The organism is Paenibacillus jamilae, from assembly GCF_050482105.1.
Taxonomy (GTDB): domain Bacteria; phylum Bacillota; class Bacilli; order Paenibacillales; family Paenibacillaceae; genus Paenibacillus; species Paenibacillus jamilae_B.
On the sequence record NZ_JBCNHI010000012.1, the window covers coordinates 1 to 57,671 of the forward strand.

The following is a 57,671-nucleotide window of genomic DNA, read 5'->3' on the forward strand; positions in this document are numbered from 1 at the left end:
ACCTTGAAGGTCGAATTTGCAGAGCAGATTCATGTTTGGTGGCGATAGCGGAGGGGTTCCACACGTACCCATCCCGAACACGACCGTTAAGCCCTCCAGCGCCGATGGTACTTGGACCGCAGGGTCCTGGGAGAGTAGGATGTTGCCAAGCAACGAGTAAAGAACCATGATCTTATTGAGATTATGGTTCTTTTTTTGCATATGGGTGTAATTTAGGAACATCCTTACAAAAGGAAGGTAACATTTTTGTTACGGAATGTAAGAGCAAACCCTGTATAATATAGGTATTGAATCCCATACACATACGCTGCTATATTGCAGAATTATGCAAATTCCATTATAGGGATTTGGATAGTCAATCAGGCTGGTAAGGAGGGAAGATCATGCGGCGAAATAAATGGCTTGCTCTATTGGTGCTATTCAGTGTCGCTGTCGCGATTCTTACCGGGTGCGTGGAAGAGGAGCCTACTTGGACATCGTTTGAGGGTGCTGCGAACGAGAAGACGTTTCCGGTTCCCAAAGAAGCTAGTAAAACCGATCGGGCCAGCAGCAACTCGGATATGGACTATGTACGTTATGCGCTACCAGCGCTGAAGGAAAGTGATAGTCTACCTGCTCCTTATTTGGAGGAGATTGCAGCCTGGGGCTGGACTGAGGAACCGAATTTGTCTACCTCGAATCAGAAGGTGTTCCAGAAAAATAAACACATGGTGCACTTGTCTGTGCATGATGGTTCTTTTACCGTATTGGTTCCAAAAGACAGAAAAGCTACTGTGAAGAGTAAAAGTGTAGACCTTAATTAAGGGTATGGTTTTTGAGCAAGTATGTAGCATAAGATGTAATGTAGGATCAGTGTTATTTTACAGCTTATTGATTGCTGTGAGTATAATGGTGAATGATGGGGAAGCACTTGAAACTGCCGTTGTGTAGAGAGTGGCTTCCTTTTATATAATAGTATATCGATTCGGATTTTTGACATAATAAAGAAGTCGAAGTGTGAGTAAAGTCCTAATTAATGATAGAATAAAGCGATTGATGATAAGACAAAAAAAAGGAGCAACCCAAGTCGGGTGCTCCTTTTTTATAGTTTTAGGCTGAATCATTCGGACAGGTGTTAATTGAGGTATGAAGTTCCGAGCTATACAGATATTAACTAGTTGATTTACTGTTGATAGTAGGAGGCTTCCTCATCAGTGAACTTCAACATGCCATCTTTTCTTTCACCTGTAAGCCGACCCAAGACGTATAAGCGGGGCGCAATGAGCCAAAGGTGCCAGAAGAGTAAGGATACGGTAAAAGCCGGTGGAGACCAGAGAATGAATACGGCTGACAGGCAGATACCGATCCAGAGTGTATGTATGTGCACACGACGAAAAATTCTATAGCCTATGTACTGGTCTGTCATATAGCCTAGCCAGGGGAGTCTGCGATGGAATGCCCAGCGTTTGCGGAAGGCTGTCCCGCCACCTATATATAGGACAGATCGTGAAATTACGAAGTGTACCCATAAGGTTAGGAAAAAGGCAAGTGCAAACAAAAATAAGCTAGTCCAGGAAAAGGCAAGAAGCAGAAAGAGAAGCATAATAACTGGCAGTGTGAGGTGACTCCATATCAGCTGACGCGGTATATTGATTTTTTTGATGAGCTTGTAGTGATAGTAGGTAGCTTTAGTTCCGGTTTCCTCTGTCATGCGAACAGTCCTTTCATTAATCTACTGCATCACAAGTGGCTTCCCGTCCACAGCCGGAAAAAGGGACGGTACTTCGCTCATGCCGCTTTAATAAGTATCAATTGTTTTTGCAAAAGTATAGAAAGACGACATCTAGCGTTAGCTAACCTATTCTATAATTACAGGAAAAGCTCTCACTGATGACATATACAAAGGCTTCAATGAAAGGGCATCCATACATAGAAGCCTTTCTTATTATATCGGCATATGTAGCTGTTTTTTAAACATACGAGGTACAAACACCATATTAGCCCAAGGGGAATATATATAGAGTATATCGTCGAACTGGGCTATGAAAAGGTTTAAAATACTAGAAAGTGACCCATACTAAATAGTAAAAGAAACAAGGTGGGATGGATATGCATGATCAAGGTGACCACCGCTGCATCATATGCGGACAACACAAACATGAAGGCATTTTTATCGTTTCCGAGTTTATCTGTGATACGTGTGAGGCTGAAATGGTACACACGGATGCAACTGACGCCAAATATCATTTTTTCATTGATCAACTAAAGCAAATTTGGGTACAGAAAAATGCATAATATCCTTCGCTAGCTAATCTTTGAAGGATGGCATTCTAAGGTCTGTCGATACGGGCCTTTTTTTCTGTGAGTAAAAGTAGGATTCCGCTTGATTTTACGATAAAATAGGGTAGATATAAAGCTTTGTTTGGAAGGATTGCAGAATGATGGGGAAAAAGGCGGTTCATGCACCATTAGTGGAAGCTCTAATGCGTTATAGGTCTCAGGGAAATGCTTCTTTCCATGTACCAGGCCATAAAAATGGGCAAGTCTATAGGCACGAGGAATTGGCGTCTTTGTTGCAAGAGGTGATGTCTATTGATGCGACGGAAATTACTGGACTGGATGATTTGCATCACCCAGAAGATGTGATCCGTGAAGGACAGGAGCTGGCTGCGAAGTGTTTTGGTGCGGAAGAGAGCTTTTGGCTTATTGGAGGCAGCACGGTCGGTAATCTGGCCATGATTTTGACCGTATGCTCAGAGCCGGGCGATGTTTTGCTGGTACAGAGAAATGTACACAAATCTGTTCTAAACGGTCTCATGTTATCGGGGGCCAAGGCTGTATTTCTAGATCCGGAAATAGATACCCTAAGCGGGCTGGCAGTTGCTCCATCGACAGACACGATTAAGGCTGCACTCCAGGCCTATCCATTGGCTAAAGGAGTGTTACTTACGTTGCCCAACTATTATGGGATGGGGCATGATCTGACCGCTACAGCTGAAGCTTGTCATGCAGCCAATGTGCCGTTAATGGTAGATGAGGCACATGGTGCTCATTATGGACTGCATCCTCGTTTGCCAGTCTCTGCTCTTTCCTGTGGGGCTGATGTAGTCGTCCAATCGACACATAAAATGCTTTCTGCTATGACTATGGGAGCTATGTTACATGTGCAGGGACAGAGAATTCATCGGGAACTGCTCCGTCAGCGGTTGGCTATGGTACAAAGCTCCAGCCCTTCGTATCCACTAATGGCTTCGCTGGATTTGGCAAGGTGGCATATCGATGCTTATGGCTCAGATGCTTTTACAGAGGGCTTAGCGGTAGCGGATACCTTTAGAAGGGGGCTGAAGCAGATCCCACGCTTTCGCTTAGTAGAGCCTACACAGCAGGCAATGGAAAAGGGTGACGCCCAGAGTAGGATTTCTAAATCTCTGGAAAGGGCTGAGGAGAGGAGAAGCAGGTACTCAACTCAGGACCCTTTTAAAATGGTGCTGTATGATACATGGGGCGTACTAGATGGTTTTGGATTAAAGCGTGAGTTGGAGACTTACGGATGTATCCCGGAGATGAGTGACGAGCAGCATGTTGTTTTATTGTTTACGCTAGGCTCTACGGCTGGGGACGCGAGTCACCTGTTGCAGGCTCTTGTGCATATAAATAATGATATAAGATTTAAAGGAACGGCTGGTGAGCCGGGGTTAGCGGGGAAAGAGCAGCAGAGACTAGAATTAGATTTTTCCACGTGGAACATTGATGAGGTGGAGGCTTACTCCAGTCCGGTGCAGTTCGGACTCCAACCGATTCATCCAGATCAGATGGAGATCGTGCCTGTGGAGGAGTCGGCTGGCAGGATAGCTGCTGAAATGATTATCCCGTATCCACCAGGTATCCCACTGCTATATGCAGGGGAAATGATCACAGAAACGATTGCTCTGCGGATGAGTCGTCTACGTGAGCTAGGAGCTAAATGGCAAGGGGTAGCTGATGAAAGTATGCTTACGATTCGGGTATTCCGTTTACAATAAAGATTAGATACTAGAGAATGAACAAATACAGAAGACTGGATAAAAGAAGCATACGCAGCCTGTGGATGACTTTTATTTTTCAGGCAGGAAAGCAGGGAATAACATGAATCGCAAAGGCATTTTTATTACGTTGGAGGGGGGAGACGGCTCCGGTAAGACAACCATGATCCAACGGCTGGCGAAGTATATGGAGGAAGAGGGCCATCCAGTCGTCACGACGAGGGAACCAGGCGGCATCGAAATTTCTGAGAAGATTCGTTCTATCATTCTGGACCCTGCTCATACTAGTATGGATGCTCGAACAGAGGCGCTTTTATATGCGGCAGCGCGACGCCAGCATTTGGTCGAGAAGGTGAAGCCGGCTATTGAACAAGGAGCTATCGTATTGTGTGATCGCTTTGTGGATAGTAGCCTGGTCTATCAAGGGTTCGCAAGAGGGATCGGCATTGAAGAGGTAGCATCGATTAATCGCTTTGCGGTAGATGATTGGGAGCCGGATGCCACATTTTATTTGGATATTGAGCCCGAATTAGGATTAGCAAGAATTAATGCGTCAAGGGGAGAACAAATGGACCGCCTTGATATGGAGAGCATATCATTTCATCATAAGGTGCGAGAGGCTTATCTAGAACTGGCTCGCAAATTTCCGGAGCGAATTACGGTTGTGGATGCATCTCCTGCACCAGAACAGGTAGAGCAAGTATTAAAGGATTTGCTGAAAAAGCGGTTTATTCAGAATTTTAGCGTGTAATTGTTGAAGAATATACGGTAAAATTGAGCTAGGGACAAGGATGTCTCTAATATGACTTGAAGGAGGAATACAGGATGAAGCTGATTATTGCAATTGTACAGGATAAGGACAGCAATAGATTATCCAGTGGACTGGTGAAGGCTAATTTCCGTGCTACTAAATTGGCCAGCACAGGGGGATTTCTACGTGCAGGCAATACGACATTTATGATTGGTGTCGATGACAATCAGGTAGACTCGTTGATGAATGTCATTCGCAGCAGTTGCAAGGTACGTGAACAGCTGGTCACCCCCGTTACCCCTATGAGTGGGACGACGGACTCCTATCTGCCGTTGCCTGTTGAAGTACAGGTGGGTGGAGCGACAGTTTTCGTGATGCCTGTAGACCGTTTCGAGCATTTCTGAAACTACACAATAGAACCTATTCTGCCGATATGATAGGGGAAATACCTGTTTCTCGCTCATATGATGGGAATGAGAGGCAGGTCCACTAAAACGGCAGCGCTACAGCGCAGCCCCCGGAAATCCACAGAGACTCCTGAGTTCTCTATTGAACTGTTCGTGAAGGAAAAGGGAAAGCATCCGGGGAGAAAGCAGGTTTATATGAAAATAAATCCGGGCTACCGCCCTTTACAGAGTACATTGTCTACGAATGAAACGAGTGCCAAGCCAATTCAGCCGAAAAGTTTCTCTGATGTTATGCAGCAAAATGGGGAGCAGGCTTCGAAGGAGGAATTGAACCGGCGCTTTAAGGAAATTCAAATGCAGGGAGACCGTCTTGCTCGCTCAATGACGATTCGTGAGCTGAAGGCCTACAAGATGCTGGTCAAACGGTTTTTGGAAGATACAGTTCGGCGAGGCGTGTCTATGAAGGACACAAAGGGATGGGATCGTCGGGGACGCAGTAAGCGTTATAAGCTGATTGATGAAGTGGATGATATATTGCTCAAAATGGCAGATGAGCTACTCGAAACCGAGCAAGGGAAGATTGAGCTTTTGCAAGGAGTCGGTGAGATCAGGGGCTTGCTGATTAATCTTTCATTTTAAATGCAGTCTTATGTTATAAATGAATACAGACGGGCTGTTGCCACGATGAAATAATCTGCTTGCTGATCATGCTGGCAGATTATTTTTGACTATGTGTACGGGGCAAACATAATATACCAACAGCAGTACAGTTATACTGAAGGCCGTGATTTGAGGGTGAGATCACCAGAACAGCAACAAACTTGCCCGGAAAACAACGGTTAGCTGAGGATTCAGCGTTGTTTTCAGTGGAGAAAGTGAGGGAATATGTCTTTCCAACATATATTGGGGCAGGATGTAGCCAAAAAGATGCTGCAAAGTGCATTGCGAAATCACACAGTCAGCCATGCTTATGTTTTTAGCGGACCGCAGGGAAGCGGACAGATCCACATGGCACAGACCTTTGCCAAGGCTTTATTTTGTGAGCAGCAGACGGATGATGCATGCGGAGAGTGCTTGTCATGCCGCAAGGTGGAGCATGGGAATCACCCGGATTTGCATATTGTAGAGCCTGATGGAGCAACGATTAAAATTGATCAGATCCGCGGACTTCAACGGATATTTTCGTATAAATCTGAAAGCTCAAACCCGAAGGTATATATTATTCGGCAGGCGGATACCATGACAGTGCAAGCTGCCAACAGCCTGCTTAAATTTTTGGAGGAGCCTCAGATTCCTGTGGTCGGTATACTCATTTCTGAAAATGGACAGGCATTGCTGCCTACGATTCAATCGCGGACGCAGCAGGTGCCTTTCCACGCTTTACAGCCAGAGGTGATGATGCAGGCGTTAATTGGGGAAGGCTATACGGCAGGACTTGTCCGGTCAGTGGTTCATATGGCTTCAGGACTGGAATCATGTAGAGAAATTCTCCAGCAGAATTGGTTTGCAGAAATTAGAAACGTAGTGTTACAATTAGTGAAGGAGTCCATGAGCCGGGGGAGTTCGTCAATTATTCTGGCTCAACAGAAGATTTTTAAAACTGGACTTTCTGAACACCTGGATATTCTGTTTCATCTGTTTCATTTGTGGTTCAAAGATATGCTTCATTTCCGTTACGGAAGGCACGAAAGCATTGTTTTCATAGATCATTTGGAGTCCGTCTCCAAATTGGCAATCACCCGCAGCACGGAACAATGGGTCTCTTATATGGATTTGGCCGCGAATTGCAGGAAGAAGCTCCGTTTTCACGTCAATGGACAATTATGCGTAGAGCAGCTTCTGATTGGCTTGTCCGATACAAGCGGTTCTATCACCGGCTAACAGGAAGGCGCGCTTGTTCCACTCTGCACAATCCGCGACGCCAGGTTCCCGGTTTGTGCGACAGTGAGACTTCATTGCGGCCATTTTGTACAATGTCGGCTACAAATGAGGTTTAGTGGCATACAAGGGGGTTAATTTTTGTATAGTGTAGTGGGTGTCCGTTTCAAGAAGGCGGGCAAGACTTATTATTTTGATCCACTGGATCTTCCCGTGGAGAAAGAAAACTGTGTCATAGTAGAGACCGCACGCGGAATTGAATATGGCAAGGTTGTGGTAGGCAAAAAAGAAGTAAATGATTCGGATGTTGTCCTACCCTTAAAAAAAGTCATTCGTATTGCCGGAGATGATGATGCTCTTGTTGTTGAAGAGAATAAATTGGCGGCCAAGGATGCATTCGGTACGTGTTTAAATAAAATTAAAGACCATAACCTTAAAATGAAGCTGGTAGATGTGGAATTTACATTTGACCGCAATAAGATCATTTTTTATTTTACGGCAGAGGGTCGGGTTGATTTTCGAGAGCTTGTAAAGGATTTGGCCAGCATTTTTCGTACACGAATTGAGCTGCGGCAGATCGGAGTACGGGATGAGGCTAAAATGCTTGGTGGAATCGGACCTTGCGGACGTATTCTGTGTTGTTCCTCATGGCTGGGGGATTTTGACCCGGTATCTATTAAGATGGCGAAGGATCAGAGCTTGTCGCTGAATCCGACGAAGATTTCCGGGTTGTGCGGAAGATTGATGTGCTGTCTCAAGTTCGAACATGATAACTACGAGAGTATGCGAGAAGAGCTACCTCAGGTAGGCAAGATGGTTATCACCTCTCTGGGAGAAGGTAAAGTCGTAGGGGTCAATGCAGGCCATCGTACGGTACATGTTCAACTGTTTGAGATCAGCAAGGTCAAGGAACTTCCAATGGACGATGTAGTCGTCAAGTAAACCATTAGGTTGCTTCGGGGTGGAAACTTGGATAAATTAAATGTTTTTGCGCGTATTCACGAAATGGAAACCCAAATGGGACAGTTGCATAGCGATCTGGGTGAATTGAAACTGGCAGTAAAAGAGCTGCTGGAGGAAAATCAACGACTAACGATTGAAAACGAACAGGTGCGCAAGATGCTCAAACGTGAAGCCTCTGGAGAAGAAGAGATGGCAAGCAAGCCGAAGCTTTCTCCTCCGATCGTCGTTAAAGATGAAGAGGAGACGGGTGAGGTCGTGGGCGAAGGCTACGACAATCTGGCAAGGCTGTATCATGAAGGATTTCATATATGCAACGTGTATTACGGACATTTGCGAACAGAAGGCGATTGCCTCTTCTGTCTGTCATTTTTGAATAAATAAAAACAAGCCGTAGGAGTAAGATGCCTACGGCTTTTTTGTAAGGAAGTATGAGTAAAAAGCGATTTTGGTTATAGGACAGGAGAACATTATGTACGAAAATGAAAAGAAGTCTGAACGAATTGATGATCTGCTTTCACACAATCTGCGCATTATCCAAAGTGATGAAGTGTTCAGCTTTTCAATGGATGCGGTCTTACTGGCACGGTTTGCCAGTATTCCGCTTCAGCATGGGAAGATTCTCGATTTGTGCACGGGCAATGGGGTTGTTCCCATACTATTGACGACACGCACCAAAGCATCTATTGAAGGAATTGAGATTCAACCACGTCTGGCAGATATGGCTAGACGGTCTGTCAGTTTGAATGGATTAGAATCAGCAATTCAGATCCGGGAGGGAGATTTGCGTGAACTGGTTCAAATCACGGGACATGGTGTGTATGACGCCATTACGGTGAATCCTCCCTATATGCCGCTTAATGGCAGCGATATCAAGCTGAATCCTCATCAGGCCATTGCGCGCCATGAAGTGAACTGCACACTCGAAGAAGTCATTCAGGCATGTACACGCCTTGTCCGTAATGGAGGGAAAGTATCAATGGTTCATCGCCCACAGCGGCTGGGTGAGATTATAACTTTGATGCGCAGCTATAGTCTGGAACCCAAGCGGATACGTTTTGTTCATCCACGAGTTCATATGGAAGCAAATATGGTACTTGTTGAAGCTATGCGTGACGGCAAACCGGAGGTTCGTCTGTTACCCCCACTCATTGTATATCAGGAAGATGGGAACTATACTCAGGAAATAAGAGAAATCTATGGAGAAGTCAGCAAGGGGGATTCACTGTGACGGCAGCTGTACAAAAAAGCTTTAGTAACCGTGAAGAGGAACGGGGAAAGTTATATCTCGTTGCCACACCGATTGGCAATCTGGACGATATGACCTTTAGAGCGATTAATACCCTAAAATCATGTAGTATTATCGCTGCTGAGGATACACGGCAAACACGCAAACTGCTCACACATTTCGACATCACGCCAGAAATGCTCTTCAGTTATCATGAACATAATAAGGTTGCCAGTGGGCCTGAACTGATACGTTATATAATAGAAGGAAAAAATTTGGCACTGGTTAGCGATGCAGGTCTACCGGCCATTTCTGATCCCGGTTCGGATCTGGTCAAACTGGCACTTGAAGCAGACATCAGCGTTATTCCTATTCCTGGCGCAAATGCGGCACTATCGGCTTTAATCGCTTCAGGTCTGGATACGGAGAGGTTTACCTTCGCTGGCTTTCCACCAAGGGAGAAAAAGGATTTAGAGAAGTTGTTACAATCATTTCAGGTATCCCATGGCACGATTCTTTTTTATGAATCGCCTCATCGCATTATAAAGACGTTGACAGTATTAAAGGAAACATTAGGATCACGCAAAGTGGTGCTTGCTCGTGAACTGACCAAGCTGCATGAGGAATGGGTACGGGGAACCGTGGAGCAGTGTCTTGCAAAACTAGAGGAAAACCCGCCGATTGGTGAATACTGTCTGGTCGTTGAGGGGAAAAACGAAGCGGAAGAGGAACAGGAGCGTCAGGCATGGTGGCAGGCCTTATCTTTGGAGTCTCATGTCGCGCATTACGAGTCAGAGGGGCTTACTCGCAAGGATGCCATGAAGCGTACGGCTACAGACCGTTCAATCTCCAAGAGGGATGTATACAACGCACTCTTATGAAGTACATGTCTAAACAAAAAAGGGCCTTCCAACGGTTGGGTTCAAACCGTGGAAGGCAACAAGGAGTATATATGAAAAAGGTTAGAATTAACAATCTCTGATAAGTCTATTATATACTAAAATTCTCAGTTTGTCACAGGTGTTGGGATTTCTGAAATGCAATCTTGGCAAACAATTTTCCCTTTGAAGTAAATTACGTTCTCAGCATTGCCGCAGAAGATACAAGCAGGCTCGTATTTTTTAAGCATGATGCGCTCGCCATCAACATAAATTTCCAAAGCGTCTTTTTCTCCGATTCCCAAGGTACGGCGCAATTCGATTGGAATAACAACACGTCCGAGCTCGTCAACTTTTCTTACAATACCAGTGGATTTCATCATAATAAATCAGGCTCCTCTCGCCGTTTAAAATAATATAAGTGTCATGATTCGACAAAATTTTCTCTTTTCTGATATTTACTATACCAACGATTCCCAAAACAGTCAACCTAAAAAAAGTAGTAACAGCCTAATTATGCAAAAGTATTTAGAACAAAGAGCTTTATTCATGTGAATTACCTTATTTTACGGATGATTTGTCTTATTTGTCGATTTGGAAATGTTGAAAAACGATAATTCGACATATTACGACAAACAATGTCGAATAAGGGAGGGTCTTTAGGATTTTATTGTATTTTAATCCATTATTCCGAATATTAAAGGAGCTGATATCTTGCACCAGCCACTCAGTGAAGAAAAAGTTTTTAAGGATCCGGTACATAATTACATCCATGTTCAGGATACTGCGATATGGCGGTTAATCAATACGCCGGAGTTCCAACGTTTACGACGCATTCGGCAGTTAGGCACTTCGTATCTTACGTTTCATGGAGCAGAGCACAGCCGGTTTTCACATTCATTGGGCGTATATGAAATTACACGACGTATTATTTCTCAATTTGAACGTGGAGATTTTCCCGATTGGCCGAAGGAAGAAAGGCTGGTTGCTCTATGCGCCGCTCTGTTGCACGATGTGGGGCACGGGCCATTTTCTCATTCCATTGAAGAAGCCTTCCATATGAACCATGAGGATTGGACATGCCGCATTGTACTCGGGGACACGAAGATCAACGCTGTGCTACGCCAAGTCGATGAGAAGCTACCACACCAGGTCGCTGCGGTTATAGCCAAAACATATGATAAGCCGATTGTTGTCAATCTGGTCACAAGTCCGCTAGATGCTGACCGTATGGATTATTTGTTGCGAGATGCTCATTCGACAGGTGTAAACTACGGAACGATTGACTTGGATCGTATTTTACGTCTGCTTCGTCCTCATAATGGGAGAATTGTTGTGAAGGAATCGGGTATGCATGCAGTGGAAGATTACCTAATGTCACGCTATCAGATGTACTGGCAAATTTATTTCCATCCTGTAACACGCAGTTCGGAAATCCTGTTACGTAAAATTTTCAAAAGAGCAAAGGAATTGTTCAAAAACGGATATGAGTTTGGCTTTCTGCTTGATCCGTTGCCCGATCTGTTAAGAGGAGCACTTACAGTAGAGCAGTATTTGTTGCTCGATGAGTCCTTGATTCAGACAGTATTTAGCCAATGGAAACGAGAAAAGGACGAAATCCTGAGTGATTTGAGCAGTCGTTTTATGGACCGTAGATTGTATAAATATGTAGAGATTGAAAATATGGATACAGAAACCATTGGCAGTATTCGAGAAGCTTTAGAAAAAGCTGGCTTGCATCCTGAATATGACCTTGAAATTGATTTTCCGACAGATCTTCCTTATGATGTGTTTCGACAAGGCGGTTCAACGGACAACCAGATTTTACTGCTTGGACGTCAGGGTGAGGTGCGAGAAATATCCGAAGTTTCAGAAATTGTGCGTTCAATAAGTGGTATTCACCGAGGGAAATATCATATGTATTTTCCCCAGAATAAACTGAACGGGGTAAAAGACAGGCTTCCTGCCGAAATAAGGAATTATTTTGTCAAACAATAGACGAATATATAGAAATGTAAGTAAAAAGAGGAGATGAAAACCTTGAATTTATTCGACACTCATACTCACTTGGATGCGCCACAATTTGACGAAGACCGTGAAGAAGTTATAGCACGTGCTGTCGAATCAGGAGTAACACGGATGATCAATATCGGATTTAATCGTGAGACCATTCCATCCACCATGAAGCTGGCTGAGACGTATGATTTTATCTATGCGGCCGTTGGATGGCATCCGCAGGATGCCATTACAATGCAGGAGGGAGATTTGGAATGGATTGCATCGTTATGCAGTCATAAGAAGGTTGTAGCGATCGGAGAGATCGGTCTGGATTATTATTGGGATACATCACCAAAGGATGTGCAGCAGCGGGTGCTTCGAAATCAAATTGGTTTGGCACGTGAGCTCAGCATGCCAATTGTTATCCATAACCGGGATGCACATGAAGATATTGTGAAAATTTTACGTGAGGAAAAGGCGAGTGAGGTTGGCGGAGTCATGCACTCCTTTTCTGGGAGTTGGGAGACCGCTAAAATGGTGCTGGATATGGGTTTCCATCTTTCTTTCGGTGGGCCTATAACGTTCAAAAATGCCAAGCAGCCAAAAGAGGTACTGGCCCAGGTTCCGCTGGACCGTCTGCTCATTGAAACGGACGCGCCTTACCTGACGCCTCATCCGTTTCGTGGGAAGCGAAATGAGTCGGCACATGTGAGATTGGTGGCAGAGGCAGCTGCCCAAATTAAGGGAATTACGGTAGAGGAATTGGTATCCATTACGACCCAAAATGCCTTGGAACGATTTGACATTCAGTGAAAAAGCGAAGAAATCAATCAAAATAAAGAGATAGACGGAGCTAATTATAATTTTGTTGCAGAAAACTGAAGAATATTACAATTTTTTAACCGAATATTTTAAAAAATGTACTTGAAACCTGCTTTACAACATGCATGGAAACAGGATATCATCTTTTCAGTGAATTGTTGTTGAGTGTAAACATCAACAAATCATTTCATGAACCAGTCTCGCTGAGTCCCTTTCAAGGGAACGGGGGAACCGATATGGCTTACCGTACGTCCGGCGTATGTGCAAGAGAGACTGTCTCTTCAGCAGCCGGCTCGACCGAAATTCATTTCCCGAATGGGATGAACAGGTAGAGAAGCCGTATTTCGATTTCTTTCTGGGTCTTCGGGGTGAATGTGAAGGCGACCGCCATGAGCGGTTGACCTAAGCTAGGGCGACTCTCTACGTCCGAACCCGACAGCTAACCCCGTAAGCGTAACAAGAGAGAAGCCATCTCGTGCATGAGTTTTCCCGCATATTCACACATGTCGGAAGCCACGAAAGAGCTCTCTAGTCTCTTTCTTTGGCTTTTTTTGTTGTGAATAAAAGAAAATCTGTCATCATACTGTGGTTAGACAGGGAGGACAGCATGCCGCGAAGACGGGTACATGGTGCAGGACAGTCGCAGTACGGGCTTGTCTTGTAGAAAATCTGTTATAGTCACGTCAACGATCAGCTATGTCTTACTCCAGACGGCGGGCTATGTAAGGAGGACGGAGGAAATGGGCATTTTCCGAAAAGAGGAGACCCATGAGTCACGCTCATCCAGCATGTCTTACGTATTACGTTGGAAGCAAGAGAATGTGCGCCAAGCTGCTTTGGTTGCTATTTTTCTAATCGCACTAACGATTATGATTTCAATTCTGATGTACACGCAATCTAAAAAACAAGTCTTTTTTGTCATCGATGGTAAGGCATCTGCGGTAGAAACCCGGGAATCCAAGCTCCAAGATTTGCTCAACGAGCATTCTATTTCACTTCAGCCGCATGATACAATTTCCATGCCGCTAAATGGAGCAGTACAGGATGGGGATCGCGTAGTCATTAAACGAGCCAATCAGGTTAAAGTATCCTCAGGCAATAAGACGAAAAAGCTGTACACAACAGAAAATACAGTAGAGGGTGCCATTCGCACTTCGGGCTATAAATTATCATCAACCGATAAAGTTTACCCTGCGTTGGATGCCTCTGTTTCGGCTAACATGGACATAAAAATCGTCCGTGTGAAGAAACAGCAGGTCGAACAGAAAAAACAAGTGCCTTATCAGGTCATCAAAACGGCAGATCCAAGTCTTTATAAAGGCGATAATCGAGTCATTCAAAGTGGCAAATCGGGTGTGGTAGTCCAGCATGTTCAAAAGGTATACCATGATGGAAAATTGGTATCCAAACAGCTGGTCAACAAGGAAGTCACACAGAATCGTGTGGATAAGGTAATTGCAGTAGGAACGAAGAAAAAACCAGTCGTTTTAGCTGCTTCCATCAGCCCTAAAGATACGGTTAAGGCTACAAAGGTTAGTTCGGGCAATGCTGTCCGTAAAGCAGGTATTAATTTTAAATATAGCAAAGTTTTACAAAACGTCTCCATGACGGCGTATTCCGCACAGGAGCCAGGTATCGGTACACGTACCGCCTCCGGGACGCGTGTCACGGAAGGACGCACCATCGCTGTTGATCCGAGTATAATTCCAATCGGATGGTGGGTATATATTGAAGGGGTAGGCTTCCGCCGTGCGGAGGATACCGGTGGCGCGATTAAAGGCCACAAAATCGATGTGTATTATGAGAGTTTGAGCCGGGCCAACCAATTTGGTCGCAAGCACGGTAAAACCGTATATGTGATCGGACCTGTAAAGCCGGAAATCAACTAAAACAGGTTGTGTATGTTGAGGGCAATGAGATAGTATTAACAACATAGTTATGCCATGCTAAGAAGAGGATACCCTCTTCTTATTTTGTTTTCAAAAGCAGGGAAAGATAAATATATGTTGCTGTGTAGCAGTGGAGGGACACGAAGATGATCAAGGAAGTGATCGTGGTGGAGGGCCGGGATGATACGGTAGCCATTCGCCGTGCTGTCGAAGCAGATACAATAGAAACCGGCGGCTCTGCCATTAATAAAATGACACTGCGCAAAATTGCATTGGCGCAGGAGCGGCGGGGGGTCATTATTTTAACTGATCCCGATCATGCAGGGGAGCGTATCCGTAAAATTATCGCCTCCAAGGTGCCCGGCTGCAAGCAGGCTTTCATACCTGAGGCAGAGGCGACGCGCAAAGGGGATATTGGCGTGGAGAATGCCTCGCCGGAAGCTATTAGACATGCTCTTGCACGCGTACATACGACAGTGGAAGGCGCTGAACCGCTGATTGAATGGGCGGACCTGATTGACGCTGGACTTATCACCCACCCCAATGCTGCTGCGCGTCGCATGGCCTTGGGGAATGTACTGGGTATTGGCTATTGTAACGGTAAGCAGCTACATAAGCGGCTCTCTGTATTTCAGATTAGCCGTGAGGAATTTGCCAGTGCACTGGCACAAATTGAAAGTGAAGGATTGTGATATCCGTATGACAGGGATTCAAGATATAGCAACACCGCGGCGTACAAAGGAAATTATTCAAAGGCACGGTTTTTCGTTCAAAAAAAGCTTGGGTCAAAACTTCCTGATTGATCAAAATATTCTGAACAAGATCGTCAGTGCAGCTGGATTGGATGATACGAAGGGTGCGCTTGAGATCGGTCCGGGAATTGGAGCTTTGACCGAGAAATTGGCACAATCCGCTAAGGCAGTTACCGCTGTTGAGATTGATCAGCGGCTATTGCCCATTCTTGAAGAAGTGCTGGCTCCTTACGAGCATGTAAAGGTTCGCCATGGAGACGTGTTGAAGCTGGATTTGCGTGAGGTGTTTGCAGCCGATTTTGCAGACGTGAGTAAAGTGAGTGTCGTGGCTAATCTGCCGTATTACGTCACTACACCGATTCTGATGCGCCTATTGGAGGACAAGCTACCTTTGGAGAATATCGTGGTTATGATCCAAAAGGAGGTGGCTGAGCGTATGGCTGCGTCTCCTGGTACGAAGGATTACGGAAGCTTAAGTATAGCCGTGCAATATTACAGCGAGCCTGAGCTAGTCTGCACGGTGCCGAATACAGTATTTATTCCCCAGCCCAATGTTGAATCGGCAGTTATTCGGCTACGTGTACGGGAAGTCCCTCCGGTGGAAGTGGTAGATGAGAAACATTTCTTCGAAGTGGTTCATGCCGCTTTTGCCCAACGTCGTAAAACCATTTCAAATAACCTAAAAAGCCGCTTCTTTACCAAAGAGAACAGGGATACGCTGGAGCCGCTGCTGCAACAAGCTGATATTGAGCCTTCCCGTCGAGGGGAAACGCTGAGTATCGAGGAATTTGCGCGTCTCAGCGCCGTGCTATTAGAGGCCGGACTATCCTAAATTGGAACCAAACTGTGCATTCACCCATACGATATAGGAGGGGTGATACAGTGTGATGAGTTTAGGAGACTTGGTCGTTCGGAAATCGTACGGCGGTGATGTCACGTTTCGCGTTGAAGACATCCAGCGGGATAAAGCGATCATTAAGGGGACCGAATTTCGGCTACTGGCCGATTCCCCGGTGAACGATCTGGTCAGAGTGCCTGCAGACCAGATTAGCGGTAAGACTCAACAGGCCCATATTAAGGCAGGGGAGTCTCTTAATCTGCTGCAACGGGCACGCCAACAGCAAGCTGCCCGTAGTCAGGCGGCTCTGATTGGAGAGTGGAGTGATCCGGTGGAGTCAACATATTTTGAAATGCCGGGAAAGGTTCTTCATCTAGATGGAGATTCTGGCTATTTAAGAAAATGTCTCAGTCTATATGAACAGCTTCGTGTTCCCGCAGAGGGACATCACGTTCACGAATCGGCAATGGCGGATACGCTGTACCGACTGCTTCCCCGCATTCGTCCTGATATTGTAGTCATCACTGGACATGATGGTGTGCTGAAGCAGCCGCAGCCTTACGATTTGTACAGCTTGAAAAGCTACAAGAATTCGCAAAATTTTGTGGCGGCGATTCAGGTAGCAAGACAGTATGAGCGTCATCTGGATTCACTGACGATTGTAGCGGGAGCGTGCCAGTCCCATTTTGAGGCGCTGTTACGTGCGGGAGCCAACTTTGCCAGTTCTCCGGGGCGTATCCTGATTCACGCTCTGGACCCCGTTTACGTGGCTGCCAAGGCCGCATTTACTTCGATCCGTGATACGGTCAATATGGGGGACTTGTTTCATCAGACCATTAGTGGCAGCCGCGGGGTGGGTGGAATTGAAACAAGGGGAAGCTACCGCATCGGTTTGCCGAAGCTTGAAAATTTGTCAACGCTAAAAGTAACGCCTTCAGCAATTTGAGACTCAAGCGTGCCTGATAGGATGTATCCGTACAAAAGGCCTCTTTTTAGAGGTTTTTTGTCATTTTTTATGTATATTATTCCCGTTCGCAAAAAATTAAATTGACAACTTATTTTTAGTGTTGTTATAATATTTAGCTCGATTTGACAATGCCTCTAAAATTGGTTATAATGGACAAGGAAAGAGGTGGTCGTTAGGCAATGGCTAAAAATACGCTGTTGGAAATCAAACGCAGTCTCGACGCACATGTAGGGCAAAAAATTTTGCTGCGGGCTAACGGCGGACGCCGTAAGACCGTCGAACGAACTGGTGTCTTGGAAGAAACGTACCCTTCTGTTTTTATTGTCAAGCTGGATCAGGAGCAACAGACGTTTAAACGTGTCTCCTACAGCTATGCTGACATTCTTACCGAGTCGGTGGAGGTCAGTGTATATGATCCCGACTCTCACTCAAGTGTAGTCGAATATTTCGAAGCACCTTAATTCATTTCAACGCGATTTATACCAGCTTTGCAGGTTTAACGGCGACCTCGTCATTTTTAATGGCGGGGTCGTTTTGTATTCACAAAGCAGGATGAAGCATGATATCTCTGCACATACTAAGGCGGGAATGATCTTCCTTATTCCATTGCCGAAGGAGGCGTATGCATGAGCCGAAGAAGACGGAGTGTTATGTCGGAAGAGCTAAAGTACGAGCTGGCCAAAGATCTTGGGTTTTACGACACGGTCAAGGAAGAAGGCTGGGGAGGCATTAAAGCCAAGGATGCGGGCAATATGGTCAAGCGGGCCATTCAGCTTGCGGAGCAGGCGGCTTCTCGCAAATCGTAGCCATCGGTGGTGCTGATGAAAAGCGGGGATATCCGGGTTCATACCAGGGCATCTCCGCTTTTTTGAACCTCATGACTTGACAGGCTGAGTCTGATATAATATGTTAAGCTGTCTTGAGGGAAAAGTTGAAGGTGGGTGAACGCCTTGAAGATATATGAAAAAGCACCGGCGAAAATTAATTTAATGCTTGATGTTCTGCGTAAGCGGGACGATGGTTATCACGAGGTCGAAATGATTATGACTATGGTCGATCTATCTGACCGATTGACGATGTCCGAGTTACCACGTGATACCATCATTATTTCAAGCCAGGCCGGATACATACCGTTGGATGAAAAGAACTTGGCTTTTCAGGCTGCGCGTCTGATCAAGGAACGTTATAACGTGTCTACAGGCGTCCATATCCATTTGGATAAGCATATTCCAGTGGCGGCAGGATTAGCAGGTGGAAGCAGCGATGCTGCCGCAGCACTGCGTGGGCTGAACAAGCTGTGGAAGCTCGGTATCTCGGATGCGGAGTTGAGAGTACTGGGTGCTGAATTGGGTTCAGACGTACCTTTCTGTATTACAGGGGGCACAGCTTTAGCGAGCGGACGCGGAGAACTGCTCAAGCCACTTCCGAATCCGCCACAATGCTGGGTGATCCTTGCCAAGCCGCCGATTAATGTATCGACAGCTGAGGTGTATGGTCGCGTCAAAGCAGATCGGATTACGCACCATCCTTCGGCCCGGCAGATGGAGCAGGCAATTCGTAATGCTTCTTTTACTAATGTATGCAACGCCCTCGGGAATGTATTGGAGGATGTGACATTAAAGCTGTATCCGGAAGTGGAGCATCTTAAAAACTCCATGATCCGTTTAGGAGCAGATGGCGTGCTGATGTCAGGCAGTGGACCCACAGTGTTCGGATTGGTATCTAAGGAAGCCAAAGTGCCACGGATCTATAACGGACTAAGAGGCTTTTGCAAAGATGTATACGCAGTACGACTTTTGACCTGATTTTAGAATTTTTTTTCATATTATAGTGGCAAATGTTGTACAAATACGTACGAAGATGATATATTTACTATTAAATATTCGGGTTTTACTATATCACTTACATTCCGCCAGCAACCGGCCAGTCCGCCGGTGCTTTATTGTACGAAGCGGGCGGCAGGATAATAGATCGCGAGGAATTGTTGTGAAAAAACTTAAAAGAAGCTCACGTTTGGTGGAAATGACGCAATTTTTGCTGTCACGGCCGCATACATTGGTGCCTCTTACTCATTTTGCAGATCGATACGGGGCAGCTAAATCGTCCATAAGCGAGGATCTGGCGATAATCAAAGAAGTATTTGAGGATGAGGGTACTGGCGAGCTTCTGACACTGGCAGGAGCGGCTGGGGGCGTCAAACTGATTCCAAGGCTCTCCAAGCAGCATGCGCTTGCGTTTGCGAACGACTTGTGTGCGCAGCTGGAGCAGCCTGATCGCATATTACCAGGGGGGTACCTGTATCTGTCTGATTTGCTGGGCCAACCGGCGATGATGAACGAAGCGGGAAAAATATTTGCTACCGCTTTTGCCGATCGTCAGATTGATGTGGTTATGACCGTGGAGACGAAGGGAATTCCACTCGCATATGCAACCGGAGCACAACTCAATCTGCCAGTCGTGCTTGTACGGCGTGACCATCAGGTAACAGAGGGTTCGGCTGTAAGTATTAATTATGTTTCCGGATCGCAAAAGAGCCTGCATACGATGTCTTTATCCAGACGTGCGATGCGTGAGAAATCGCGTGTGCTTATCGTAGATGATTTTATGAAGGCCGGTGGCACGATTCAAGGAATGGTCGATTTGTTAGCTGAGTTTGATGCTGAGGTAGCGGGTGTCGGTGTGTTGGTAGAGTCGGGCGAGATTGAGAACGAAGAGCGCCTGTTGCACGATTATATTTCACTGGCAAATCTGACTGCAGTTGATTCTCGAAGCAAGCAAGTTACAGTCAAGCTGGGTAATTATTTTGATGAGTTAACAGGGCAGTAAATTGTCACAATTCATCATAAAATACCTAAATATGTCGAAAAGAAATTTTTTCAAAAAAATTACCTGAATTTAGGATACGAATTGTCCAAAAAAAGAAGGAATTCGAAATGCTGTGTGGAATGTATACACCAAGTCCTATTTGGAAAAAGGTGGTGAAACACACATGCAGATTACGGATGTTAGACTCCGCCGAGTGAACTCAGAAGGAAGAATGAAGGCGATTGCATCCATTACAATTGATAACGAGTTTGTTGTACATGACATCCGAGTTATCGACGGTAATAACGGGATGTTCGTAGCTATGCCAAGTAAACGGACCCCTGACGGAGAGTTTCGCGATATCGCTCACCCGATATCTTCAGGAACCCGTGAAAAGATTCAAGCTGCTGTATTGACCGAGTACGAACGTGCAGCTGTTGATGAAGAAGTTGCTATTGAAGAAGGCGCTTAATTCGCCTAAAGCAGGATTGGGGTACAAAAGAAAAAGAGAGCCACTAACTGTGGCTCTCTTTTCTTTTTGTCTGGAATGAGATATATTCTTTAGTGAGTTAACAGTCAGTTTTAAGGCAACTTGGAGCCATCCGGGCTGCCGAAGCGGCTTTTTCATAAGACAGGGACTAGGCAGAAATGCGTCCCGGGAATGAACGTCCAGCACAAGCTGGCCTGAAAAAATAGCCATTAACCAAAGGTTCGCCGTTATTTTTCAGGAGGATTGTGAAAAGTTAAGCAAAATCTGATCTGGGAATTAACGTTTTAGCCAAGGGGTAACTGTTATTTTCAGGATAGGAGGTTGGACTTGTTGGAAAGGTTGGCAGTCATTCTTGCCGCAGGGCAGGGAAAACGTATGAAATCCAAATTATATAAAGTTCTGCATCCGGTGTGCGGAAAACCGATGGTCGGACATGTGCTCGACACGGTTCGTGAAATCGGTGTGTCCCGAAGTGTAGTCGTCGTGGGTCACGGAGCAGAGGCGGTACAGTCTTATTTGGGACCGTCGGCAGAATATGCGCTTCAGGCAGAGCAGCTGGGAACAGGCCATGCTGTCAAGCAAGCCAAGAACCTGCTAGGTCAGGAACAGGGCACCACAATTGTCATCTGTGGAGATACTCCTTTGATCACAGCGGAAACGCTGGAAGGTTTGGTACAGCTGCACGAAAGCCGCGGAGCGGCTGCTACGATTCTGACCGCTGAGTTGGACGACCCGAAAGGATATGGACGAGTTATCCGTGATACTTCCGGGGCCGTGCTTAAGATCGTGGAACAGAAGGATTGCTCACCTGAGGAAGATGCTGTCCGTGAGATTAACACAGGCACATATTGCTTTGACAATGCCAAGTTATTTGCAGCGCTGGACAAGGTAACGAACACCAATGCACAGCAGGAGTACTACCTGACAGATGTCATTGGTATTTTGCATGGCGAAGGTGAGCAGGTTGAGGCGTATTTGACCAATGATGTGTCGGAATCTATCGGTGTAAATGACAGAGTTGCTTTGTCGGTCGCTGAGGGTTATATGCGCGAACGCATTGTTCGCAAACATATGCTGAATGGTGTCACTGTCATTGATCCTTCTTCTACCTACATCGGGAGCGATGTTGTCATTGGCTCGGATACAGTGTTGTACCCGAACACATGGCTGCATGGTCAAACGCAAATCGGAGAAGATTGTGTGATTGGTCCTCAGGCAGAGATTCAGAATACGATTATCCACTCAGGAGCAACAGTGAAACATTCCGTGTTGAACGAAGCGGAAGTGGGAAGCAGTACATCTGTAGGGCCGTTTGCTTATCTGCGTCCAGGCGCGAAGCTTGGCGAACATGTAAAAATTGGTGATTTTGTAGAAGTGAAAAATGCGACCATTGGAGATCATTCCAAGGTGTCTCATTTGAGCTATGTCGGTGATGCCAAGGTGGGTACAAATGTAAATATTGGCTGCGGGGCAATAACGGTCAATTATGATGGATATAATAAATCCATTACAGAAATTGAAGACGATGCCTTTATTGGCAGCAATGTGAATCTAATCGCCCCGATTAAGATTGGAAAAGGTGCTTATGTTGTTGCAGGCTCCACTGTAACACATGCTGTTTCTGAGAACGACCTGGCCATTGCCAGACCACGTCAAGAGAACAAAGCGGGATATGCGGACAAAATCCGCGCGCGCGCCAAAGCGAAGAAAAAAAGATCGGAATGACCTTAATCAGCAAGCTGTTGAATCTGTAATGAATGAACCAGCACGGAGGGTTTCTATTAATGACTTATTGCGATTCCAAACTCAAAATATTTACTTGTAACTCCAATCCGAAGTTAGCCCACCAGATTGCGGACTACATCGGAATCCCAATGGGGGAATCCCATACCACATCGTTTAGTGACGGTGAAATTCAGGTTAAGCTGTCGGAAAGTGTTCGCGGCTGCCATGTGTATATTGTACAGTCCACTTGTCTGCCCGTTAACGACAACTTGATGGAGCTATTGGTTATGATTGATGCACTTAAACGCGCTTCTGCCAAAAGTATCAATGTTGTTATGCCATATTACGGTTATGCTCGTCAGGATCGTAAGGCTCGTTCACGTGATCCGATCACAGCGAAACTTGTCGCCAATCTGATTGAAAAGGCGGGGGCTCACCGCGTAATCAGTATGGATTTGCATGCGATGCAGATTCAGGGATTCTTTGATATTCCAGTTGATCATATGTTGGGAGCGCCAATTCTGGCCCAATATTTCCGTTCCAAACAAATTGAGAACCCGATTGTCGTTTCACCCGATCATGGCGGGGTTGTTCGTGCGCGCAAGCTGGCGGACTTCCTGAGTGCGCCGCTCGCTATTATTGATAAGCGTCGTCCAGAGCCCAATGTCAGTGAAGTAATGAATATCATCGGGAACATTGAAGGTAAAACGGCTATTTTAATTGATGATATCATTGATACAGCCGGAACGATTGTATTGGGTGCAAATGCGCTTAAAGAAGGCGGCGTAAAAGATGTGTATGCATGTTGTACACATGCTGTGTTGTCTGGTCCTGCGATGGAAAGACTGGAGAATTCGCCATTAAAAGAGGTGGTTGTGACGGATACAATCCCGATCGTTCACCCAAATCCGACAAGCAAGCTGAAGGTACTGTCTGTGGCTCCGTTAATGGGAGAAGCCATCATCCGTGTGCATGAAGAATTGTCGATCAGCAAGCTGTTTGAAATCGAATAAGCGCTGGCTCATTAAAAAAAGGGGTTGCTTTTTCCGTATGGAAAAGGTAACCCCTATCAGCATGTCAGGCTAAAATCCTGGTCGAGATATGAATGTAAAGCGTTGACGATTGTATAGTGTGTCCTCTATTTCGACGAAATGCTCATTAAAACGCGCAACGATGCCAATTTGAACATGTACATTCCCGTCATAAATTTGCACAGGAACGGAATGCTTTAAATGATATAGAAAATGGCTGTCATATAAGAGGATATCACCTTGATTGAGCATATCGGCACGCACCTTCCTGTTCACTACAACTATTTTACCAAAAAATCAAGACTTCGAAAGAGGGTGTCAAGGTTAATGAAGTGGATTGTAGGATTGGGCAACCCCGGTCCCCAATACGAGAAAACAAGACATAATGTCGGATTTATGGCCTTAGATGCACTTGCCTCACGTCATAATATCCAGATTACCCAAAGCAAATGTAAGGCGTTGATTGGTGAGGGCCATATTGGTGGCGTGAAAACGGTACTGATTAAGCCTATGACATATATGAATCTCTCAGGCGAGTCTCTACGTGCTTATATGGACTACTATAAGGCTGATCTGGAGGATCTGATTGTTGTGTACGATGATCTGGATACAGAGGTCGGTAAAATAAGACTGCGTTATCAAGGTAGCGCAGGCGGCCATAATGGTATTAAATCGATCATTCAGCATACGGGGACGCAGTCCTTCAACCGAATTCGTATGGGCATTTCTCGTCCAGAGCCTGGACATGCTATTGTCGATTATGTTCTGGGCACCTTTCCTAAGAAGGAAAAGGAGCTATTGACCGGAATGATAGAAGATACGTGCAATGCTTTGGAATATAGCCTGAATCATCCGTTTGAGCGGACGATGGCTGAATTCAACAAATAAGTATAGACGCAGGTAGGCGGGCTTAAATGGAAGTTTGTTGGACATACTGAAAGGTATAGAAAACTTTCAGGAGGCATATACATTACATGGTTGTTAATTATGTATGCAGACATTGTCGAACTTTCTTAGGGCGGATTGACTCCGCTGCAATAACCGAAGAAAGGTTGGGCTTCCATTCCTTGACCCCTGCTGAACGTAGAGATATAATAGCGTATAATTCGGGTGGTGAAGTGACCGTTAGAGTCATTTGCGAGCATTGCAGTCAGGCACTGGAGAATAATCCGGAGCTGAGTCTGCTCGTAAACCCGCTCCAATAACAGGTGTTCAACTGGTCTGTAGTACCAGCTTGAGAGGTGAAGCGGCAATTCCGCTTATGGAGCCTTGGCAGCATTGCTGAGGCTTCTTTTTCGGTTTACATGTAACTATTTATAAGCATAAAGGGGTGCCTTTTTTGTTACAAGCACTTATTCAGGCTTTTACAAAGGATGCTGACTATGCATCTATTGCGGCAGGTATATCCTCAGGCATGAAGGAACAGCTGATATCAGGTTTATCAGGTTCTTCAAGACAGGTACTGATGGCCGCACTTGCTGAAGATACCGGACGACCGTTAATGGTCATGACACACAATATGTTTGCTGCTCAAAAAATTGCAGATGATTTGCAGGAAGCGCTTTCTCCTGATCAGGTTTTATTATATCCTGCTAACGAGCTGGTAGCTGCTGAAGCGGCTATATCCAGTCCTGAGACATTATCCCAACGAATTGATGTATTGATACGATGCGCCCAGGGTTTTCGTGGGATTGTTGTCGTGCCGTTTTCTGGGGTCCGGCGTTTACTGCCAATCCCGGAAACATGGCGTGAGGCTCGTGTTGAGCTGAAAGAGGGAGAAACGATTCAGCTGGAATCGTTTTTGCTGCATATGGTGGAGATGGGATACCAACGTGTAGAGCGTGTTGAATCACGTGGAGAGATGAGTGTACGCGGGGGAATTATTGATTTTTATCCAATGACAACCCGTTGGGGCTATCGTGTGGAGTTATTTGACGATGAAATTGACTCCATCCGTATGTTTGATCCGCAAGATCAACGCTCGGTGGAAAAGGTACAGCATGTTACTGTAACGCCGTGTAAGGAAGTTATTGCAAACCACCAGCGTATGGATCAGGCTGCGGATGCCGCTGCAATATTGTTGGGGGAACAGCTGGACAAAATGACAGATCGTCAGGCCAAGCAGCATCTGAAAGAAGAAATTCATCGTGAAATTGAGCTGCTGCGGGAGCATGTGTATTTTGATGAAATCTATAAATATATCTCCTTGCTGTATCCTGAACGTAAAACCTTGGCTGACTATATGCCGGAAGATACAATTCTGATCATTGATGAGCCGGCGCGGATGCTGGAAACAGCCAGACAGCTAGAGCGGGATGAGTCTGAATGGAATCTGCATTTGCTTCAAAACGGTAAAACTCTACCGCAACTGGAGCTATCGGACAACTCGGATAATCTGCTGTATAATCGGAGATTTCAAACCCTGTTCCTATCAATCTTCCTTCGTCAGGTTCCACATACGCAGCCGCAAAATATTTTGAATTTCATTTGCCGAGGCATGCAGGATTTCCACGGTCAAATGAATGTACTCAAGGCAGAGATGGATCGTTGGCGCAAGGCAGGCACACAGGTTATGATGCTGGCGAGTGGAGATGAACGTCTGGATCGGATGCGGAGAGTGCTTCAAGACTACGGTATTGATGAACCGACCATGGCGATCGGTAATCTGCAAAGCGGTTTTGAGATGCCGTCTATTCACCTGGCGGTGATTACCGAGGGTGAGATGTTCTCCCAGAAGCAGCGGAAAGCACGTAAGCAGGGCCGACATGTAGACAATGCAGAGCGGATTAAGAGCTACAGCGAGCTGAAGGTAGGCGACTATGTCGTACACCAAAATCACGGGATCGGGAAGTACATGGGAATCGGCACGCTGGAGGTTGGCGGTATCCATAAGGATTACATGCATGTCCTCTATGCGGGCGGAGATAAGCTGTCTGTACCGATTGAACAAATTGATCTGATTCAGAAGTATGTGGGCTCAGAGGATAAGGAACCCAAGATTTATAAACTGGGTGGCAATGAGTGGACGCGTGTTAAAAGCAAGGTGCGCAGCTCGGTTCAGGACATTGCGGATGATTTGATCAAGCTATATGCGGAAAGACAGTCAGCACCAGGGTTTGCTTTTGAAAAAGATTCGCCAGAGCAGCAGGAATTTGAGGATATGTTCCCGTATGATGAGACACGTGACCAGATTCGGGCTATTGAAGAAATTAAGAAGGACATGGAGCAGAGTCGTCCGATGGATCGTTTGCTGTGCGGTGACGTAGGCTACGGCAAGACTGAGGTGGCTATTCGCGCTGCTTTTAAGTCTGCTATTGAGGGCAAGCAAGTGGCTGTATTGGTACCGACGACGATTTTGGCACAGCAGCATTATGAGACATTCCGTGAGCGTTTTTCCGGGTATCCGTTCAATATTCAGGTATTGAGCCGCTTCCGCTCGCGCAAAGAACAGAATGAGACGACCAAGGGAGTTCGACAAGGTACGGTTGATATTGTTATTGGTACTCACCGTTTACTTTCACAGGATCTGGTGTTCAAGGATTTGGGGCTGCTTATTGTCGATGAGGAGCAGCGTTTTGGCGTAACGCATAAAGAAAAGCTGAAAAAGCTAAAAACGAATGTAGACGTATTGACACTAACGGCTACACCTATTCCACGTACGCTGCATATGTCCATGCTGGGTGTACGTGATTTGTCAGTCATCGAGACGCCACCGGAAAACCGTTTTCCAGTACAAACCTATGTAGTTGAGCATAGCCAGACTCTAGTGCGTGAGGCCATTGAACGCGAGATGGCGCGTGGAGGGCAGGTGTATTACCTGTATAATCGCGTGCAGGGTATTCAGGAGATGGCTGCCGAGATCAATGCGCTTGTGCCAGATGCCAAGGTGGGCGTAGGTCACGGGCAGATGTCTGAAACGGAGTTGGAGAAAACCATTTTGGATTTCCTGGATGGCGAATATGACGTACTGGTGAGCACGAGTATTATCGAAACCGGCGTGGACATCCCCAATGTGAATACACTCATTGTGCATGATGCCGATAAGATGGGATTATCCCAGCTTTATCAGCTGCGTGGGCGTGTAGGTCGCTCCAACCGGATTGCCTATGCCTATTTCACATACCAGCGAGATAAGGTGCTTACAGAGGTGGCGGAGAAGCGTCTTCAGTCCATCAAAGAATTTACAGAATTGGGATCTGGATTCAAGATAGCAATGCGTGATTTGTCCATACGCGGAGCGGGTAACTTACTTGGCGCCGAGCAGCACGGATTCATCGCATCTGTCGGTTTTGACCTTTACTCGCAAATGCTGGCTGAGGAAATCAATAAACGTAAAGTTACTGTGCTTGGAGAAGAGGATCAGTCTAATCGGAATTGGAGTACATCGATTGATTTGGGTGTCGATGCTTACCTGCCGGGAGATTATATCTATGACAGCATCCAGAAGATAGAGATTTATAAAAAGGTTGCAGCGGTCAGCACCTTTGACGAGGCTTCCGAGCTGGAGGACGAACTGGTCGATCGATTTGGTGATCTGCCAGAGGCGGTTCGTCATTTGCTTGCTGTGGCTCGACTTAAAGTATATGGACGGATGTATGGAATCGAGTCCATTGTGCAGCGGGATGACAATATATTGCTGAAATTCCATGAAGGGCGCCAACAGGCGGTTCAGACTGCCAAACTTGCTGAGATTGGCAATCGCTTTGAAAGACGTGTACAATTTGAACAGGGTACTTCTATGAGCGCACGCATAAAGGGTAAAGGTCTAGACGATCCACAGTTGCTAGAACTGCTGGAGCAATTTTTGAGTGAATTGAAAGAAGCATTCACATTGAAGGAGGAACTGCAAAATGTCACAACTAAATAAAAGAAAACCTTGGAGAATGCTCTCCTTGGGCATGGCAGCGTTGCTGGCTATATCGGTGCTGGCAGCATGTACGAAGCAAGCGGATGAAAGTAAGGTCAAGGAGGAGCCGAAGGACAACAGCAAGGTTGTCGTGACCTATAAGGGTGGAACGATTACTGAAAATGAGTTCAACCAAGAAATCAGCATGATGAAATTCCTGTATCCGGAATATGAGGCTGCTTTAGCGTCTGATCAGGTACGTGAGCAGATTGTAAAGCAGGAAGTAGTGTACAAGCTTTTGGCAGCCAAAGCGGACGACAAAGCCAAGGAAGAGGGCGCCAAACAAGGGAACGAGCAGTTGGAGCAGTATAAAAAGTCGGTTGGCGAAGATAAGTTTAAGACATTTTTGAGTGATCAAAAGCTGACTGAACAAGGTGTAAAAGATTACTTCACGCGTGTAATGACAGTAATCAACAGCGAAACCAATAAAGTAACGGATGATCAGCTGAAACAGGAATTTGAGAAAAATAAAGATCAGTTCACGACAGCAACTGTGCGTCATGTATTGATTAATTTCGAAGATCCAAAAACAAAGAAACAACGTACAAAAGAGGCTACTCTCAAGCTGGCCAAAGAAGTAAAGGCAAAACTGGACGCTGGAGCAGATTTTGCAACGATTGCCAAGAAGTATTCGGAAGACCCAGGTTCCGCATCGAATGGTGGGCTGTATGAGAATGCATCTGTAGCGCAATGGGTACCTGCTTTTAAAGAGGCTGCCGAGACTCAACCGATTAACAAAATTGGTGATCCCGTGGAAACAGAATACGGATATCACGTGATCAAAGTGGAATCCCGCAATGAGCCAACATTTGATAAATTGAAGGACAACGAAAAGGCTGCCCTGAAAAATAAATTGGCTGGGGAAAGTATTCAAAACTTTACCGAAAATGATTTGGCGAAGCTTGATTTGAAAATCAATCTGCCGAAGGCACCTGCTACGCAAGAGAAAAGTGGTGCAACGTCCGGTGCGGGCAGCACGACTACGCCTAGCGGAACAACAAGCGGTACGGGCGATAGCAAAGCTGGGACAGCTAAAGATGGAGCTACAAACGAAGGTAAATAACTGAACATGCATAAGGAATTGGGAACAGATGAATACTATGGTCAGATATCACCATAAACACCATGACCGCGACGTTCTTCGTGACCGCTTCTGGGGGAGTGGAAGCGTCTTTCGATACCGTCAGTAGTTTACAAAATTCTTCTTGAGAAAGTGGGGCAACATGTGAAATGAAAGCTACTGGTATAGTTCGCCGTATTGATGATCTTGGGCGGGTAGTTATTCCAAAGGAAATTCGCCGCACCTTGAGGATTCGTGAAGGAGATCCGCTTGAGATTTTTGTGGATCGTGACGGAGAAGTCATTTTGAAAAAGTATTCACCTATAGGTGAACTTGGTGATTTCGCCAAAGAATATGCTGAGTCCCTGTTTGAAAGCACAGGCCATATTACGATGATTACCGATCGTGACACCATTATTACGGTGGCTGGAGGCTCGAAAAAAGAGTTTCTGGACAAACAGATCGGTAGCATTATCGAAAGTAGCATGGATAATCGCAAGACTGTGCTGGAGACAGCCAGTGGCTCTTATGAGCTGACGCGAGACCACGAAGAAACACTCTCGTCCTTTGTGACGGCTCCCATTGTTTCGGGTGGTGATCCTATTGGTGCTGTTATATTGCTAAACAAGGATGAAAATGTGAAAATGTCCGAAATGGAGGTCAAGATGGCTGAAACAGCCGCTGGCTTCCTGGGCAAACAAATGGAACAGTAAATCCCCGTTTCACCCCTGTATGACGTACAGAGTGGCCAAAGCCATTCAACGTTGCACAGGGTTTTTTTTCTTTCCGGGAGAAGAGACGGTATAATAAGACTCGTAAAAATGCTTATTCCAGGTGGGAGTGGAGACGGAGAATGCAGGAAAATCGCGCCGCTTCGCGGCTGCTACGAGGGGCTGTCATTTTGACACTGGCAGCGGTAGCAAGCAAGCTAATCGGCACATTGCAAAAAATCCCGTTGCAGAATATTGGCGGCGACGGCGTGTTTGGCATTTATAATACGGTGTATCCTTTTTATACGCTGTTCATTACCATTGCAGCTGCTGGATTCCCAGCGGCTATATCCAAATTTGTAGCTGAGTATGAGGCAGTGGGAAACCGGGCAGCCGGGCAACGTGTTGCCCGGCTATCTTCGCTTGTATTGGGCCTATTCGGACTGATTCTGGGGCTGCTGATGTACACGTGCGCGTCACTAATTGGCCAGTGGATTGACAATGCTCATGTCATTCCATCGGTGAGGGCGGCAGCGGTAGCCTTTTTGTTTGTACCGGTTATGGCGGGACTGAGAGGTTATTTTCAAGGCTTGCAAAATATGATTCCAACGGCTGTTTCCCAAGTGACGGAGCAGGCGATAAGGGTAAGCGTAATGATTATATTGCTGCTGTTCATGCTGTCACAGGGAGCAGGGGCAGATGTCATTGCCGCCGGAGCCGTGTTTGGCTCAGCAGCAGGTGGAGCAGCGGGCCTGGTCATTATGCTGTTGTATTGGCGGGGCCACCAAAGGAGGCTTAGGCAGCAAGGTAGGAGCATGACGACAGTGCAGGCACAGACTGGTGAGCTTCAACCAGTGGAGAGCAACAGTGCTTTGCTAAAGGCACTGCTACGCTATGCCTTGCCTGTGTGCCTTGGAGCGCTAGCTGTTCCGCTTATTAACCTGGTAGATACATTTACCGTCCCTCGCTTGTTAAAGCAGGAGGGCTTGGACGATACAGCGGTTATGGTGGCCTTCGGCGTGTATAACCGTGGTCTGCCGCTAGTACAGCTGGTCATGATGTTGGCTACCACATTGTCGGCATTGTTCATACCTTCGCTGGCTGAGGCTCGGGTGACTGGCGGTACGGAGCTGGCACGTCGTCAGTGCGAGCAATCACTGCGCTGGTTTTGGCTGCTGGGACTAGCCGCTGCGACAGGCTTGATCGTGCTGGCCGTGCCCATCAATGTGATGCTGTATGCAGACGACGCTGGCAGCGCGGTTATGCGCTGGATGGCGCTGACCGCCGTAGGCGGCACGCTCAGCATCATCTCGGCTGCGTTGCTGCAAGGGCTTGGCGCGGTTCGCGCGCCAGCTCTGGCGATGCTTGCGGCCGCCGTGGTCAAGGCGCTGCTAAACTGGCTGCTCGTGCCGCAGCTAGGCACGGCTGGAGCCGCCATTGCGGGAGCTGTCGCCTATCTGCTGGCGGCTGCGATCAACATCGCGCTGCTGACCCGCTTGGTGGGGCTGCGCGGGAGCTGGTCCGCCAGTGTGCTCAAACCGGCGGCATTGCTGATCGCCCTGGCTATTGCAGCCGGGGCGGCGATGTGGGGCACCAGTGCTGTGCTAGGTGCCTTGGGGTGGGCTGTCGAAGGCCGCGCCACGGCAGCAGCGGAGAGCCTGCTGGGTGTAGCAGCAGGCGCTGTGGTGTTCGTGATTGGCCTCGTACGCTTGAGGCTGATCTCGGAAGCCGAGCTTGTGGCGGTGCCCAAGCTCGGACGCCCGCTGGCAACCGTGCTGCGCAGACTGCGTGTGCTGGCTTAGCTATGCCTTGATACAGCTCGCCGTGTGGAGAGCTGTACAAGCCATTTTATGAGCCTGTACAACTTTGTGGTATAGTAAATGCCAAGGCAAAGGAAGCGGAAGCTGGGCTGCGCCGGGTACTTTTTCGGAGCATGGATCCTGCTTTTGCGGAACGGAGGATTGGATATGAGTGTAACATTAACGGTCGTAGGTCTGGGTTCGGGAGATCCTGATCAGCTTACGATAGGGATATTAAACAAAATGCGGAGTGCTTCAGCGCTCTATCTGCGAACGAAGGAACATCCGGCGGTTCAAGTGCTGGATGAGTTTGAAGTGGGCTTTGAGTCGTTTGACGCGGTATATGAGACAAAGGATTCTTTTCCAGAGGTATATGAGGAAATTACCAGCCAATTGATGGAAAAGGCTGCTAAGGCGGCAGACGGAAGCGAAATCGTCTATGCCGTTCCCGGTCACCCGATGGTGGCAGAAGCAGCGGTGCAGTTGCTCAAGGAGCGTTGCCCTGCGCAAGGGATTGAGCTAAACATCCTGGGGGGGGAAAGTTTCCTGGATGAGGCTTTTGTGCGGCTTGGTTTTGATCCGATTGAGGGTTTTCAGCTGTTGGACGCAGGTACACTGGATGCAAGCTGGCTCCAGCCTCAGTTACATACGCTGATCGGACAGGTATATGACACCTTTACGGCTTCCGATGTGAAGCTGTGCTTGATGGAGCGGTATCCTGACGATTATGAGGTATATGTCGGCCACGCGCTTGGAGTAGAAGGTCAGGAAGCAGTACACAAGGTGCCGCTGTACGAGCTGGATCGAGTAGAGGGCTACGGGAACCTATCCTTGGTATACATACCTCGCAGTGAAGATGAGACGCTGAAACGGCGTTCCTTCGACCGTCTGCACGAAATTGTCGATATTTTGCGCAGTCCGGAAGGCTGTCCATGGGATCGTGAACAGACACATCAATCGATCCGCAAGAATCTGATCGAGGAAACGTATGAGGTTATTGAAACCATAGATGAGGATGATCCTGAGCATATGAAGGAAGAGCTCGGTGATCTGTTGTTACAAGTTTTGTTGCATGCCCAAATGGAAGAGGAAGTCGGAACCTTTAATGTATATGATGTGATTCAAGGGCTGAATGATAAGCTTATTTTCCGTCATCCGCATGTGTTCGGAGACAACCAAGCAAACGATGCGGAAGAGGCGCTGCAAAACTGGGAGCAGATGAAGGCGGAGGAAAAACGGCTTAAAGGTACGACGGCAGCAACCCCTTCCGTATTGGACGGGGTTCCCCGTGATCTGCCTGCTCTTATGAAATCGTACAAGCTTCAGAAGAAAGCTGCTAAAGTAGGGTTTAACTGGGACAGCATTGAAGGTGTATTCGACAAATTGGATGAAGAAGTGGCTGAGTTGAAGGAAGCGGTTCGTGAAGGGCATTCCGTGGAAGCTCAGTTGCTGGAGTTGGGCGATGTGTTATTTGTTGCCGTGAATGCAGCCCGGTTCATGGACGTAGATCCAGAGGAGGCGCTGTCAGCCACTAATCGCAAATTTGTGAGCCGTTTCCAGTATATTGAGCAGAAATTACGCGAGCAGGGGCGTCGTCCCGAAGACAGCAGTGTAGATGAAATGGAGACCTACTGGCAGGAAGCGAAAAAGCTCCCCGAAAGAGATTGATTCCTTAGATTTGTTTTTGGCTGTAAAGGCCAGTAAAATGAGTCATATGCAGGGTTGAAAATACGCCCGTCTTGAGCAGACTTGCCAATGAGCAGAGTTTTGTAGTAGGATGTTGGCTTAACTGGGGTCGAATAAAAAAACGCCTGTTATAGCAGGATTTTTAAGGACAAGCCAGAATAACTTGTAGTAAATCTGAAAATAACTGTAGCTTATAGTTGAGCATGTTACAGTGGTATTCAGGAAGGGCTTCGGCCACAGTTGGACCTCACGTATGCTCCATTTAGGGACATGTAGCGTGATGATTATTTTTTGACATTTAGGAGGCTTTTATCTTATGAACAAGACAGATCTGATCAACAATATTTCCAGCAAAAGCGGTTTGAGCAAACGTGACGTTGAAGCTGTATTGAATGGTGTTCTTGGCGAAATTACAGATGCACTTGCTAGTGGTGACAAAGTACAACTGATCGGCTTCGGTACTTTCGAAACGCGCAAGCGTTCCAGCCGTACAGGTCGCAACCCACAAACCGGTAACACGATTGAAATTCCAGAATCGACCGTTCCTGCTTTTAAAGCCGGCAATAAGCTTAAAGAAGCCGTTAACTAATGCGTCTTGATAAATTCTTGAAAGTCTCGCGGCTGATTAAGCGTCGTACAGTAGCCAAGGACGTCTCTGAACAAGGGAGAGTGCTGGTGAATGGACGCGAAGCCAAGCCGAGCAGTGCGGTCAAAGTAGGCGATGAAATTACCGTCCAATTTGGCCAGAAGCTGGTGACCGTGCGAGTGGAACGGCTCGCCGACACTACACGCAAGGACGAGGCTGCAAGTATGTACACTTTGGTAAAGGAAGAGCCTATTGCCAGGGATAATGGTTTGAACTGGTAAGCAGACATCTGATTTTCCCATAGCGCTGTACATAGAAGCATTCCTTCATATTTTATGAAGGGGTGCTTTTTTTTGATGATAGCCTTCGTCTAATATATGCTCGTGAAGAGCCGAAGCGGTTCTAAATCATGCCCATCCCTTCATAAGCTAAGAACAGAAGGAGGGGTACATGCCATGATTGAACAAGGGAAGACCAAGCATCATGATCTGCGCATGCAAAGCCGCAAGCAGCTCGACATTTCAGGCGTCAGCAATGTGGAGAGCTTTGACAGTGAAGAATTTTTGCTTCAGACCGAGCTGGGCCATCTCACCATTCGCGGACAGCATTTACATATCAAAAACCTCAGTCTGGAAGAGGGGCTGCTGTCCATTGAAGGTCTGATCAATTCCCTCGTCTACCTGGAGCCTGGGGCCCCGGCCAAAAACGGAAAAAGCCTATTCGGCAAGCTCTTCAAATGAACCCTTATACACAATGGCTGACATTGACGTGGATGCTGTTATCGGGCATAGCGATGGGAGTGGTATTTGACAGTTACCGGGTACTGTCAATCCGCTTTCATTTTGCTCGTTGGAGTGTCCATATGTTGGACGTGCTGTATTGGGTGGCCTCGGCCTTGTTCATTTTCCGTGTGCTGTACGCGAGTAATCGCGGTGAGCTGCGGTTTTATGTCTTTTTAGGACTACTTTTGGGGGTTTGGCTCTATTTTTGGGCCTTTAGTGTTACAACCCAACGTTTTGTGGTAATGTTAATAGAGATCGTTCGCAGACTAACGTTGATCGTGAACAGCATACTGCGCATCCTGATTGTTCTTCCGGTGTTAGCGCTGTATCGGCTGTTACGCAAGCTGGTCGGATGGACATGGGCACTTATTGTGTTCCTAGGAAGGATGCTGATATACATCCTGATGCCGGTTTGGAAGCCGATTCTTTGGTTGATCGGTCCGCTTAAAGCGCGCTTGAAAACTCCAGATTCGCTCATAAAGCTAGGTATCAGACTGAAAAGTACAGCAAAAAGATGGTTTGGAAGGGGGTAGTATCATGCGTAATTCGTCTGTAGATCGCCATTCATCTCCTACGTCCAAGTCCAACGCGGGCGGGCGCAGGCGAATCATGATTTGGTTGCTATCGCTTGCCGCCTTTGGTAGTTGGGCCATATTCACCTTTTTTTCTCAAGGCATGATTATGGCCGATCGGAGTGAACAGCTCATCCAGAAGGAAAAACAGAAGCAAGCTGCTACACAAACGGAACAACAGCTTCAAACCGAAGTGAATCGTCTCAAGGACCCTGAATACATCGGAGAAATTGCCAGAAGCAAGTACGGTTTGTACAAACCGGAAGAGACGCCAATTATCGGAGATCAAAAATAGGAACATTATTGGGCCAATGCTTAGTTGACCTTGGTTCCGCCATTTTGTATAATCAAATCACCACAGCGGGATTTTTTTGAAAAAAAAATCGGTTGTATATTTTAAGGGAGGATCATTTTATTCTATGGCAATTGAAGTGGGCACCAAGTTAGAGGGCAAAGTGACAGGCATCACGCATTTTGGAGCATTTGTGGATTTGTCTGGAGGTGTCACGGGTCTCGTTCACATCTCGGAAATCGCCGATAATTATGTTAAAGATGTTAACGACCACCTGAAGATTAATGATGTTGTGACGGTGAAAGTCATTAATGTTGACAAAGATGGCAAAATCGGACTTTCCATTAAGCAAACGATTGATAAGCCAGCAAGTGAAGCCCGTCCCCCAAGAGCTCCAAGACCGGAGCGTACAGGAGGATCAGGCGGAGGAGACCGTTTTGGCGGCGGAGGTTCAGGTCCAAGTCAGGGACGCGGTGGTGGTGGTTTCAACCGCGATCGTGGAGGCCGTTCTTTCAAGCCTGCACCGGGTAAACCTTCATTTGAGGATAAAATGTCACGCTTCCTGAAAGATAGTGAGGAACGCATTTCGTCGCTGAAAAAGAACACCGAAGGTAAACGCGGAGGACGCGGCGCGAAGCGTGTTTAATTCACTTTGACAACCGTATCAACCATACACGGAAAACCGTACAGTCGAAAGACTGCTACGGTTTTTTTGCGTTCTACCGACAAGAGACGCAAGAAGCAGCGGATGAGGGCAATACCCTTGAGCAGAGTTGTACGGATGCTTTTTTAAGAGTTAGTAGTTTCATGAAGAAGAGAAGATGCATTGCGTTGGAATGTGGATGTTTTTTTTGTCGTGTGAACATAATCGTCCGACAAACTCCAACGGTTTTCCGTCTATCTTCTGTGCAAATCGCTAGTCTGGGCATCAGGATGGACGACATAGAGAGAGCATATAGGGCGCAGAGAGATGCAACTTCCATCTGCTTCCATACGGACGTAGCTTGATGTACAGGGGAATGCTCTGTCCTTTCGCGCGGAACGTTTTTTTGTCGGAAATTTCTTGGAATAAGCCGTGAGGTTCTGACAAACTTTCTCAATCGTTCCGGTTTAAGATGGGAACATCAAATTGATGAATGGGGTGCCTGACGCATGATGGAGAAATGGAACGTGGTACATTTTCCGGGGTTAAAATCTAGAAAGTCCAAATCCAAAGAGCGTACGGAAGGTTGGCCTTCCAGACTCAAGAAACGGATCGATTCACATAAAGGGGTGCAATGGGTAACTGCGCAAAGATGGATGCTGCTACTGTCAGCTATGGGAGTTCTACTGGGACGCGCCACTATTTTGGACGAGCTTTCTCCTTTTGCCCTCGCTTATTTTGCGGTCATTACATTCCTTCGGCGTGATCTGATGCTGCCTGTAGCTGTATCCGTTGTGCTAGGCAGCCTGTTAGCTCCTTATCCATCCCTATTCATGATTGGTGGTGAGCTAATCGTATTTTACCTCCTGTATCACGGACTGCGTACCTTCGATCGGTTGGAATTATCCTATGCTCCGCTTATGGTCTTCTTGTCTGTATTTATGGTCAATTTATTTAATGCTGTGATGGCTCCAGCCTTTACATGGTATGAGCTTGTCATCGTGGGGACGGATGCGGTGCTCAGTTTTATGCTAACCCTAGTATTTACACAGGCCATACCGCTATTTACGTACCGCAAGAAGGCAAGCCAGCTGAAGAACGAAGAAATTTTGTGTCTTATTATTTTATTAGCCTCTGTGATGACGGGAGCAGTAGGATGGACCGTTCAGTCACTGTCCGTCGATCATGTGCTTTCACGATATTTGGTCTTGGTGTTTGCTCTGGTGGGAGGTGCTTCGCTGGGCGCCTCGGTCGGTGTGATTACCGGTTTAATTTTAAGCTTGGCTAATATGTCTGCAATTGTGCAGATGAGTCTACTTGCTTTTGCAGGTTTGCTGGCAGGGATGCTGCGTGAAGGAAGGAAAGGTGCAGTAGCCCTTGGTATGCTGCTGGGCTCTTCCATTTTGACGATCTATTTGGATGGAACTGGAGATGTGCTGACATCCACCTGGGAGAGCAGTGCGGCGATCCTATTGTTTTTACTGACCCCAAAAAGTTTCTTTAAAGCGGTTTCCACCTATGTCCCTGGTACGCAGGACCACGCTAAGTCCCAGCATGAGTATGCCAAAAGGGTTCGTGATCTCACTGCCGAGCGTGTGACTAAATTTTCTCGTGTATTTAGCCAGCTATCTCGCAGCTTTCATCAAATATCTGCGAGTGAGGGAGCAAAACCGGACGGAGAAATCGAACACTTTATGAATGCGGTGGCAGAAGGAACATGTGCCTCTTGCTTTAAGTGCGATCAGTGCTGGGACGGCAAGTTTATGCAAACCCATCAGTATATGACGGAAATGATGAGCGCCATTGAGGATAATCCTGATTTGGAGCCGGAGCAGATGCCGCCACAATGGAGCAAGGCATGTGCCAAGACGGGCGCTGTCCTGCAGGTAATGAAGCAGCAGTATAGTCTCTACCAACATAATATGCAGTGGAAGCGCCAAGTATACGATAGTCGTCAGCTTGTTGCTGACCAGCTATCCGGTGTATCACAAATTATGGAGGATTTAGCCCGGGAAATTCAGCGGGAAGGGCAGACCATGCATCGGCAGGAGGAGCAAATCAGAGAGGCCCTTGATCGACTGGGCTTGTCCATCCAATCCATTGAGATTATTAGCCTGGATGCAGGTCAGGTTGAAATAGAGATTGTCCACGCCTATACAAGGGGATTTGATGAATGTCGGAAAATCATTGCTCCACTGCTGTCGGACATACTGGACGAGCATATTGCTGTCATGCGCGAAACGGCGGCAGATCGCCGCCAAGGCTTGGCTACCGTTATGTTCGGCTCTGCTAAAACGTATGAGATTGCTACAGGAGTAGCTAGTGCCGCCAAAGGAGGCGATTTTTTCTCAGGAGACAGCTACAGCACGATGGAGCTAGGGAATGGGACTTTTGCAGTCTCTTTAAGCGATGGTATGGGAAATGGAGAACGTGCGCAGCAAGAGAGCAGTGCAGCACTGAACATTTTGGAGGAGTTACTACAATCAGGGATGGACGAAAAGCTGGCGATCAAGTCGGTTAACTCGGTCCTGATGCTCCGATCACCTGAAGAAATGTATGCTACGGTGGATATGGCGCTGATTGATCAGTATACAGCCCGGACAACCTTTATGAAGATTGGGTCTACACCGAGCTTTATTAAAAGGGGAGAAGAGGTCATTCCTGTATCTGCCAGCAATTTACCAATTGGTATTATACAGGATATCGAGGTTGATTTGGTGTCGTTGCAGCTCCAGCCGGGGGATATTCTCATTATGATTACAGACGGTATATACGATTCACCGGGTTATGCAGTCAACAAGGAAATATGGATGAAACGCATGATTCAAGAGATTGAAAGTGAGGACCCGCAGGAACTGGCTGACTGTTTGCTAGAACGGGTTATCCGGTACCAACAAAATCAAATCTATGATGATATGACTGTCGTTGTTAGTAAAATAGATCACTTTCGCCCAGAATGGGCAACTCTCCATGTACCTGGTATGAGATGGTTGGAACGTCCACGGACGGTGAGCTAGACCGACATTGCCCGGGAAATTCCTTATTCATTTTTAAAAATCCGCATCCTTCGTTTGAATCGTTCCGGATTAGGCAAAGATAGAATCTATCGGAATAGATTAAGAGGAAGCGGAGGTCAAAAAGCGATGAAGCAAATTTTGATCATTACAGATGGATGCTCCAACGTAGGGGTCAGCCCGGTCATGGCGGCTGCCCAAGCTTTACGGGAGGGTATTACAGTGAACGTTGCCGGGGTTATAGACTATGGAACGATCGGCGAGCTTGGGAGCGCAGAGATTCAGGAAATTGCCAAAGCAGGGGGAGGCTTTAGCCAAATCGTCGGTACAAAGCAGTTGGCACAGACCATGCAAATGATGACGCGCAAAACAGTGGTTCAAACCATTCAGCAGGCGGTTAATAGAGAGTTAACGCACATTTTGGGTGAGGGTGGTGCCCGTCATATCGGCGAACTGCCTCCGGCCAAACGAGCCCAGATAGTCGAGGTAATGGATGAACTGACAGAAACAAGTCCTCTGGAAATAGCTTTGCTCATAGATGCAAGTGCAAGCATGAAGCCCAAGCTGCCTGCTGTAGAGGATAGTATCCGCGATTTAATGCTCAGCTTACAGTCCAGAAGCGGACTTAGCCGTATATCTGTATTTCATTTCCCGGGTGGACGAATGGGAGAAGATGCAGTTATGGATATCGGGTGGACCTCTGAGCTGGACCAGATCAAATCGATATTCGGACGTCTGCGAATGAAAGGAGCGACGCCGACAGGACCAGCCATTTTACAAGTGATTGATTATTACCGATATGTTACACTAGGGGAACAGAAAGATCTGGAAGAATCCTATAGCAAAGGAGAAGGGATGCTCGGTGACTACGTCGTCTGATCCCGTTCTTGCACCCGGAACGGTCATCAAGGGCAAGTGGAAGCGGAGTAGCTATGTCATCCAGCGCTTGCTGGGCCGGGGGGCGAACGGAACTGTATATTTGGTAAAAGAAGCACAGGCCGATCGGCAATTTGCTCTCAAAATGGGAAAGAACACGCTTGATTTGCAATCGGAGATTAATGTGCTGACCACATTACAGTCTCAAGGGACGCAGGCTGCCCTCCAGCGTAATGGAAATCCTTCCTTTTTGTTTGAGGTGGATGATCTAGTATTGCGCAGCGGGGAGATTCCCTTTTATGTTATGCGATATGTTAAAGGAGATCCGCTTCATAAATTTGTGGCAGCCAAAGGGTCTGAGTGGTATGGTGTGGCTGGAACCGGTATACTGAATCGTTTGGCTGATCTCCATCAGGCAGGATGGGTGTTTGGCGACCTGAAGCCCCAGAATATATTGGTCAATGCCTATGGAGAGGCTGAATTGATTGATTATGGTGGGGTGTCCCTTGCAGGTCGGAGTGTAAAACAATTTACAGAATGGTACGACAGGGGATTCTGGAATGCGGGCAGCCGGAATGCTGATCCCCAGTATGACTTGTTTGCCTTTGCTCTTCTAACGCTTCATATATTGGAGAGCGAATCGTTAAAGGCAGCTGCGAGCAGACTGCCACAGCTGCGTAATACGGCAGAATTGACAGTCATCATTCGTCGCAGCCGTGTATTACGCCCCTACGCCGAGTGGCTGCTGGGTGCAGTGCGTGGAGAATATTCCGATACTCGTGCAGCGGCCCGATCCTGGTCACGTCTGGCTTCCGCACATGTCAGGCAATCATCTGTCAAAAGAGGAAATCCACGCTGGCTAGGATATGCTTTTACGGTATCGCTTTTGCTGCTTGCCGGGGCGCTCTGGATTGCGTTAAGGTAGCAGCATGACTTACATAAGATAACAGAGGATCATCATCTTTACGGTCGGGAGAAAAGAGGGTCGTGAATGGAAACAACAAAACCGACCGGTGTTGTACAGGAAGTGCTCGCTTTGGCGCGAGAACATTCACTGTGGAGCCCCGGAGACCGCATTGTGGTTGCTGTATCCGGTGGGCCGGATTCGGTGGCCCTTTTGCACATATTACATGAAATATCCGTTATACATATGCCATTACAACTCGTCTGCGCACATGTTCATCATGGCTTTAGGCCAGAGGAATCGGATGCGGAGGCTGAAGAGGTACGTAAATTTGCCCGAAAGCTCAAGCTTCCATTTGAAATGATTCGAGTTGATGCACCCGCTTATATGAAGGAGAGCGGTAAGGGTCCACAGGAAGCAGCCCGTGAGCTGCGGTACAGTTTTTTACATGATACGGCTACAAAGTGGGAGGCACAGCATATTGCTATGGCTCACCATGGCGATGATCAAGCGGAAACAGTTCTTTTGCACTTGCTGCGTGGTAGCGGACCAGCGGGTTTGGCGGGTATGCGTTTGGCACGCAATGAAAAAAATGTGCAACTCATTCGCCCGCTGCTTCGTATGTACAAGGCTGACTTGATTGCGTATTGCAACTTTTATGGTCTTTCCTATGTGACAGACAGTACTAATTTATCATCTAAATACCGTCGTAATGCTATCCGCATGGATGTGCTTCCTTTTTTGGGGCAATATAATGAGCAACTGACACCGTCCCTGAATCGGCTGGCTGAAACGATGGCTGACGAAAATGATTTTATGGAGGCAGCTACACTGTCGGCATATGAGGAAATGGTGCGTTTTAATAATGGCAGGTACATGTTTGCCATCGCTTCATATCGTAAGCTATCCGTTGCTTTACAACGGAGGTTGATTAAACTAATATTAAATTATCTGCCTTCGGACAGTGGAAATTTTGATTTTCGTAAAATTGAGACCGTTCGACTAAGACTTCTCCAAGAGACATCCTCTACATGGAGCTTGGACTTGGGCGGCGGTGCGGTTGGAGTCCGCGAATATGACCAGGCGGTTTTATTTGACCGTACGCAAGTCGTTATGGGTGAATGGAGCTATGGACTGAGCGTATTGCCTATTTCCGGTGAGCTTGAGTTGCCTGAAGCAGGTGGTATACTCCGGTGGCGGAAAGCTTCCGATTGGGATGAACACCATCCGGCGAATGAGGAAGAAGCATGGTTCGACGCAGATGAATTGACTCTGCCGTTGACTGTACGCTCACGATTACCTGGAGATACCATGTATGTAATGGGATTAAACGGAAGAAAAAAGGTTAAAGATATTTTTATTGATGAAAAAATACCTCCTTTAATGCGTTCCGTTACACCCCTCGTCTGCGACCACTCTGGAGCTGTTCTCTGGATTCCGGGCGTACGACGTTCTGTACATGCTGCGGTGCAAAAGCACACGTCTTCGGTTATATATATGACATGGCAAAGACGAGAGAGTCCAGGGCACCGGTAATTGCGCAGGAACGGCTTTCATAGTATAAACTTAGGAGGTTTACACCGTTGCAAAATGATATTCAGGAAGTATTGATCAGTGAAGAAGAGATTCAGAGTAAAATCAAGGAATTGGGCGCACAGCTTAGCGTGAAATATGAAGGAAAAAATCCATTGGTGATTTGCGTGCTGAAGGGTGCGTTTATCTTTATGGCAGATCTGGTTAAAGCTATTACGGTGCCGTTGGAACTCGATTTCATGGCTGTGTCTAGTTATGGCGTATCCACCAAATCATCCGGCGTCGTTAAAATCATCAAAGATTTGGACGCTTCAGTAGAAGGACGCGATGTTCTGATTGTCGAAGATATTATCGACAGTGGTTTGACGCTGACACATTTGATTGAATTGCTTAAGAATCGTAATGCAAATTCGGTATGTGTCGTAACCTTGTTCGACAAGCCTGCGCGCCGGACCGTTAATCTTGAAGCTGATTATACCGGATTTACACTTCCGGATGCGTTTGTTGTCGGCTATGGTCTGGACTATGCCGAGCACTACCGGAACCTCCCATACATAGGGATTTTGAAGCCGGAAATCTACACCAGCTAATCTCAGCCTCCAGTCCTAGGACTAAATAGGGTCCTTTGTTGAGAAGGGCTTACAGGCTATGGTAAAATAACTTAAGTGTCTCGAGAGGAGGTAGGGGATGAATCGGTTCATCCGGAATTCTGGTTTTTATTTGATTCTTTTTTTAGTTGTGGTGGGTATCGTTCAGTTTGTTAGCAACAGTAACGAAGCCTCCGATCTCCCTAGATATGACCAATTACGGCAAGAGGTTAAAGCTAATAACATCTCTAAAGTAACGGTCCAATTTGACGGTTACGCCTATCTTGTAACCGGTGCATATAAGAAGCAGCCGGCTAATGCTAAATCAACCAATTTTTCCGTATACGTTCCGCCAACGGATCAAGCACTAAGTGAACTGGTGAATGCCAGTGAAGCGAACGGGTTTGAATACGTGCAGAAGAAAATGGAAGGCGAAAGCATTTGGCTGACATTTTTGACTTCTATCATTCCTTTGGTGATCATGTTCCTGTTGTTCTTCTTCCTGTTTAATCAGGCACAGGGCGGTGGCGGCAAAGTAATGAACTTCGGCAAGAGCAAAGCTCGTCTGTATAACGAAGAGAAGAAGAAAGTTACCTTCGAAGACGTAGCAGGGGCTGACGAAGAGAAGCAAGAGCTTGTGGAAGTCGTAGAATTCTTGAAGGACCCACGCAAGTTCGCAGCTGTGGGCGCTCGTATTCCAAAAGGGGTTCTGTTAGTAGGCCCTCCAGGTACGGGTAAAACACTCTTGGCGAGAGCTGTTGCAGGCGAGGCAGGAGTGCCGTTTTTCAGTATCTCAGGTTCTGATTTTGTAGAAATGTTCGTCGGGGTCGGTGCTTCCCGTGTTCGTGACTTGTTCGAGAATGCGAAGAAGAACGCACCTTGTATCATTTTCATTGATGAGATTGATGCTGTTGGACGTCAACGTGGCGCCGGATTGGGTGGCGGACATGATGAACGTGAGCAAACGCTCAACCAATTGCTCGTAGAGATGGATGGATTTGGGGCAAACGAAGGCATTATCATCGTTGCTGCTACTAACCGTCCGGATATTCTTGATCCAGCCTTGCTTCGTCCGGGACGTTTTGACCGTCAAATTACGGTTGACCGTCCAGATGTTAAAGGTCGCGAAGCGGTATTGCATGTACATGCACGCAACAAACCATTAACCAAGGATGTTAAATTGGACGTCATTGCGAAACGTACAACAGGCTTTACGGGTGCTGATCTGGAAAATCTGTTGAACGAGGCTGCCTTGCTGGCCGCTCGTCGCAACCGCAGGGATATTTCGATGCGAGAAGTAGATGAAGCAATCGACCGCGTGATCGTAGGTACTGAAAAACGCAGCCGCGTAATCAGTGACCGCGAGAAACGGATTGTTGCTTATCATGAAGCAGGTCATACAATTATTGGGTATTTCCTGGAAAATGCCGATATGGTTCACAAGGTAACCATTATTCCACGTGGACGTGCAGGCGGATATGTCATCATGCTTCCAAAAGAAGACCGTATGCTGACAACCAAGCAGGAATTGCTGGATAAAATCACTGGACTGTTGGGTGGACGTGTTTCCGAGGAACTGTTTATTGGTGAAATCGGAACAGGAGCTTATAGTGACTTCCAACAAGCGACTGGCATTGCGCGTAGCATGATCGTGGAATATGGTATGAGTGAGAAGCTCGGTCCGATGCAGTTCGGAACTTCTCAAGGTCAAGTATTCCTTGGACGTGATATCGGTCATGAGCAGAACTACAGTGATCAGATCGCTTATGAGATTGACCAGGAGATGAATCGCTTCATCACTGAATCTTATGAGCGTGCTAGAGAACTCCTGACGAAGTATTCGAAAGAGGTTCATTTGATCGCTCAAACCTTGCTGGAAGAAGAAACTCTGGAGCTTGAACAAATCAAACGTTTGATCGAGACAGGTTCTTTGGACGGCAATACGAATGAGGGAGAAGGAACACCGGAAAACGGTGAGCCTGTGATCGACAACATTGGAGATGTCCGTGTACGTATTCAAGGTAAGGATGACGAGCCTAAAAATACAACGGATCAACCAAACGATATCCCTAATCTGCAAAAACCAGAGGATGATAACAATTCAGGCAATTCCGGTGGTACTCCACCGACAACAACCTGATCATCTGGTGGATAGTTGAATAAGCATATATGTAAGCTTCGGGGAACCAGATATGGTTTCCCGGAGCTTTTTTAAATATGGAAGATTATTGTTAACGTGATTTGACAGACACAGGAACGTTGTGTACATTTATTGTTAAATAAACGGCTGTCGCCTGCTTATCTTAAAAAGGCTAACAGCCGCTGCAATCGACTTACTATCATTTTGAACATATCCGTGAGCGCATACTGTACAATCTATGGTGTGCGCTATTCTTCTGTGAAATCAGGTGAAAGGCATGATTCCAAGATATCTAGTTGATTTTGATGTAGCGGAATTGACCCAATACGAAGCCGATGTCTTAGTTATCGGCTCCGGCATTGCGGGCTTATATACGGCGATTAAGGCTGCGGAGAATCGGAAAGTGTTGCTGATTACCAAGAAAGCCTTAATGGAAAGCAACACACGTTATGCTCAAGGCGGCATTGCTGCTGTCACATCGGACGAGGATATGCCGGCTTATCATATGCAAGATACTTTGATTGCCGGAGCAGGTCTGTGTGAACCCGAGGCGGTCAGGATGCTTGTTCATGAGGGACCAGACGGTATTCAGGAGTTAATTCGAATGGGAACAGTCTTTGATCGTGTGGATGGTGAATTAGCACTGACACGAGAAGGGGCACATAGCCATCGCCGTATCTTGCATGCAAATGGAGATGCCACCGGTTATGAAATTGCGCGTGCCTTGTCGGAGCAGGTTGCTGCCCATCCTGGTATCGAGGTGCGGGAAGAGTGCATGGTCATCGACCTGCTCACTGAGCATGGTGAGTGTATTGGGGCCCTCGTCCAAATGCCAGATGGAGAAAGGTCGTATATCACTGCAAATGCAACGATTTTGTGCTCAGGAGGTAGCGGGCAATTATACCGTTATACGACCAACCCGGACATTGCGACTGGGGATGGTATTGCTATGGCATATCGTGCCGGGGCAGTTGTACGGGATATGGAATTCGTACAATTTCATCCTACGGCGTTGTGCCATCCTGACGCTCCAAGGTTTCTAATTTCTGAAGCTGTACGGGGAGAAGGGGCTGTGTTACGCAACATTCATGGAGAACGCTTCATGGATAAGTATGATTCCCGGCAGGAGCTTGCACCCAGAGATATCGTAGCTCGTGCAATCATCCATGAGATCGAAAGCACTTCGACTGCGTTTGTATACCTGGATATTACACACGAGCCGCCTGAGCGGGTAAAGCAACGTTTTCCAACGATTTATCGGACATGTCTGTCATATGGTTTGGATATGACAACAGGCTGGATTCCTATTGCTCCTGCTGCTCATTATATGATGGGTGGTGTTCAGACCAATCTATACGGGGAAAGCTCCATCAGGCGTTTATTCGCCTGTGGTGAGACTTCCTCCACAGGTGTCCACGGAGCTAATCGTCTGGCGAGCAATTCTTTATCTGAAGCTATTGTGTTCGCCAGCAGGATTATCGAGCGGCTGCACTCTTTGCCACCGCTGGTCGGCCATACTTTGATATCTTACAGCGATAATCGTGCAGAGCTTCAGGCTTCATCCGTCGTGGAACAGCGACATAAGCTGCAAGAAACGATGGTTCGTTATGCTGGAGTTCATCGGCACAGTGAAGGGCTGCAAGCAGCTTTAGAAGAGCTGCACGGTCTAGTGCCTATGTTTCAGGCTGTGATCGCCAGCCGGGAGGAGATCGAATTTGCCAATTTGCTCACCTGTGCTTTATTAGTAGCAGATGGTGCGTTGCTGCGTGAGGAGAGTCGGGGAGCGCATTATCGTGAGGACTTCCCTGAGACAGATGATCGCATGTGGCGAAAGCATGTCCAGCAGCGACGTGAGCAAGGCATAACGGAGGAGAGCGTTCATGACATCTAACAGCGAGCTTAATGGAGAGTTTAGCGGATATCAGGAAGAACTGACGGCACAGATTCGCAGCTGGCTACGGGAAGATACGGGTTCCGGTGATGTGACCACACGCTGGACGATTGCGCCCGGCCACCAATCCAAGGCTATCATTCATGCCAAGGAGAGCGGTGTGATCGCGGGCTTACCTGTGGCTGCACTTGTATTTCGAGTAGTGGACCCTTCCTTATCGTTCACTCCGTTGGCGACCGATGGCCAGTGGATTGAAGAGGGAAGCGTTTTGGCAGAAGTGAATGGGAGTACCCATGCAATTTTGACCGGGGAAAGATTGGCATTAAATTTACTCCAGCGGATGTCCGGTATTGCAACACGGACGCGGAGTTATATAGATCAATTGCAAGGACTTCCCACACGCTTGGTGGATACGCGTAAAACAACGCCAGGACATCGGCTGTTGGAGAAGTATGCTGTGCGTGTAGGTGGCGGCTCGAATCATCGTTTTGGTCTGTACGATGCTGTTATGATTAAAGATAATCATATTAAGGGCGCGGGCGGGATTGCACAGGCGGTAAGCCGAGCGCGTGAGCACATACCGCACACAATGACGATTGAAGTAGAGACGGAAAACATGACGCAAATCCAGGAGGCCCTGGAAGCTGGAGCGGATATTATTATGCTGGATAATATGTCCGTCCCAGATATGAAGGAGGCCGTTCGCTTCATTCGTGAACGAGCTCCACACGTCAAAACAGAAGCCTCAGGCAATGTATCGCTGGATACAGTGCGTGAGATGGCAGAAAGCGGCGTAGATGTGATTTCTGTAGGCAGGCTGACATACTCTTTTCACAATCTGGATATCAGTCTTGACCTTAACGCAAAGAAAGAAAGGTGACACCCATTGATTCTTGTAGTGGATGTAGGTAATACCAATATTGTTCTGGGAATGTATGAAGGGCGCGAGCTGTTGCACCACTACCGGATTAGCACCTCCCGACAGGCAACCGCAGATGAATACGGCGTACTTATACATAATCTTTTTAGTATGGGCGGCGTATTAAAGGCTGACATTCAGGGAGTTATTATTTCCTCTGTCGTTCCGCCTTTGGTCCGTGTATTAGAAGAAATGTGCGATAAATATATAGGCAAAACGCCGTTAATCGTCGGACCGGGAATCAAGACCGGTCTTAACCTGCGTTATGAGAATCCGCGTGAAGTAGGTGCGGATCGAATCGTGAACGCAGTTGCAGCTGTAGAACGATTCGGCGGGCCTCTCGTTGTGGTGGATTTTGGAACAGCGACAACGTTTGATTGTATTGATGATAAGGGGAACTACCTGGGTGGAGTCATTGTGCCAGGTATCGGCATTTCGACAGAGGCACTGTATCAACGGGCTTCCAAGCTCCCTCGTATTGAGCTGGAGAAACCTAAAAAGGTTATTGGTCGGAATACGGTCCATGCCATGCAAGCCGGGATTATTTTCGGCTATGCCGGACAGGTCGATGGTATTGTGAGGCGCATTAAGGAAGAAATGCAGGCGGAGCCTACGGTTATTGCTACCGGGGGTCTTGCAGAGCTAATCGCATCCGAGACAGAGAGCATACAGAAAGTGTTGCCGATGTTGACGCTCGAAGGATTACGCATCATTTACCAACGTAACGCCGAATAAAAAGTGGATATGAGCTGCCGCTGAGTCAAGCCGATGATCTTATCGGTTTGGATTAGCGGCGTTTTTCGTCTATACTGAAATATGTTACGTTTTTGAACAATTCGGTGATCTGTTGACGCAGGTTGTTTATATAGTGGGAAATGATGCTTCAAGAATGAGGAAATACTAACGAAAATAAGCAGCATGGCTGCCTTGGCTAATAGGGGAGGATATCAATATGGAAAATAAGCAGGATCGACTTATTCGCGGTACAGCCATGGATGGAAGGGTTAGAGCCTTTGCGGTTCGGACAACTCAATTGGTAGAGGAATTGCGGAGAAGACATGATACTTATCCTACAGCAACTGCTGCTTTGGGACGAACTCTTACAGCAGGTGCAATTATGGGTTCCATGCTCAAAGGGAAAGAAAGACTGACCATTCAAGTCAAAGGTGATGGGCCGATTGGTCAAATCGTCGTGGATGCCAATGCTGTAGGGGAAGTGCGAGGGTATGTTACTGAGCCACATGTGCATTTGCCAAGCAATAGTATGGGCAAACTGGATGTAGCGGGTGCCGTAGGTACAGAGGGATTTATTCATATCATCAAGGATTTGGGGTTAAAAGAGCCATATCGCGGTAGTATCCCGATTATTTCCGGTGAACTTGGTGAAGACTTTACCTATTATTTTGCCAAATCCGAACAGACTCCGTCAGCGGTAGGTTTGGGTGTGCTGGTAGATACGGATAACTCTGTTATTGTGGCTGGTGGATTTATTATTCAATTGCTTCCAGGTCTGAACGACGATGAGATTACTGCTATCGAAAATGCAGTCGGCTCAATTCCACCAGTTACCGCTCTGCTCGATCAAGGTCTGGAGCTTGATGAAATGCTGCGTTGGATGCTGCCAGACGTTCGAGTCCTTGATGAAATGGATATCCAATTTCAATGTGAGTGTTCACGCGAGCGTGTAGAAAAAACATTGATCAGTCTGGGAGAAAGTGAACTAAAGCAATTAATTGAAGAAGAGGGACAGGCTGAGGTTGTATGTCACTTTTGTAATGAGGCTTATCAGTTTAATAAGGATGAATTGCAAAATCTGTTAGATCAAGCCAAGGCCTAACCGGATAGGCGGTGTAAGCGATGACTACACGGGAAAAGGGATTATGGACAGCTGTCATTATTCTGACCGTTAGCGTCGCCGCCTTGGGTGGTCTTATCATGCTTCGGGGGCTGTTAAAGCCGGGTGATGTAAGCAAGGATGACGGCGATCATACTGTGGCGGAGATGGGTCAGGAAGGCATTTCGGAGGAACAGTGGGTAGCGGAACTGAAAAAGCGATATGGAACGAATACGCTGTTGCAAATGTTGAATCGTAAAGCCGTGCAGGCTGAAACCAAGCGTCTCGGTATTAAGGTCACCCAAGAGGATTTACAGCAGGTACTGGAGCAGGATAGTAAAGGGTACGACTCAGAACACGCCTACTTTGAGGAAATGAAGCGGCAGTTTGGCTTGGACCCGGTTGACTTGCGGAATGAAGCGGAGTATCGGATTGGCCTGGAGAAAATAGCCACCCAAGGTATTCAGGTTGAAGAAACGCAGATTGACGAGTATTGGGGACAGCACCCTGAGGAATTTGCCGTTGGTAAGCAGATCAAACTGGCAGCTATTTATGTAGCTACAGCAGAGGGAGCAGAGACGTTGCTGGATCGGGTCAAGCAAGGAGAAAGCTTCGACACGCTTCTTCGGGAGCATTCAGGCCCAGGCAGCCCTCTCGGCGGAGATCACAGCGGACAGCAGGGATGGCTGGATGAATATGATCCATTTCAACCGGAGGCGATCATGAAGGCAGCGAGAGAACTAAGCTCCGGGGATGTTGCAGGTCCAATCTCTGTTAACGATGGCTATGCAGTCATTTATGTTCAGGATGTCAGGCTAAAGAATTCCCCGAATAAGCAGCAGATTCGTCAGCAAATCCGCCGGTCGCTTGCCTTGGCACAAGCTGCTCCTTTGGAAGAGATTGAGAAGAGCCTGCGTGATAAATATGGAGCGCGTATTTTATCTGAGAAAGAGGTACCTTCCGCTTCTCTATAACATCGCAAAAGAATCTTGCTTTGAAGAAGACACGATGCGGATAACGCGGGTAAACAGCATTGTAGCTTATTTACTCGTATTGACATTGGAATTGAAGATTGTTATGATTAGCGTATAAAACCAACTATTTTTATCGGAAATTAAATGGACGGCATAAAACGAAAAATGATTTACCTAGAATCATCTACAATATGTTTTCGCAATTTTTAATATATCATCTACAGTCAGGGAGGAATTATCATGGCTAAAGTTGTTAATAACATCACCGACCTTATCGGGGAGACTCCCCTCGTTCGCCTCAACCGGATCGTACCGGAGGATAGCGCCGAAATTTATCTGAAACTGGAATATCAGAACCCAGGCTCCAGTGTAAAAGACCGTATTGCAATTAGTATGGTGGAAGAAGCTGAGCGTGAAGGATTGCTTAAACCAGGTGGTACCATTATTGAAGCAACTAGCGGTAACACAGGAATCGGCTTGGCAATGGTGGCTGCTGCGAAGGGGTATAAAGCAGTAATTGTTATGCCAGAAACGATGAGTATAGAGCGTCGTAATTTGCTGCGTGCTTACGGAGCCGAGCTTGTGCTAACACCTGGCTCAGAGGGCATGAATGGATCTGTTAAGAAAATGGAAGAGCTATTGAGCGAAAACCCGGATTATTTCGCTGCCGAGCAGTTCAAGAACAAAGCCAATATCAAAATTCATCGTGAAACGACGGGGCCTGAGATCGTAGAAGCGATTCGTTCCATTGGCGGCACATTGGATGCTTTTGTAGCAGGTATAGGTACTGGTGGAACCATTTCTGGTGCCGGCGAAGTGCTTAAAAAAGAATTCCCTGGTATTAAAATCGTGGCTGTAGAGCCCGCTTCTTCCCCATTGCTAGCAGGCGGCAAGCCAGGACCTCACAAAATTCAAGGGCTGGGTGCCAACTTTATTCCTGAAATTTTAAACCGCGATATCTATGATGAAATTTTTCATGTAGAAAACGATGAAGCTTTCGAGGTAGCGCGTAGAGTGGCTAAGGAAGAGGGAATTTTGTCCGGTATTTCATCTGGCGCGGCTGTTCATGCGGCCTTGAAGCTTGCTAAGCAATTAGGCAAGGGTAAACGGATTGTTGTCATTATTCCAAGTAATGGTGAACGTTACCTGAGTACACCACTATACAATTTCGAGCTGTAATGATGTCGTAATTGTGTATACTATACGTAAGGAAGCCCTCATTCCCTGTAACCGGGGGATGAGGGTTTCTTTGTAAGAAGAAAAATGCAGACTTTTGGCAAAGTAAAGAAAGGGGCAGCACACACAGATGAAATGGACAGCTAGAGTGACGGAGGCGCAGTGGCTGACCTGGCAGGAGGAAGGCTGGAGTATACTTCCCTATATTGCTGAGTATCCATTGCCCGTTAGCGGGTTACCGTCGTCGTGGCGGAAGGCTTGGGAGGATTCGTCGCCATATGCCTTCTTATTGGAGAGCGCTAAGGGCGGGAGGTATACCTATCTGTCCTTGAACCCGGTTGCTATATTGGAAGGCAAGGGGGAACATGCCGTTTGGACTGATTTGCAAACCGGGGAGCATGGTGATGTACATGGACAACCTTTGACAGTCATGAACGATTGGATCGCCCCTTACCAAGCGCCGCGTGTACCTGGCATGCCTTTTTTCACTGGGGGATTTGCGGGCTATCTGGGCTACGATGTAGCCCGCTCGTTGGAGCGTTTGCCAACTCAAGCTGCAGACGATACCGATATACCTGATTATGTATGGATGCGGGTAAATGAGCTATGGATTTATGATCACGAAGCCTCGTGCCTATATTGTGCTGTTCATATGCCTAATCCCGCCCGCTCTAGTAACCTCAGCAGTCAGACCGATTTGGCGAATGAGGTTATGGTGGATGAGACTACACCTATACTTGGCCAGCTTTATGAGGAAGCGGTCCAACGTGCAGAACGCATGTTGACTCAGTGGAAGAACATTATACATGCGGGAGAGACTGATCCAGCTTACCCTCATCGTTGTGCTCGGCTGTCCGAAGAAGGTTTAGGGGCTGTTCATCAAGAATCTGACGGCTGGAAAGCAGCATTTAGCCAACAAGATTTTGAACATGCTGTGAAACGTGTGCAGGAATACATTGCTCGAGGGGATGTATTTCAGGTGAACTTGTCGATTCGTCAGCAACGTACGCTTGCAGCCCTTCCTGAGAATATATATGAATGGCTTCGTCTGCTGAATCCTTCCCCTTATATGGGGATGCTGCGCATACCAGATTTGCGGATCGTCAGTGGCTCACCGGAACTGCTGGTGAAGCTGGAGGATGGACGTGTGAGCGCCCGCCCTATTGCAGGTACTAGAAGAAGGGGACTAACCCCTGATGAAGACGCTGCTATGGCTGCAGAGCTTCTATCAAGTGGAAAAGAACGGGCCGAGCATATTATGCTCGTCGATCTGGAGCGCAACGATATCGGACGGATTGCTGAATATGGATCGGTGCATGTCCCTGAATTGCTGACTGTCGAATATTATTCGCACGTTATGCATTTGGTTTCTCAGGTTGAGGGGAAATTAGCCTCGGGTCGTACAGCTATAGACGTAATAGCTGCTACCTTTCCGGGCGGAACCATTACCGGGGCCCCTAAGGTGCGCACCATGGAAATTATTGAAGAATTAGAGCCCGTTCGTCGGGGTCCTTATACAGGGTCCCTTGGATGGATTGACTATAATGGTAATATGGAATTAAATATTATAATAAGAACACTAGCTGTTAAGGGGAACACTGCCTATTTACAGACAGGTGCGGGTATCGTCATTGATTCAGACCCGTACAGGGAATATCGGGAGTGTCGGAACAAGGCCAGAGCTGTCATGAAGGCAGTACAATGTGGAGAAGAAGAAGCCGCTTTGAGCAGGAGCGGTATCACAGGAGGGTGAGTCTAATGATTTTGGTGATTGATAATTATGATTCATTTACGTACAATCTTGTTCAATATCTGGGTGAACTTGGCGAAGAAGTAACCGTAAAACGGAATGATGAGATTGATGTGAAAGGCATAGAAGAACTGGCACCAGAACACATTTTGATCTCGCCAGGTCCATGCACGCCGAATGAGGCGGGGATTTCGCTGGATGTAATCAACCATTTTAAAGGCCGGATTCCGATTTTTGGCGTGTGTCTCGGTCACCAGGCTATCGGACAGGCTTTTGGCGGGAAGGTTATCCGCGCTGATCGGCTTATGCATGGCAAAACATCACCAATTCTCCATCATAATACCTCGGTATTTGAAGGCCTGCCTTCACCGTTCACAGCCACCCGGTATCATTCGCTGCTGGTAGAGCGCGAGAGCCTGCCTGAATGTCTAGAGATTACTGCTGAAACCGCAGAGGGTGAAATTATGGGTTTGCGGCATAAAGAATTTGCCGTAGAAGGAGTTCAGTTTCATCCCGAATCCATTATTACGGACTACGGGCATCAACTGTTGCGCAATTTCCTAAAACGCAAGGTAGGCGTCTGATTTATGAAATATATCGGAGTCAATGGCGTCCTCACGGAAGCCGCAAAAGCCGTGGTTCACGTAAGTGATCACGGCTTTTTATACGGAATGGGCTTGTTTGAAACATTCCGCACCTATAGAGGTGTTCCCTTCCTGCTGGATCGGCATCTGCATCGACTGAAGGAAGGCTGCCGCATGCTCGGCATTCCTTTTCAACCGAATGAGCAGCAGCTTACAAAATACATCCAGCATCTGATGGCGGCAAATGGGCTGGATGAAGCCTATATCCGCTACACCGTATCAGCGGGTGAAGAGGCACTGGGTTTGCCATCCGGTGACTACACGCGGCCCAACCATATTTTGTTCGCCAAGCCACTGCCTTCTACCAATATACAAACAAGGCGATCCTCAGTGCCGACGGCGCTTCAGTTGCTGCGAACCCCTAGAAACACTCCGGAGGGTGAGGTTCGGTTAAAATCGCTCCATTATATGAATAATATTCTTGCGAAGCGGGAACTTCAGCAGTATGCCGAGGCTATCCGTTATAAGGCCGAAGGAATAATGCTTACGGCTAACGGTTTTCTGGCAGAGGGAATCGTTAGTAATCTGTTTTTTGTGCGAAACAATACGCTGTATACCCCTGACTTATCTACTGGAATTTTGCCAGGCATTACACGTGAATTCGTTTTAGAGCTGGCGAACCTGCGAGGCATTCCATGTGAACAAGGGCTATACCGCTGGGACGAGCTGAAACAGGCTGATGAAATTTTTATGACCAACTCTATACAAGAAATACGACCCGTGGACTTGTTGTTGGAGCCGGGAGGAGTAGCGAGCCATATAGCAGATCCTTTGGCACAGTCCGAGTCCATAACAGCTTTGCTGTTGCACGATTATAGGCAGAAAGCAGGGATGAAATGAATATACCAACTCTTTATGAACGCAGCTATCAAATGGGGGATGCCAAGCTCACACTTGGACATGCTACCCAAATTATGGGCATACTTAACGTAACCCCAGATTCATTTTCCGATGGAGGATTACATTATAATCCAGAGATTGCTGTTTTACATGCATTAAAACTAGTAGAGGATGGAGCAAATATTATTGACATTGGCGGGGAGTCTACCCGTCCCGGTCATGAACCAGTAGGTGTGGAAGAAGAACTGGCTCGGGTCATTCCAGTCGTCGAGGCGATTCATCGTATTGCACCGCACATCCCATTATCTGTGGATACTTACAAAGCCGAAGTAGCCAGGCAGGCGCTTGAGGCAGGTGCACATATCATTAATGATGTGTGGGGGTTTAAGGCAGATCCCGATATGGCACGTGTAGCCTCAGAATACGATTGTCCGGTCATTTTGATGCATAATCGTCACGACCGTAACTATAGCGATTTGGTTTCTGATATGCTGTCCGATTTAAAGGAGAGTATCCAATTAGCACTGGACGCAGGAGTACGTAAGGAACAGATTATTTTAGACCCCGGCATTGGTTTTGCTAAGGATTACGATGAAAATATTCATGCCATGACTTCTCTCGATACATTGAGTCAGCTAGGATTCCCGCTGTTGTTGGCTACGTCGCGTAAAAGATTTATCCGTACAGCACTGGATTTACCTGTGAATGATGTGGTGGAGGGAACTGCTGCTACTGTGGCCTTTGGCATTGCTCAAGGGTGCCAGATTGTACGAGTGCACGATGTGGCACAGATCAAGCGCACCGTGCGTATGTGTGATGCGATGGTGTACGGGGCTAAAAATCCACTGAGTTATGGCGGTTAGAAGGCGCTTCACGAATCCTTTGATTCTACGATTGCTGTTGCAATGGGATTCTTTGAACTGCTAAGACTAAGTCACTGTATTTTTAGGGAGCTATTATTGTGTAAGTAATCAGAAGAATAGATGAAGTCGAATGAGAACAAAGTGGCGGAATGGTGCTGTACAAGCGAAGCGGTGGCGATGGGAAGCACCATCTGACTGCGCAGTGGCACGATATAGAACTTTTAAGTGGAGCTTATATAGATAAAATCAAAAAAAGGGGACTTACCTAAGATGGATAAAATGAAATTGCATCGCATGGAGTATTACGGATATCACGGCGTTTTTCCAGAGGAGCGCAAGCTGGGGCAGCGTTATTATATTGACTTGGAACTGGAGCTTGATCTGCGTGAAGCAGGAGAGCAGGATGCTTTGGACAAAACGGTTAACTATGCTGAGGTGCATTATACCGTGAAAGATATCGTAGAAAAGGAATCTTACCAATTGATTGAAGCTTTGGGCGAACGTATTGCATCTTCCCTACTGGACACTTATACTAGTGTCAATGCACTGACTGTCAAAGTGACGAAGCCACATCCGCCGTTTGATATTCATTTTCAGGATGTGACGGTTGAGCTTTATCGCGCAAGAAAGTAGGAACGACACATGAATGCACATTCGACCTCTGAGGGATCAGAGGCTTATATTGCTTTAGGGGCTAATTTGGGGGAGCGTGAGCATACCCTGCATGAAGCCATTACCGCACTGGACGAACATCCGGAGATACGAGTGCTGCGCTGCTCCAGTCTGTATGAAACAGAGCCTGTTGGATATCTGGATCAGCCTTCTTTTTTGAACATGACGGTAGCCGTATCGACAGCACTTGCTCCAGAGGAGCTGTTGTTTTATATGCTGGAGGTGGAGAGTCGTCTGGGGAGGGTAAGACATATTCCTAACGGTCCACGAACCATTGACCTGGACTTGTTGTGGATGGAAGCGGCACAATTGGCTACGCCGGATTTGGAGCTTCCTCATCCTCGTATGCTGGAGCGTGCTTTTGTGCTGGTTCCCTTGGCTGACATTGTCCCGAACCAGGATTCGTCCGGTCTATACAGTATCGTGCATACTGCATTGAATTCTGTGGATGGAAAGGACGGCATACAGCTTTGGAAAACTTGCAGCTGGCGCAACGACTCCGCGCCTTTCGGAAGCTAAAAGGATTTACCCAGCAGGAGTTGGCAGAACGAACGGGCATATCTTTGACTGTATTAGGTGCTGTGGAGCGAGGTAATCG

At 47.0% G+C, this 57,671-nt stretch carries 59 protein-coding genes, 1 rRNA gene and 1 riboswitch (1 of these 61 running past the window's edge); of the genes, 57 read left to right on the forward strand and 3 right to left on the reverse strand.

The window, feature by feature from the left end; translation table 11 throughout:
* The first annotated feature begins 34 nt into the window (after nucleotides 1-34).
* Together rrf and ABEW32_RS09870 are read left to right on the forward strand one after the other, a co-directional pair.
* Nucleotides 35-151: ribosomal RNA gene (gene rrf / locus ABEW32_RS09865) — 5S ribosomal RNA — on the forward strand.
* Nucleotides 152-383: 232 nt separating this feature from the next.
* Nucleotides 384-803 (forward strand): hypothetical protein, encoded by a 420-nt coding sequence (locus ABEW32_RS09870; protein ID WP_430187060.1) that lies wholly within the window; start codon nucleotides 384-386, stop codon nucleotides 801-803.
* Nucleotides 804-1,162: 359 nt separating this feature from the next.
* Here the strand turns inward: ABEW32_RS09870 and ABEW32_RS09875 are convergent, their stop codons facing one another.
* Nucleotides 1,163-1,690: a hypothetical protein gene (locus ABEW32_RS09875; RefSeq protein WP_430187062.1), complete on the reverse strand. Its 528-nt coding sequence runs from the start codon at nucleotides 1,688-1,690 to the stop codon at nucleotides 1,163-1,165.
* 398 nt (nucleotides 1,691-2,088) lie between these two features.
* On the opposite strand from ABEW32_RS09875, the gene ABEW32_RS09880 reads away from it, so the two are divergent.
* The 10 genes from ABEW32_RS09880 (at nucleotide 2,089) to rsmI (ending at nucleotide 10,106) form a co-directional block, all read left to right on the forward strand.
* The gene (locus ABEW32_RS09880) at nucleotides 2,089-2,274 is read left to right on the forward strand and encodes a sigma factor G inhibitor Gin (protein WP_013368656.1); all 186 of its coding nucleotides are present in this window, start codon (nucleotides 2,089-2,091) and stop codon (nucleotides 2,272-2,274) included.
* A 143-nt stretch (nucleotides 2,275-2,417) separates the two neighbouring features.
* A complete protein-coding gene (locus ABEW32_RS09885) occupies nucleotides 2,418-4,001 on the forward strand; it encodes an aminotransferase class I/II-fold pyridoxal phosphate-dependent enzyme (protein WP_430187065.1) in 1,584 nt (527 codons plus the stop codon).
* Nucleotides 4,002-4,104: 103 nt separating this feature from the next.
* Entirely contained in the window at nucleotides 4,105-4,752 is a 648-nt protein-coding gene (tmk, locus tag ABEW32_RS09890; RefSeq protein ID WP_430187067.1) for a dTMP kinase, read from the forward strand.
* Nucleotides 4,753-4,826: 74 nt separating this feature from the next.
* Nucleotides 4,827-5,156 (forward strand): cyclic-di-AMP receptor, encoded by a 330-nt coding sequence (locus ABEW32_RS09895; protein WP_007427998.1) that lies wholly within the window; start codon nucleotides 4,827-4,829, stop codon nucleotides 5,154-5,156.
* Between the two features lie 198 nt (nucleotides 5,157-5,354).
* Entirely contained in the window at nucleotides 5,355-5,798 is a 444-nt protein-coding gene (locus ABEW32_RS09900; RefSeq protein ID WP_430187214.1) for a YaaR family protein, read from the forward strand.
* 246 nt (nucleotides 5,799-6,044) lie between these two features.
* Nucleotides 6,045-7,040 carry a DNA polymerase III subunit delta' gene (holB, locus tag ABEW32_RS09905; protein WP_430187070.1) on the forward strand — a complete coding sequence of 332 codons (996 nt, stop codon included), beginning with the start codon at nucleotides 6,045-6,047 and terminating at the stop codon, nucleotides 7,038-7,040.
* Nucleotides 7,041-7,178: 138 nt separating this feature from the next.
* Nucleotides 7,179-7,979: a PSP1 domain-containing protein gene (locus ABEW32_RS09910; RefSeq protein ID WP_013368662.1), complete on the forward strand. Its 801-nt coding sequence runs from the start codon at nucleotides 7,179-7,181 to the stop codon at nucleotides 7,977-7,979.
* Nucleotides 7,980-8,006: 27 nt separating this feature from the next.
* Complete coding sequence (yabA, locus tag ABEW32_RS09915) at nucleotides 8,007-8,381, forward strand: DNA replication initiation control protein YabA (RefSeq protein ID WP_430187073.1); 375 nt, start codon at nucleotides 8,007-8,009, stop codon at nucleotides 8,379-8,381.
* Nucleotides 8,382-8,469: 88 nt separating this feature from the next.
* A complete protein-coding gene (locus ABEW32_RS09920) occupies nucleotides 8,470-9,228 on the forward strand; it encodes a tRNA1(Val) (adenine(37)-N6)-methyltransferase (RefSeq protein ID WP_430187076.1) in 759 nt (252 codons plus the stop codon).
* The gene (gene rsmI, locus ABEW32_RS09925) at nucleotides 9,225-10,106 is read left to right on the forward strand and encodes a 16S rRNA (cytidine(1402)-2'-O)-methyltransferase (RefSeq protein WP_430187079.1); all 882 of its coding nucleotides are present in this window, start codon (nucleotides 9,225-9,227) and stop codon (nucleotides 10,104-10,106) included. Before ABEW32_RS09920 ends, rsmI begins: the two co-directional genes overlap by 4 nt.
* Before the next feature lie 125 nt (nucleotides 10,107-10,231).
* Here the strand turns inward: rsmI and ABEW32_RS09930 are convergent, their stop codons facing one another.
* Complete coding sequence (locus ABEW32_RS09930) at nucleotides 10,232-10,486, reverse strand: AbrB/MazE/SpoVT family DNA-binding domain-containing protein (RefSeq protein ID WP_007428005.1); 255 nt, start codon at nucleotides 10,484-10,486, stop codon at nucleotides 10,232-10,234.
* A 331-nt stretch (nucleotides 10,487-10,817) separates the two neighbouring features.
* Between ABEW32_RS09930 and ABEW32_RS09935 the strand changes: the two genes are divergently transcribed.
* The 13 genes from ABEW32_RS09935 (at nucleotide 10,818) to ABEW32_RS09995 (ending at nucleotide 23,402) form a co-directional block, all read left to right on the forward strand.
* Nucleotides 10,818-12,101: an HD domain-containing protein gene (locus ABEW32_RS09935; protein WP_430187082.1), complete on the forward strand. Its 1,284-nt coding sequence runs from the start codon at nucleotides 10,818-10,820 to the stop codon at nucleotides 12,099-12,101.
* A 42-nt stretch (nucleotides 12,102-12,143) separates the two neighbouring features.
* Entirely contained in the window at nucleotides 12,144-12,914 is a 771-nt protein-coding gene (locus tag ABEW32_RS09940) for a TatD family hydrolase (RefSeq protein ID WP_430187084.1), read from the forward strand.
* 200 nt (nucleotides 12,915-13,114) lie between these two features.
* A riboswitch (cyclic di-AMP (ydaO/yuaA leader) is annotated at nucleotides 13,115-13,393 on the forward strand.
* Between the two features lie 270 nt (nucleotides 13,394-13,663).
* Entirely contained in the window at nucleotides 13,664-14,812 is a 1,149-nt protein-coding gene (locus ABEW32_RS09945) for a resuscitation-promoting factor (protein WP_430187087.1), read from the forward strand.
* A gap of 146 nt (nucleotides 14,813-14,958) precedes the next feature.
* The gene (gene rnmV / locus ABEW32_RS09950; RefSeq protein WP_016818923.1) at nucleotides 14,959-15,504 is read left to right on the forward strand and encodes a ribonuclease M5; all 546 of its coding nucleotides are present in this window, start codon (nucleotides 14,959-14,961) and stop codon (nucleotides 15,502-15,504) included.
* A gap of 7 nt (nucleotides 15,505-15,511) precedes the next feature.
* Entirely contained in the window at nucleotides 15,512-16,396 is an 885-nt protein-coding gene (gene rsmA, locus ABEW32_RS09955) for a 16S rRNA (adenine(1518)-N(6)/adenine(1519)-N(6))-dimethyltransferase RsmA (RefSeq protein WP_430187217.1), read from the forward strand.
* 55 nt (nucleotides 16,397-16,451) lie between these two features.
* Nucleotides 16,452-17,348 carry a sporulation peptidase YabG gene (gene yabG / locus ABEW32_RS09960; RefSeq protein WP_430187220.1) on the forward strand — a complete coding sequence of 299 codons (897 nt, stop codon included), beginning with the start codon at nucleotides 16,452-16,454 and terminating at the stop codon, nucleotides 17,346-17,348.
* Between the two features lie 200 nt (nucleotides 17,349-17,548).
* Nucleotides 17,549-17,830, forward strand: coding sequence for a biofilm formation stimulator Veg (gene veg / locus ABEW32_RS09965; protein ID WP_430187091.1), 282 nt, complete (start codon nucleotides 17,549-17,551; stop codon nucleotides 17,828-17,830).
* A 165-nt stretch (nucleotides 17,831-17,995) separates the two neighbouring features.
* A complete protein-coding gene (locus ABEW32_RS09970; RefSeq protein WP_007428013.1) occupies nucleotides 17,996-18,175 on the forward strand; it encodes a small, acid-soluble spore protein, alpha/beta type in 180 nt (59 codons plus the stop codon).
* A gap of 144 nt (nucleotides 18,176-18,319) precedes the next feature.
* Nucleotides 18,320-19,174 carry a 4-(cytidine 5'-diphospho)-2-C-methyl-D-erythritol kinase gene (gene ispE, locus ABEW32_RS09975; protein WP_430187094.1) on the forward strand — a complete coding sequence of 285 codons (855 nt, stop codon included), beginning with the start codon at nucleotides 18,320-18,322 and terminating at the stop codon, nucleotides 19,172-19,174.
* Nucleotides 19,175-19,355: 181 nt separating this feature from the next.
* A complete protein-coding gene (gene purR, locus ABEW32_RS09980; RefSeq protein ID WP_430187097.1) occupies nucleotides 19,356-20,195 on the forward strand; it encodes a pur operon repressor in 840 nt (279 codons plus the stop codon).
* 163 nt (nucleotides 20,196-20,358) lie between these two features.
* Nucleotides 20,359-20,646, forward strand: a complete 288-nt coding sequence (gene spoVG / locus ABEW32_RS09985) for a septation regulator SpoVG (protein WP_007428016.1) — start codon at nucleotides 20,359-20,361, stop codon at nucleotides 20,644-20,646.
* Between the two features lie 345 nt (nucleotides 20,647-20,991).
* Nucleotides 20,992-22,389, forward strand: coding sequence for a bifunctional UDP-N-acetylglucosamine diphosphorylase/glucosamine-1-phosphate N-acetyltransferase GlmU (gene glmU, locus ABEW32_RS09990; RefSeq protein WP_430187100.1), 1,398 nt, complete (start codon nucleotides 20,992-20,994; stop codon nucleotides 22,387-22,389).
* Nucleotides 22,390-22,448: 59 nt separating this feature from the next.
* Nucleotides 22,449-23,402 (forward strand): ribose-phosphate diphosphokinase, encoded by a 954-nt coding sequence (locus ABEW32_RS09995; protein ID WP_013308125.1) that lies wholly within the window; start codon nucleotides 22,449-22,451, stop codon nucleotides 23,400-23,402.
* Nucleotides 23,403-23,471: 69 nt separating this feature from the next.
* Here ABEW32_RS09995 and ABEW32_RS10000 read toward each other — a convergent pair whose 3' ends face one another.
* Nucleotides 23,472-23,672 carry a hypothetical protein gene (locus tag ABEW32_RS10000; protein ID WP_013368676.1) on the reverse strand — a complete coding sequence of 67 codons (201 nt, stop codon included), beginning with the start codon at nucleotides 23,670-23,672 and terminating at the stop codon, nucleotides 23,472-23,474.
* Nucleotides 23,673-23,747: 75 nt separating this feature from the next.
* Here ABEW32_RS10000 and pth point away from each other — a divergent pair, with 75 nt between their 5' ends.
* From pth to ABEW32_RS10160, 32 genes are all read left to right on the forward strand, one after another.
* On the forward strand, nucleotides 23,748-24,308 hold the full coding sequence (gene pth, locus ABEW32_RS10005; protein ID WP_430187103.1) for an aminoacyl-tRNA hydrolase: 561 nt from the start codon (nucleotides 23,748-23,750) through the stop codon (nucleotides 24,306-24,308).
* An 86-nt stretch (nucleotides 24,309-24,394) separates the two neighbouring features.
* The gene (gene fin / locus ABEW32_RS10010) at nucleotides 24,395-24,625 is read left to right on the forward strand and encodes an anti-sigma-F factor Fin (protein WP_430187106.1); all 231 of its coding nucleotides are present in this window, start codon (nucleotides 24,395-24,397) and stop codon (nucleotides 24,623-24,625) included.
* A gap of 134 nt (nucleotides 24,626-24,759) precedes the next feature.
* A complete protein-coding gene (mfd, locus tag ABEW32_RS10015) occupies nucleotides 24,760-28,287 on the forward strand; it encodes a transcription-repair coupling factor (protein ID WP_430187109.1) in 3,528 nt (1,175 codons plus the stop codon).
* Nucleotides 28,271-29,389 carry a peptidylprolyl isomerase gene (locus tag ABEW32_RS10020; RefSeq protein ID WP_430187112.1) on the forward strand — a complete coding sequence of 373 codons (1,119 nt, stop codon included), beginning with the start codon at nucleotides 28,271-28,273 and terminating at the stop codon, nucleotides 29,387-29,389. Before mfd ends, ABEW32_RS10020 begins: the two co-directional genes overlap by 17 nt.
* A 167-nt stretch (nucleotides 29,390-29,556) precedes the next feature.
* Complete coding sequence (gene spoVT, locus ABEW32_RS10025) at nucleotides 29,557-30,099, forward strand: stage V sporulation protein T (protein ID WP_063208355.1); 543 nt, start codon at nucleotides 29,557-29,559, stop codon at nucleotides 30,097-30,099.
* Nucleotides 30,100-30,239: 140 nt separating this feature from the next.
* Nucleotides 30,240-31,898, forward strand: coding sequence for a putative polysaccharide biosynthesis protein (locus ABEW32_RS10030; RefSeq protein WP_430187116.1), 1,659 nt, complete (start codon nucleotides 30,240-30,242; stop codon nucleotides 31,896-31,898).
* A gap of 165 nt (nucleotides 31,899-32,063) precedes the next feature.
* A complete protein-coding gene (gene yabN, locus ABEW32_RS10035) occupies nucleotides 32,064-33,563 on the forward strand; it encodes a bifunctional methyltransferase/pyrophosphohydrolase YabN (RefSeq protein WP_430187120.1) in 1,500 nt (499 codons plus the stop codon).
* A 334-nt stretch (nucleotides 33,564-33,897) separates the two neighbouring features.
* The gene (locus tag ABEW32_RS10040; protein ID WP_007428028.1) at nucleotides 33,898-34,170 is read left to right on the forward strand and encodes an HU family DNA-binding protein; all 273 of its coding nucleotides are present in this window, start codon (nucleotides 33,898-33,900) and stop codon (nucleotides 34,168-34,170) included.
* On the forward strand, nucleotides 34,170-34,448 hold the full coding sequence (locus ABEW32_RS10045) for an RNA-binding S4 domain-containing protein (RefSeq protein ID WP_016818913.1): 279 nt from the start codon (nucleotides 34,170-34,172) through the stop codon (nucleotides 34,446-34,448). Before ABEW32_RS10040 ends, ABEW32_RS10045 begins: the two co-directional genes overlap by 1 nt.
* Before the next feature lie 174 nt (nucleotides 34,449-34,622).
* Nucleotides 34,623-34,907 (forward strand): sporulation protein YabP, encoded by a 285-nt coding sequence (yabP, locus tag ABEW32_RS10050; RefSeq protein ID WP_430187123.1) that lies wholly within the window; start codon nucleotides 34,623-34,625, stop codon nucleotides 34,905-34,907.
* A complete protein-coding gene (yabQ, locus tag ABEW32_RS10055; RefSeq protein WP_430187125.1) occupies nucleotides 34,904-35,482 on the forward strand; it encodes a spore cortex biosynthesis protein YabQ in 579 nt (192 codons plus the stop codon). The genes yabP and yabQ overlap by 4 nt, the downstream gene beginning before the upstream one ends.
* Nucleotides 35,483-35,486: 4 nt before the next feature.
* A complete protein-coding gene (locus tag ABEW32_RS10060; protein ID WP_322157897.1) occupies nucleotides 35,487-35,816 on the forward strand; it encodes an FtsB family cell division protein in 330 nt (109 codons plus the stop codon).
* 124 nt (nucleotides 35,817-35,940) lie between these two features.
* A complete protein-coding gene (locus ABEW32_RS10065) occupies nucleotides 35,941-36,459 on the forward strand; it encodes a S1 domain-containing RNA-binding protein (protein ID WP_430187129.1) in 519 nt (172 codons plus the stop codon).
* Between the two features lie 506 nt (nucleotides 36,460-36,965).
* The gene (gene spoIIE / locus ABEW32_RS10070; protein WP_430187131.1) at nucleotides 36,966-39,473 is read left to right on the forward strand and encodes a stage II sporulation protein E; all 2,508 of its coding nucleotides are present in this window, start codon (nucleotides 36,966-36,968) and stop codon (nucleotides 39,471-39,473) included.
* Nucleotides 39,474-39,599: 126 nt separating this feature from the next.
* Nucleotides 39,600-40,349, forward strand: coding sequence for a vWA domain-containing protein (locus ABEW32_RS10075; RefSeq protein ID WP_430187134.1), 750 nt, complete (start codon nucleotides 39,600-39,602; stop codon nucleotides 40,347-40,349).
* On the forward strand, nucleotides 40,333-41,271 hold the full coding sequence (locus ABEW32_RS10080) for a protein kinase domain-containing protein (RefSeq protein WP_430187136.1): 939 nt from the start codon (nucleotides 40,333-40,335) through the stop codon (nucleotides 41,269-41,271). The genes ABEW32_RS10075 and ABEW32_RS10080 overlap by 17 nt, the downstream gene beginning before the upstream one ends.
* A 66-nt stretch (nucleotides 41,272-41,337) precedes the next feature.
* Nucleotides 41,338-42,786, forward strand: coding sequence for a tRNA lysidine(34) synthetase TilS (gene tilS / locus ABEW32_RS10085; protein ID WP_430187139.1), 1,449 nt, complete (start codon nucleotides 41,338-41,340; stop codon nucleotides 42,784-42,786).
* Nucleotides 42,787-42,833: 47 nt separating this feature from the next.
* A complete protein-coding gene (gene hpt / locus ABEW32_RS10090) occupies nucleotides 42,834-43,373 on the forward strand; it encodes a hypoxanthine phosphoribosyltransferase (protein WP_430187142.1) in 540 nt (179 codons plus the stop codon).
* Nucleotides 43,374-43,470: 97 nt separating this feature from the next.
* Nucleotides 43,471-45,510 (forward strand): ATP-dependent zinc metalloprotease FtsH, encoded by a 2,040-nt coding sequence (gene ftsH, locus ABEW32_RS10095; RefSeq protein ID WP_430187145.1) that lies wholly within the window; start codon nucleotides 43,471-43,473, stop codon nucleotides 45,508-45,510.
* 277 nt (nucleotides 45,511-45,787) lie between these two features.
* Nucleotides 45,788-47,401, forward strand: a complete 1,614-nt coding sequence (gene nadB, locus ABEW32_RS10100) for an L-aspartate oxidase (RefSeq protein ID WP_430187148.1) — start codon at nucleotides 45,788-45,790, stop codon at nucleotides 47,399-47,401.
* Nucleotides 47,391-48,281, forward strand: coding sequence for a carboxylating nicotinate-nucleotide diphosphorylase (gene nadC, locus ABEW32_RS10105; RefSeq protein ID WP_430187151.1), 891 nt, complete (start codon nucleotides 47,391-47,393; stop codon nucleotides 48,279-48,281). Before nadB ends, nadC begins: the two co-directional genes overlap by 11 nt.
* A 6-nt stretch (nucleotides 48,282-48,287) precedes the next feature.
* On the forward strand, nucleotides 48,288-49,055 hold the full coding sequence (locus ABEW32_RS10110) for a type III pantothenate kinase (protein ID WP_430187154.1): 768 nt from the start codon (nucleotides 48,288-48,290) through the stop codon (nucleotides 49,053-49,055).
* A 217-nt stretch (nucleotides 49,056-49,272) separates the two neighbouring features.
* Nucleotides 49,273-50,157, forward strand: coding sequence for an Hsp33 family molecular chaperone HslO (gene hslO, locus ABEW32_RS10115; RefSeq protein WP_430187157.1), 885 nt, complete (start codon nucleotides 49,273-49,275; stop codon nucleotides 50,155-50,157).
* A 20-nt stretch (nucleotides 50,158-50,177) separates the two neighbouring features.
* Entirely contained in the window at nucleotides 50,178-51,128 is a 951-nt protein-coding gene (locus ABEW32_RS10120; protein ID WP_430187160.1) for a peptidylprolyl isomerase, read from the forward strand.
* Between the two features lie 240 nt (nucleotides 51,129-51,368).
* On the forward strand, nucleotides 51,369-52,307 hold the full coding sequence (cysK, locus tag ABEW32_RS10125; protein ID WP_430187162.1) for a cysteine synthase A: 939 nt from the start codon (nucleotides 51,369-51,371) through the stop codon (nucleotides 52,305-52,307).
* A 127-nt stretch (nucleotides 52,308-52,434) separates the two neighbouring features.
* Nucleotides 52,435-54,057, forward strand: a complete 1,623-nt coding sequence (locus ABEW32_RS10130; RefSeq protein WP_430187164.1) for an anthranilate synthase component I family protein — start codon at nucleotides 52,435-52,437, stop codon at nucleotides 54,055-54,057.
* Between the two features lie 5 nt (nucleotides 54,058-54,062).
* Complete coding sequence (gene pabA / locus ABEW32_RS10135; RefSeq protein WP_063208392.1) at nucleotides 54,063-54,638, forward strand: aminodeoxychorismate/anthranilate synthase component II; 576 nt, start codon at nucleotides 54,063-54,065, stop codon at nucleotides 54,636-54,638.
* Nucleotides 54,639-54,641: 3 nt separating this feature from the next.
* Nucleotides 54,642-55,538: an aminotransferase class IV gene (locus ABEW32_RS10140; protein WP_430187166.1), complete on the forward strand. Its 897-nt coding sequence runs from the start codon at nucleotides 54,642-54,644 to the stop codon at nucleotides 55,536-55,538.
* On the forward strand, nucleotides 55,535-56,401 hold the full coding sequence (gene folP, locus ABEW32_RS10145; protein ID WP_430187169.1) for a dihydropteroate synthase: 867 nt from the start codon (nucleotides 55,535-55,537) through the stop codon (nucleotides 56,399-56,401). The genes ABEW32_RS10140 and folP overlap by 4 nt, the downstream gene beginning before the upstream one ends.
* A gap of 270 nt (nucleotides 56,402-56,671) precedes the next feature.
* Nucleotides 56,672-57,034, forward strand: coding sequence for a dihydroneopterin aldolase (gene folB, locus ABEW32_RS10150; RefSeq protein ID WP_430187171.1), 363 nt, complete (start codon nucleotides 56,672-56,674; stop codon nucleotides 57,032-57,034).
* A 9-nt stretch (nucleotides 57,035-57,043) separates the two neighbouring features.
* The gene (gene folK, locus ABEW32_RS10155; protein ID WP_430187174.1) at nucleotides 57,044-57,592 is read left to right on the forward strand and encodes a 2-amino-4-hydroxy-6-hydroxymethyldihydropteridine diphosphokinase; all 549 of its coding nucleotides are present in this window, start codon (nucleotides 57,044-57,046) and stop codon (nucleotides 57,590-57,592) included.
* Nucleotides 57,544-57,671 carry the 5' portion of a helix-turn-helix domain-containing protein gene (locus ABEW32_RS10160; RefSeq protein WP_430187176.1) on the forward strand. 73 nt of this gene lie beyond the right edge of the window, so the window shows 128 of its 201 coding nt (coding positions 1-128); its start codon is at nucleotides 57,544-57,546; the stop codon falls past the right edge of the window. The genes folK and ABEW32_RS10160 overlap by 49 nt, the downstream gene beginning before the upstream one ends.

Coding starts and splice junctions, on each gene's coding strand:
- ABEW32_RS09870 (WP_430187060.1), top strand. CDS start 384: ATGCGGCGAAATAAATGGCTTGCTCTATTGGTGCTATTCAGTGTCGCT.
- ABEW32_RS09875 (WP_430187062.1), bottom strand. CDS start 1,690: ATGACAGAGGAAACCGGAACTAAAGCTACCTACTATCACTACAAGCTC.
- ABEW32_RS09880 (WP_013368656.1), top strand. CDS start 2,089: ATGCATGATCAAGGTGACCACCGCTGCATCATATGCGGACAACACAAA.
- ABEW32_RS09885 (WP_430187065.1), top strand. CDS start 2,418: ATGATGGGGAAAAAGGCGGTTCATGCACCATTAGTGGAAGCTCTAATG.
- tmk (WP_430187067.1), top strand. CDS start 4,105: ATGAATCGCAAAGGCATTTTTATTACGTTGGAGGGGGGAGACGGCTCC.
- ABEW32_RS09895 (WP_007427998.1), top strand. CDS start 4,827: ATGAAGCTGATTATTGCAATTGTACAGGATAAGGACAGCAATAGATTA.
- ABEW32_RS09900 (WP_430187214.1), top strand. CDS start 5,355: ATGAAAATAAATCCGGGCTACCGCCCTTTACAGAGTACATTGTCTACG.
- holB (WP_430187070.1), top strand. CDS start 6,045: ATGTCTTTCCAACATATATTGGGGCAGGATGTAGCCAAAAAGATGCTG.
- ABEW32_RS09920 (WP_430187076.1), top strand. CDS start 8,470: ATGTACGAAAATGAAAAGAAGTCTGAACGAATTGATGATCTGCTTTCA.
- ABEW32_RS09930 (WP_007428005.1), bottom strand. CDS start 10,486: ATGATGAAATCCACTGGTATTGTAAGAAAAGTTGACGAGCTCGGACGT.
- ABEW32_RS09945 (WP_430187087.1), top strand. CDS start 13,664: ATGGGCATTTTCCGAAAAGAGGAGACCCATGAGTCACGCTCATCCAGC.
- rnmV (WP_016818923.1), top strand. CDS start 14,959: ATGATCAAGGAAGTGATCGTGGTGGAGGGCCGGGATGATACGGTAGCC.
- rsmA (WP_430187217.1), top strand. CDS start 15,512: ATGACAGGGATTCAAGATATAGCAACACCGCGGCGTACAAAGGAAATT.
- yabG (WP_430187220.1), top strand. CDS start 16,452: ATGAGTTTAGGAGACTTGGTCGTTCGGAAATCGTACGGCGGTGATGTC.
- veg (WP_430187091.1), top strand. CDS start 17,549: ATGGCTAAAAATACGCTGTTGGAAATCAAACGCAGTCTCGACGCACAT.
- ABEW32_RS09970 (WP_007428013.1), top strand. CDS start 17,996: ATGAGCCGAAGAAGACGGAGTGTTATGTCGGAAGAGCTAAAGTACGAG.
- spoVG (WP_007428016.1), top strand. CDS start 20,359: ATGCAGATTACGGATGTTAGACTCCGCCGAGTGAACTCAGAAGGAAGA.
- ABEW32_RS09995 (WP_013308125.1), top strand. CDS start 22,449: ATGACTTATTGCGATTCCAAACTCAAAATATTTACTTGTAACTCCAAT.
- ABEW32_RS10000 (WP_013368676.1), bottom strand. CDS start 23,672: ATGCTCAATCAAGGTGATATCCTCTTATATGACAGCCATTTTCTATAT.
- pth (WP_430187103.1), top strand. CDS start 23,748: ATGAAGTGGATTGTAGGATTGGGCAACCCCGGTCCCCAATACGAGAAA.
- fin (WP_430187106.1), top strand. CDS start 24,395: ATGGTTGTTAATTATGTATGCAGACATTGTCGAACTTTCTTAGGGCGG.
- ABEW32_RS10020 (WP_430187112.1), top strand. CDS start 28,271: ATGTCACAACTAAATAAAAGAAAACCTTGGAGAATGCTCTCCTTGGGC.
- spoVT (WP_063208355.1), top strand. CDS start 29,557: ATGAAAGCTACTGGTATAGTTCGCCGTATTGATGATCTTGGGCGGGTA.
- ABEW32_RS10030 (WP_430187116.1), top strand. CDS start 30,240: ATGCAGGAAAATCGCGCCGCTTCGCGGCTGCTACGAGGGGCTGTCATT.
- yabN (WP_430187120.1), top strand. CDS start 32,064: ATGAGTGTAACATTAACGGTCGTAGGTCTGGGTTCGGGAGATCCTGAT.
- ABEW32_RS10040 (WP_007428028.1), top strand. CDS start 33,898: ATGAACAAGACAGATCTGATCAACAATATTTCCAGCAAAAGCGGTTTG.
- ABEW32_RS10045 (WP_016818913.1), top strand. CDS start 34,170: ATGCGTCTTGATAAATTCTTGAAAGTCTCGCGGCTGATTAAGCGTCGT.
- yabP (WP_430187123.1), top strand. CDS start 34,623: ATGATTGAACAAGGGAAGACCAAGCATCATGATCTGCGCATGCAAAGC.
- yabQ (WP_430187125.1), top strand. CDS start 34,904: ATGAACCCTTATACACAATGGCTGACATTGACGTGGATGCTGTTATCG.
- ABEW32_RS10060 (WP_322157897.1), top strand. CDS start 35,487: ATGCGTAATTCGTCTGTAGATCGCCATTCATCTCCTACGTCCAAGTCC.
- ABEW32_RS10065 (WP_430187129.1), top strand. CDS start 35,941: ATGGCAATTGAAGTGGGCACCAAGTTAGAGGGCAAAGTGACAGGCATC.
- spoIIE (WP_430187131.1), top strand. CDS start 36,966: ATGATGGAGAAATGGAACGTGGTACATTTTCCGGGGTTAAAATCTAGA.
- ABEW32_RS10075 (WP_430187134.1), top strand. CDS start 39,600: ATGAAGCAAATTTTGATCATTACAGATGGATGCTCCAACGTAGGGGTC.
- tilS (WP_430187139.1), top strand. CDS start 41,338: ATGGAAACAACAAAACCGACCGGTGTTGTACAGGAAGTGCTCGCTTTG.
- ftsH (WP_430187145.1), top strand. CDS start 43,471: ATGAATCGGTTCATCCGGAATTCTGGTTTTTATTTGATTCTTTTTTTA.
- nadB (WP_430187148.1), top strand. CDS start 45,788: ATGATTCCAAGATATCTAGTTGATTTTGATGTAGCGGAATTGACCCAA.
- nadC (WP_430187151.1), top strand. CDS start 47,391: ATGACATCTAACAGCGAGCTTAATGGAGAGTTTAGCGGATATCAGGAA.
- hslO (WP_430187157.1), top strand. CDS start 49,273: ATGGAAAATAAGCAGGATCGACTTATTCGCGGTACAGCCATGGATGGA.
- ABEW32_RS10120 (WP_430187160.1), top strand. CDS start 50,178: ATGACTACACGGGAAAAGGGATTATGGACAGCTGTCATTATTCTGACC.
- cysK (WP_430187162.1), top strand. CDS start 51,369: ATGGCTAAAGTTGTTAATAACATCACCGACCTTATCGGGGAGACTCCC.
- ABEW32_RS10130 (WP_430187164.1), top strand. CDS start 52,435: ATGAAATGGACAGCTAGAGTGACGGAGGCGCAGTGGCTGACCTGGCAG.
- pabA (WP_063208392.1), top strand. CDS start 54,063: ATGATTTTGGTGATTGATAATTATGATTCATTTACGTACAATCTTGTT.
- ABEW32_RS10140 (WP_430187166.1), top strand. CDS start 54,642: ATGAAATATATCGGAGTCAATGGCGTCCTCACGGAAGCCGCAAAAGCC.
- folP (WP_430187169.1), top strand. CDS start 55,535: ATGAATATACCAACTCTTTATGAACGCAGCTATCAAATGGGGGATGCC.
- folB (WP_430187171.1), top strand. CDS start 56,672: ATGGATAAAATGAAATTGCATCGCATGGAGTATTACGGATATCACGGC.
- folK (WP_430187174.1), top strand. CDS start 57,044: ATGAATGCACATTCGACCTCTGAGGGATCAGAGGCTTATATTGCTTTA.